Origin of the sequence: Weizmannia agrestimuris (assembly GCF_943193165.1) — a bacterium.
GTDB lineage: Bacteria > Bacillota > Bacilli > Bacillales > Bacillaceae_C > Weizmannia > Weizmannia faecalis.
In genome coordinates this window covers 1-57671 of the sequence record NZ_CALPDC010000012.1, presented here as the reverse complement: position 1 = coordinate 57671, position 57671 = coordinate 1, and the positions used below count along the sequence as shown (strand labels likewise).

Annotated in this window: 50 protein-coding genes, 2 pseudogenes and 1 riboswitch; of the genes and pseudogenes, 13 read left to right on the top strand and 39 right to left on the bottom strand. The window is 44.4% G+C overall.

Features of this window, described 5'->3' with window-relative positions:
* Positions 1-229 precede the first annotated feature (229 nt).
* The 3 genes from NFR98_RS07190 to NFR98_RS07180 all read left to right on the top strand — a co-directional run bounded on the left by NFR98_RS07190 (position 230) and on the right by NFR98_RS07180 (position 2945).
* Entirely contained in the window at positions 230-1063 is an 834-nt protein-coding gene (locus tag NFR98_RS07190; RefSeq protein WP_104851635.1) for a DMT family transporter, read from the top strand.
* 118 nt (positions 1064-1181) lie between these two features.
* Positions 1182-2441, top strand: coding sequence for an MFS transporter (locus tag NFR98_RS07185; RefSeq protein WP_251459884.1), 1260 nt, complete (start codon positions 1182-1184; stop codon positions 2439-2441).
* A 201-nt stretch (positions 2442-2642) separates the two neighbouring features.
* Positions 2643-2945: a hypothetical protein gene (locus NFR98_RS07180; RefSeq protein ID WP_026684428.1), complete on the top strand. Its 303-nt coding sequence runs from the start codon at positions 2643-2645 to the stop codon at positions 2943-2945.
* Here NFR98_RS07180 and NFR98_RS07175 read toward each other — a convergent pair.
* Positions 2928-3866: a DMT family transporter gene (locus NFR98_RS07175; RefSeq protein ID WP_026684429.1), complete on the bottom strand. Its 939-nt coding sequence runs from the start codon at positions 3864-3866 to the stop codon at positions 2928-2930. The two genes, NFR98_RS07180 and NFR98_RS07175, sit on opposite strands and share 18 nt — an antisense overlap.
* A 610-nt stretch (positions 3867-4476) precedes the next feature.
* Here NFR98_RS07175 and NFR98_RS07170 point away from each other — a divergent pair.
* The 5 genes from NFR98_RS07170 to NFR98_RS07150 all read left to right on the top strand — a co-directional run bounded on the left by NFR98_RS07170 (position 4477) and on the right by NFR98_RS07150 (position 10181).
* Positions 4477-6237 (top strand): glycoside hydrolase family 3 protein, encoded by a 1761-nt coding sequence (locus NFR98_RS07170; protein ID WP_251459882.1) that lies wholly within the window; start codon positions 4477-4479, stop codon positions 6235-6237.
* Between the two features lie 15 nt (positions 6238-6252).
* Complete coding sequence (locus tag NFR98_RS07165) at positions 6253-7911, top strand: serine hydrolase domain-containing protein (protein WP_251459880.1); 1659 nt, start codon at positions 6253-6255, stop codon at positions 7909-7911.
* 14 nt (positions 7912-7925) lie between these two features.
* Positions 7926-9188, top strand: coding sequence for an exo-beta-N-acetylmuramidase NamZ family protein (locus NFR98_RS07160; RefSeq protein WP_026684432.1), 1263 nt, complete (start codon positions 7926-7928; stop codon positions 9186-9188).
* Positions 9189-9415: 227 nt separating this feature from the next.
* Positions 9416-9778: a hypothetical protein gene (locus tag NFR98_RS07155; RefSeq protein WP_017552331.1), complete on the top strand. Its 363-nt coding sequence runs from the start codon at positions 9416-9418 to the stop codon at positions 9776-9778.
* A complete protein-coding gene (locus NFR98_RS07150; RefSeq protein WP_026684433.1) occupies positions 9768-10181 on the top strand; it encodes a hypothetical protein in 414 nt (137 codons plus the stop codon). Before NFR98_RS07155 ends, NFR98_RS07150 begins: the two co-directional genes overlap by 11 nt.
* Positions 10182-10233: 52 nt before the next feature.
* Here NFR98_RS07150 and NFR98_RS07145 read toward each other — a convergent pair whose 3' ends face one another.
* Genes NFR98_RS07145 through NFR98_RS07135 form a run of 3 tightly spaced genes read right to left on the bottom strand, consistent with a single transcriptional unit; the run spans position 10234 to position 14325 of the window.
* A complete protein-coding gene (locus NFR98_RS07145) occupies positions 10234-12096 on the bottom strand; it encodes an ABC transporter ATP-binding protein (protein ID WP_104851637.1) in 1863 nt (620 codons plus the stop codon).
* Complete coding sequence (locus tag NFR98_RS07140) at positions 12071-13825, bottom strand: ABC transporter ATP-binding protein (RefSeq protein ID WP_104851638.1); 1755 nt, start codon at positions 13823-13825, stop codon at positions 12071-12073. The genes NFR98_RS07145 and NFR98_RS07140 overlap by 26 nt, the downstream gene beginning before the upstream one ends.
* Before the next feature lie 41 nt (positions 13826-13866).
* Entirely contained in the window at positions 13867-14325 is a 459-nt protein-coding gene (locus NFR98_RS07135) for a MarR family winged helix-turn-helix transcriptional regulator (protein ID WP_251459878.1), read from the bottom strand.
* A gap of 237 nt (positions 14326-14562) precedes the next feature.
* Between NFR98_RS07135 and NFR98_RS07130 the strand changes: the two genes are divergently transcribed.
* Complete coding sequence (locus NFR98_RS07130) at positions 14563-15327, top strand: DeoR/GlpR family DNA-binding transcription regulator (RefSeq protein WP_251459876.1); 765 nt, start codon at positions 14563-14565, stop codon at positions 15325-15327.
* 223 nt (positions 15328-15550) lie between these two features.
* Here the strand turns inward: NFR98_RS07130 and iolI are convergent, their stop codons facing one another.
* The 27 genes and pseudogenes from iolI to NFR98_RS06995 form a co-directional block, all read right to left on the bottom strand.
* Complete coding sequence (iolI, locus tag NFR98_RS07125) at positions 15551-16405, bottom strand: 2-keto-myo-inositol isomerase (protein ID WP_251459874.1); 855 nt, start codon at positions 16403-16405, stop codon at positions 15551-15553.
* A 25-nt stretch (positions 16406-16430) separates the two neighbouring features.
* Positions 16431-17309, bottom strand: a complete 879-nt coding sequence (locus NFR98_RS07120) for a sugar phosphate isomerase/epimerase family protein (protein WP_017552325.1) — start codon at positions 17307-17309, stop codon at positions 16431-16433.
* 26 nt (positions 17310-17335) lie between these two features.
* On the bottom strand, positions 17336-18370 hold the full coding sequence (gene iolG / locus NFR98_RS07115; protein ID WP_026104688.1) for a bifunctional inositol 2-dehydrogenase/D-chiro-inositol 1-dehydrogenase: 1035 nt from the start codon (positions 18368-18370) through the stop codon (positions 17336-17338).
* 224 nt (positions 18371-18594) lie between these two features.
* Positions 18595-20025: a sugar porter family MFS transporter gene (locus tag NFR98_RS07110; RefSeq protein WP_251459873.1), complete on the bottom strand. Its 1431-nt coding sequence runs from the start codon at positions 20023-20025 to the stop codon at positions 18595-18597.
* A gap of 36 nt (positions 20026-20061) precedes the next feature.
* Complete coding sequence (iolE, locus tag NFR98_RS07105) at positions 20062-20970, bottom strand: myo-inosose-2 dehydratase (RefSeq protein ID WP_017552322.1); 909 nt, start codon at positions 20968-20970, stop codon at positions 20062-20064.
* 38 nt (positions 20971-21008) lie between these two features.
* Positions 21009-22187 (bottom strand): Gfo/Idh/MocA family protein, encoded by a 1179-nt coding sequence (locus NFR98_RS07100; RefSeq protein ID WP_071452137.1) that lies wholly within the window; start codon positions 22185-22187, stop codon positions 21009-21011.
* Positions 22188-22214: 27 nt separating this feature from the next.
* Positions 22215-23156, bottom strand: a complete 942-nt coding sequence (locus tag NFR98_RS07095; RefSeq protein WP_017552321.1) for a sugar phosphate isomerase/epimerase family protein — start codon at positions 23154-23156, stop codon at positions 22215-22217.
* A gap of 253 nt (positions 23157-23409) precedes the next feature.
* The gene (locus NFR98_RS07090; RefSeq protein ID WP_251459886.1) at positions 23410-24588 is read right to left on the bottom strand and encodes a Gfo/Idh/MocA family protein; all 1179 of its coding nucleotides are present in this window, start codon (positions 24586-24588) and stop codon (positions 23410-23412) included.
* 16 nt (positions 24589-24604) lie between these two features.
* Complete coding sequence (locus tag NFR98_RS07085; RefSeq protein ID WP_017552319.1) at positions 24605-25528, bottom strand: sugar phosphate isomerase/epimerase family protein; 924 nt, start codon at positions 25526-25528, stop codon at positions 24605-24607.
* Between the two features lie 42 nt (positions 25529-25570).
* Entirely contained in the window at positions 25571-26989 is a 1419-nt protein-coding gene (locus NFR98_RS07080; RefSeq protein WP_017552318.1) for a sugar porter family MFS transporter, read from the bottom strand.
* Between the two features lie 286 nt (positions 26990-27275).
* Positions 27276-28496: an MFS transporter gene (locus NFR98_RS07075; protein ID WP_017552317.1), complete on the bottom strand. Its 1221-nt coding sequence runs from the start codon at positions 28494-28496 to the stop codon at positions 27276-27278.
* A gap of 57 nt (positions 28497-28553) precedes the next feature.
* Positions 28554-29432 (bottom strand): class II fructose-1,6-bisphosphate aldolase, encoded by an 879-nt coding sequence (gene fba / locus NFR98_RS07070; RefSeq protein ID WP_017552316.1) that lies wholly within the window; start codon positions 29430-29432, stop codon positions 28554-28556.
* Positions 29433-29461: 29 nt separating this feature from the next.
* Positions 29462-31372 carry a 3D-(3,5/4)-trihydroxycyclohexane-1,2-dione acylhydrolase (decyclizing) gene (iolD, locus tag NFR98_RS07065; protein WP_017552315.1) on the bottom strand — a complete coding sequence of 637 codons (1911 nt, stop codon included), beginning with the start codon at positions 31370-31372 and terminating at the stop codon, positions 29462-29464.
* A 15-nt stretch (positions 31373-31387) separates the two neighbouring features.
* A complete protein-coding gene (gene iolC / locus NFR98_RS07060) occupies positions 31388-32386 on the bottom strand; it encodes a 5-dehydro-2-deoxygluconokinase (protein ID WP_017552314.1) in 999 nt (332 codons plus the stop codon).
* A 23-nt stretch (positions 32387-32409) separates the two neighbouring features.
* The gene (gene iolB, locus NFR98_RS07055) at positions 32410-33228 is read right to left on the bottom strand and encodes a 5-deoxy-glucuronate isomerase (protein ID WP_026104686.1); all 819 of its coding nucleotides are present in this window, start codon (positions 33226-33228) and stop codon (positions 32410-32412) included.
* 75 nt (positions 33229-33303) lie between these two features.
* Entirely contained in the window at positions 33304-34779 is a 1476-nt protein-coding gene (locus tag NFR98_RS07050) for a CoA-acylating methylmalonate-semialdehyde dehydrogenase (protein ID WP_017552312.1), read from the bottom strand.
* A gap of 298 nt (positions 34780-35077) precedes the next feature.
* Entirely contained in the window at positions 35078-36487 is a 1410-nt protein-coding gene (locus NFR98_RS07045) for a C40 family peptidase (RefSeq protein ID WP_251459872.1), read from the bottom strand.
* Positions 36488-36858: 371 nt separating this feature from the next.
* Positions 36859-37707 (bottom strand): PucR family transcriptional regulator, encoded by an 849-nt coding sequence (locus tag NFR98_RS07040; protein WP_061577422.1) that lies wholly within the window; start codon positions 37705-37707, stop codon positions 36859-36861.
* A complete protein-coding gene (locus NFR98_RS07035; protein ID WP_017552306.1) occupies positions 37667-38266 on the bottom strand; it encodes a DUF3237 family protein in 600 nt (199 codons plus the stop codon). Before NFR98_RS07035 ends, NFR98_RS07040 begins: the two co-directional genes overlap by 41 nt.
* Before the next feature lie 181 nt (positions 38267-38447).
* The gene (locus NFR98_RS07030; RefSeq protein WP_251459871.1) at positions 38448-39920 is read right to left on the bottom strand and encodes a carboxylesterase/lipase family protein; all 1473 of its coding nucleotides are present in this window, start codon (positions 39918-39920) and stop codon (positions 38448-38450) included.
* A 51-nt stretch (positions 39921-39971) separates the two neighbouring features.
* Positions 39972-41441, bottom strand: coding sequence for an amidase family protein (locus NFR98_RS07025; protein WP_061577425.1), 1470 nt, complete (start codon positions 41439-41441; stop codon positions 39972-39974).
* On the bottom strand, positions 41434-42483 hold the full coding sequence (locus NFR98_RS07020) for an MFS transporter (protein ID WP_251459870.1): 1050 nt from the start codon (positions 42481-42483) through the stop codon (positions 41434-41436). The genes NFR98_RS07025 and NFR98_RS07020 overlap by 8 nt, the downstream gene beginning before the upstream one ends.
* Before the next feature lie 2 nt (positions 42484-42485).
* A complete protein-coding gene (locus tag NFR98_RS07015) occupies positions 42486-42779 on the bottom strand; it encodes a hypothetical protein (RefSeq protein ID WP_251459869.1) in 294 nt (97 codons plus the stop codon).
* A gap of 115 nt (positions 42780-42894) precedes the next feature.
* Positions 42895-43158 (bottom strand): annotated as a pseudogene (locus NFR98_RS07010) (aldehyde dehydrogenase family protein); the annotation flags it as partial.
* Between the two features lie 409 nt (positions 43159-43567).
* The gene (locus tag NFR98_RS07005) at positions 43568-44230 is read right to left on the bottom strand and encodes a TerC family protein (RefSeq protein WP_251459867.1); all 663 of its coding nucleotides are present in this window, start codon (positions 44228-44230) and stop codon (positions 43568-43570) included.
* Positions 44231-44447: 217 nt separating this feature from the next.
* A pseudogene (locus NFR98_RS07000) lies at positions 44448-44606 on the bottom strand (hypothetical protein); the annotation flags it as partial.
* 175 nt (positions 44607-44781) lie between these two features.
* On the bottom strand, positions 44782-45174 hold the full coding sequence (locus NFR98_RS06995) for a UCP033725 family protein (RefSeq protein ID WP_017552299.1): 393 nt from the start codon (positions 45172-45174) through the stop codon (positions 44782-44784).
* A 560-nt stretch (positions 45175-45734) separates the two neighbouring features.
* Here NFR98_RS06995 and NFR98_RS06990 point away from each other — a divergent pair.
* Positions 45735-45995: a hypothetical protein gene (locus NFR98_RS06990; RefSeq protein WP_014096996.1), complete on the top strand. Its 261-nt coding sequence runs from the start codon at positions 45735-45737 to the stop codon at positions 45993-45995.
* A gap of 387 nt (positions 45996-46382) precedes the next feature.
* Positions 46383-47297, top strand: a complete 915-nt coding sequence (locus NFR98_RS06985; protein ID WP_017552298.1) for an AEC family transporter — start codon at positions 46383-46385, stop codon at positions 47295-47297.
* A gap of 126 nt (positions 47298-47423) precedes the next feature.
* On the opposite strand, the gene NFR98_RS06980 is transcribed toward NFR98_RS06985, so the two are convergent.
* A complete protein-coding gene (locus tag NFR98_RS06980) occupies positions 47424-48965 on the bottom strand; it encodes a GNAT family N-acetyltransferase (protein WP_017552297.1) in 1542 nt (513 codons plus the stop codon).
* 271 nt (positions 48966-49236) lie between these two features.
* Positions 49237-49343, top strand: a riboswitch (SAM riboswitch).
* A 115-nt stretch (positions 49344-49458) separates the two neighbouring features.
* On the opposite strand from NFR98_RS06980, the gene NFR98_RS15880 reads away from it, so the two are divergent.
* Positions 49459-49836 carry a YezD family protein gene (locus tag NFR98_RS15880; RefSeq protein ID WP_035200390.1) on the top strand — a complete coding sequence of 126 codons (378 nt, stop codon included), beginning with the start codon at positions 49459-49461 and terminating at the stop codon, positions 49834-49836.
* Here the strand turns inward: NFR98_RS15880 and NFR98_RS06970 are convergent.
* Genes NFR98_RS06970 through NFR98_RS06950 form a run of 5 tightly spaced genes read right to left on the bottom strand, consistent with a single transcriptional unit; the run spans position 49775 to position 53792 of the window.
* Entirely contained in the window at positions 49775-50092 is a 318-nt protein-coding gene (locus NFR98_RS06970; protein ID WP_235801601.1) for an NAD(P)H-dependent oxidoreductase, read from the bottom strand. The two genes, NFR98_RS15880 and NFR98_RS06970, sit on opposite strands and share 62 nt — an antisense overlap.
* A 20-nt stretch (positions 50093-50112) precedes the next feature.
* A complete protein-coding gene (locus NFR98_RS06965; RefSeq protein ID WP_014096988.1) occupies positions 50113-50871 on the bottom strand; it encodes an ATP-binding cassette domain-containing protein in 759 nt (252 codons plus the stop codon).
* 14 nt (positions 50872-50885) lie between these two features.
* Positions 50886-51644, bottom strand: coding sequence for an aliphatic sulfonate ABC transporter permease SsuC (ssuC, locus tag NFR98_RS06960; protein ID WP_014096987.1), 759 nt, complete (start codon positions 51642-51644; stop codon positions 50886-50888).
* 13 nt (positions 51645-51657) lie between these two features.
* Positions 51658-52791 (bottom strand): FMNH2-dependent alkanesulfonate monooxygenase, encoded by a 1134-nt coding sequence (gene ssuD, locus NFR98_RS06955; protein ID WP_035189341.1) that lies wholly within the window; start codon positions 52789-52791, stop codon positions 51658-51660.
* 14 nt (positions 52792-52805) lie between these two features.
* Complete coding sequence (locus tag NFR98_RS06950; protein WP_014096985.1) at positions 52806-53792, bottom strand: sulfonate ABC transporter substrate-binding protein; 987 nt, start codon at positions 53790-53792, stop codon at positions 52806-52808.
* Between the two features lie 408 nt (positions 53793-54200).
* Between NFR98_RS06950 and guaC the strand changes: the two genes are divergently transcribed.
* A complete protein-coding gene (gene guaC, locus NFR98_RS06945; RefSeq protein WP_014096984.1) occupies positions 54201-55184 on the top strand; it encodes a GMP reductase in 984 nt (327 codons plus the stop codon).
* A 665-nt stretch (positions 55185-55849) separates the two neighbouring features.
* On the opposite strand, the gene NFR98_RS06940 is transcribed toward guaC, so the two are convergent.
* Complete coding sequence (locus NFR98_RS06940; protein WP_251459865.1) at positions 55850-56236, bottom strand: hypothetical protein; 387 nt, start codon at positions 56234-56236, stop codon at positions 55850-55852.
* Between the two features lie 91 nt (positions 56237-56327).
* Positions 56328-56798, bottom strand: a complete 471-nt coding sequence (locus NFR98_RS06935; RefSeq protein WP_014096982.1) for an SMI1/KNR4 family protein — start codon at positions 56796-56798, stop codon at positions 56328-56330.
* Positions 56799-57671 lie beyond the last annotated feature (873 nt).

Here is a 57671-nt window from a genome sequence, read left to right as displayed (position 1 = left end):
CTCCGAATTTGACATTCCAATTGGCTGGTTTTTATTCCTTTAAATTGGTTGAAGATTTCCTTTTCTCATTATTTTATTATAAAGATGCAATACAATCTGTCAATTCATACAAAGGAGAGGAAATGATGAACAAGTTACAGAGTAAAGGATTGAGCCGGTATCCAGTTGCAAATATTTTATCGTACGAAGTGTTAAACCTGCCGGAGAGCAGATGGTAATGGCATAAAAAATGAAATGGAAAGTATTATATGCTTATAGTGTTACGGTTCTGCTATGGGGATCGGCTTTCCCGGCGATTAAATTTGGACTGCAATCTTATAGTCCTGGCCACCTTGCAGCCTTACGTTTATTTATAGGTGCGATTGGATTGACCGTTTTTGCAGTTGTTCGAAAGATAAAACTTCCTGATTTAAGAGATGTACCGGCTGTTTTATTATTAGGATTTTTAGGTTTCGCTGTTTATCATACAGCATTAAGTTATGGGGAAAATTCCGTTAGTGCCGGGGAATCCAGTTTAATCGTTTCCACTACTCCTATTTTTTCAGCCATTTTGGCAGCATTGTTTTTAAAGGAACCATTACCGAAAATAGGATGGCTTGGTTCTGTTATAGCCTTTCTCGGAGTGGCGATGATTTCTTTTGGAAAAGATGATTCATTGGCCAAGTTATCCTTAGGGGCTTTATGGATTTTAACTGCAGCATTGGGTGAAAGCTTTTATTTTGTATTTCAATCTAAGTATCTCAAAAAATACGGTTTTCTCCCTTTTACTGTTTATACCATCATTGCTGGCGCCGTATGTATGTTGTTTTTTTTACCAGGTTTGGCCGGAGAAGTATTAAGGGCTTCGGCATCATCGACATATGCGGTACTATATTTGGGACTTATTCCAACCTTAATACCCTACTTTGCTCTGGCCTATATCACTTCAATAGTAGGAGCTTCCGAGGCAACCAGTTCTCTTTATTTGACACCGGTGATCGCACTTATCATTTCATGGATTTGGTTAGGCGAAATCCCTGCGTTCCTGTCATTGGCAGGAGGAACGTTGGCATTAATGGGGTAAGTCTATCGAGTTTTAAAGGAAACAAGGAACAGGATGATACTGCGGTTTAAGTCCATAAAGTTACTTGTTAAATGGCATGCAGTCTTTTCCTTGCTTTTATACCGGGAGGAAGATATTTATGATATTGCGGCGCCCAATGACTCAAAATCATACATATAAATGGGTGATTCTTTTTATTGCAACATTCTCACAAACTTGTGCTACGTTTGTCACTTATGGGATGGGACCATTGGCAACTTTTTATCAAAAACAGTATAGCTTATCCCAGTTCGAGACAGGGTTAATCGTATCAGCAGTGAACATTGGCCCCATTTTTTCCATGCTTATTTTCGGAAACCTGATGGATAAGTATGGAGAAAAGTGGATAGTCGGAACAGGATCAATCCTTCTCGGAATGAATGTATTCATCGCTTCTACAACAGACAAATATGCATGGTTATTAATCATTTTAATGTTTGTAGGGATATGGTACGGAACGGCACAGCCAGGAGGAAGCAGTGCAATTATAAAGTGGTTTCCTAACCAGCACAGAGGTTTGGCAATGGGAATCCGCCAAACAGGCATCCCCATTGGCGGAGCACTAGCCTCAGCCATCTTACCTTACTTTTATTTTCGTTATGGGTTATCGGCAGCCATTTTGGCGCAAGCCACAGTGGCTATTTTGGGTGGGTTCATTTTTCTCATTTTTTACAAAGACCGGCAAGAGAACAAGAATCCAAAAGTGCAATACGGGTTCATGGAAAAAATAAACAAAATAAAAAACAACGCTGAACTTTATCCTGTGTTTTTTATTGGCATTACGATGATTTCCTTACAATTGATTATCGTAGCCCATTTAATGAGTTATCTCACGAATACGTTACAATTCGGTCTGAAATTATCAGGGCTATTTTTAAGTTTAGCCTTAGTAGGAGGGATGGTTGGAAGAGTCATATTGGCCTGGATCAGTGATACTGTATTTAAAGGAAATCGAAGCAAGCCATTACAACTCACCATTTGGTTAACGGTAATATGTATAGCCTGTTTGGTATTTCTCCCAGCCTCTATTCCTTTATGGATCACCAGCTTATTATGTTTCCTGCTTGGATTTCTAGGAATGGGATGGTTCAGTTTATTTATTGTTTTAGTGTCAGAAAAATCAAACCCGCATTTTATCGGTTTAACCGTGAGCTTTGCATTAACTTTGAATCAGTTTTTCATTGTTATCTCGCCGGCTTTGTTCGGAATTCTAGTAGATTATTTTAAAAGCTATAGAATTCCCTTTTTATTACTGGCATTTTCCATCTTTATAGGGGGAATATGGTTATGGGTTACAGAACGTAATCGTGACTTGAAAAACCACGGCACACGCCCATTCGAAAACGAAAATAAGCCATAGCATCCCCAAAAAAGCACTTAAAGGAAAGAAAAAATAGACTTGCCTAGAACACGATAAACTTTCCGGAACCTTCATTTGAAATTTGTTAAATGATGCCTTTGAAACAGCGGGGTTCAAGCCCAGCCGGTTATAAAGGCGCGCTTTTTGTCTCATCCTCTTCGCCAAAAGCGCGCCTTTACAGCACCGTTCAAAGGAATCGGCATGGCAAAATACATGTCCAGGCTGTTGGGGATCGCTTTTGAAGGCGACTTTACACACCACAGCATCGGAATCATCAGCCTGTTTCTCTTAGGCGACAAAGGAATCAGCACAGCCGCAAAAGCCGGAAAGATGGGCAAAAAGTACAGGCAGATTACCTGCACTTCAGGCAGCCGGAGCAAGGGCTGGAAAAATGCCGTATTCGTTAAAAGAAATGATGCACATGTTTTGAACCTGTTTTTCCTGCCGGGGATTGCGCAATTGGAAAGCAAGCGGAACAGGTATGAACTAAAACATCTTGATTAAAATTACACCGGAAAGCATGATGGCGAGGCCCAGTATTTGGACGGGCACAATTCTTCTCTTTAATGATTTAAACAGACCGAATCGTTCCACTACAAGGCTCCCGGTAATCTGGCCGAACAGTGCCAGGATCACGGTTTGCCCTGTGCCAATATGATCGACAAGCAACACGTTAATCAAAATGTACAGCCCGCCGATGATGCCGCCAAGCCATACCCACCATGGAGCGGATTGCTTAACCGGCTCCTTGATATTCATAAAACTGCGGTCTTTTATGCCAACGATAAGGACGAGCACCACAGAACCGACAAAAAATGAAATGAAGGCAGCGTGAACTGGAGAATGGAGCACTGTGCCCAACTTTCCGTTTATTGCTGCCTGGACAGCCATAATCATACCGGCCGTGATTCCCAACAGCCGCCAAATCCATATATTTTCTCCCTTTCGCTCTTCTATGGCAGAATGGCGTTTTGCAATGGCTTCCGGAACAACGACTGCAAACACTACCCCTGCAAGGACAAGAAATACGCCAATCGCCCTGTTTATGCCGAACGATTGTCTAATGGAGTGAAACCAGCCGAATTGGTCGATGAGCATCCCCATGAGAATCATGCCTAAAATTGGCATGACAGTCGTTTGTACACTTCCCAGTTTGGGGAAAAGGAGAATATTGGAAGTCAGCCCGATCACACCGCAAATACCACCAAACCAGATCCAAACAGGCTGGTTCAAGAAAAGACTGGTAGGAACCCCTAAAGGTGTCCGGCTTACAGCTGTTGCAGCGGCCAAAAAGACAGTTCCAACCAGAAATGAAATCATGGAAGCCAAAAAGGGAGATACAACAAACTTTCTTAATTGGGAATTGATCGCTGTTTGTACAGCCAAACCGAAACCAATTGCAATGCCTAAAAAAACTGCGAACATGGCGCCCTCCTTTAGCATGCCATTTTCAAACGAATCGTTTTGCCCGGACCCGCGCCGAACACTTCCTAAGCACTAATCAATTCAGGTTCAATTGCATTGCTTCCAGGCGCATATTAAAAAAGTGTGTTGCGGACCGGAAAAGCAAATAAAGGATATCTAAAAGCCCGAAAACGGAACAATCAGGAACAATTTACCAGCTCTATCTCAGATACACAAATATTTTGCTCAAAGGATGCAATTGTTCAAGCAATCAGCATTTCATTTGTATCCTTCTCGAATATCAGTTCGAATTTTAGAAAAAGAGGGAATTCCCCCTTTTTTTGGTTGCTTTTTCTGAACAAACCCCAATACTACCAGAGATTCGGGTACTTTTTCACTTTAGCTTCTCTGATTCATCATTACCATCGTTCCTGTGTCTGCCCCCATTTTGCAATATTATCCAAAAACTTTCCGGTTGGTTTTTAATTTTCCTAGCGGTGCTGTTTATCCGAATGAACATCTATATTAAAACCACCCGAGCCTGGAAAACATAAGCAAAAAGACGGATGGACAGGCTTCTTTGGGCTGGTAGACTAAAAATGAAAGGGATTACAAAAGGGAGGGTGGCATTTTGAAAAGATCCGGATTGTTTGTCGTCTGTTTTGCGTTGTTGTTTTCACTTATGCCCGGCTTCCGTGTACAAGCGAAACAGGATGGGCATTGGAGAACAAGGGCAGAAGAACGCTGGGTGTCCCATGAATTGAGAAAAATGACGGTCGAGGAAAAAGTCGGGCAGCTGTTCATTGTTCATGCTTACGGAAAAACACCGGAAGATCCCACCTACGCCGAAACGAATATCGAAAAAGGGCGTGGCGGCACAAACTTCAAAGAAATCATCGAAAAATACCATATTGGCGGCGTCATCTATTTTAACTGGTCGGATAATATCGGCACCCCTGTTGATGCCAAACAAGTGCAGCAGTTATCCAACGGCCTGCAAAGAATTTCGTTAAAACAAAAGCCTCGCATTCCGCTCTTTATCTCTACGGACCAGGAAGGCGGCGCGGTTGCCCGTGTACTCGAACCGGGGACCGTTTTCCCGGGGAATATGGCAATCGGCGCAACCAGGTCTGCAGTCAATGCGAAAAAAGCTGCAGAGATCATGGCAGTGGAACTGAAAAGTCTCGGCATCAATATGGACTTTTCCCCGGATCTGGATGTCAATGTAAATCCGGCCAACCCGGTGATCGGCGTCCGTTCCTATTCAGAAAATCCGGACCTTGTCGCATCACTTGGCACTGCCCAAATCGCAGGATTTCAAAGCCAAAATGTGGCCGCCACCGGCAAACACTTTCCGGGCCACGGGGATACGAATGTCGATTCCCATTACGGCCTGCCTGTCATCCATCACGACTTGAAAACATTAAATGACGTAGATTTAAAACCGTTTAAGGCCGCGATCGCATCCGGCGTTGACGCAATCATGACCGCACACATTGTTGTACCGGCACTCGATGATTCCGGCCTGCCGGCTACGCTTTCGAAAAAGATCATGACCGGCCTCCTCCGTGAAAAACTGGGTTACGACGGGCTGATTGTAACCGACAGCCTCGATATGTCCGGTGCAAACGTCCTTGCCCCCGAGCAAGTGCCGGTAGCAGCATTTAATGCAGGCGCGGACATTTTACTCAATCCGCCCGATGTGGAAGTTGCCTGGAATGCTGTGCGAAATGCAGTGAAAACTGGCGAAATTAGCCGGAAACGCTTGGATGAATCTGTTGCGAGAATTTTACGGGTGAAATATGAACGCGGCATTGTCCGGAACCCGTTTACATCTGAAAAAGCGTTAAGCCATTTTGGCACCCCCGAACATTTGAAAGTTGCACAAAAAATAGCAGACGAAAGCATTACACTGGTTAAAAATGAAAATAAAATATTGCCGCTCAATAAAACGAAAAAAATATTCGTAACCGGCCCATCTGTTGCAAACAGCAGCCGCCTTGCCGGCCTTCTGAAAGAAAAAGGGTTTATAACCGGCAATACGAGCACAGCGGCCTCGCCAACACAGGAGGAAACCGCTGTGGCAGTAGAAAAAGCACAAAATGCCGACGTGATTGTCGCTGCCGCTTACAATGCAAATACCAACACCGCGCAACAGGCATTTTTAAAAGCGCTGAAAAAAACAGGCAAACCGGTCGTAATGGTTTCAATGGGCAATCCTTATGACATTGTGGGTGCACCTGATGTGGACGCGAATCTTCTGACCTATGGAAACCGCAACGTTTCTGTGCAATCTGCTGCAAAAGCGCTCGCAGGCGAAATCAACCCCGGCGGCAAATTGCCCGTCACCATTCCGGGGTACGACCCGTTCGGCCACGGTCTTCATTACTAAAAGGGGGGAACTTGGTTGAAGAACAAAGGGGTAAAATTCGTTTTATGGGTTGGATGCATCCTTTTGCTGGCAGTCGGGTCCATCCCGTCTCTTGCCTTTGCATCCGGCGGATATCATGGCCACCCATTTTCTTGGGATGCGCCCGGCAAAAGTTCAGCAGTACTGCATAAAGGAACACCCGCGTCTGCCGGAATGGCCCAAGACCCGCTCACAGACATTGACAAAGCGGTAAATGACGCGATTGCGCAAAAAGTCATGCCGGGCGCCGTTGTGCTTGTCGCAAGGAAAGGCACGATTGTAAAAGAACAGGCATACGGCTATGCATACCGTTATACAGACGACCAGTTTACAGAAGCATCCGTCCCGGTCCTTGCAAAAACAAACACCATTTACGACATTGCTTCGATCAGCAAATTGTTTACATCCATTGCAGCCATGCAGCTGTTTGAAAAGCGGAAATTTGCGCTTGATGACCCTGTCGCAAAGTATATTCCTGCATTCGCGGAAAACGGAAAGGAGAACGTGACCATCCGCCAGCTGATGACACACACTTCCGGGTTTGAGGCGGGAATCCCGGTTTATAAAATGGGAACTTCCCGCAAAGACCGACTCGAAATTGTTCTGAAACACGGACTGCAAAATCCCCCGGGAACGACGTATACGTACAGCGATTTAAACATGATTACACTTGGCGTTTTGGTTGAAGTTTTGAGCGGGCAGCGGCTGGATGCTTATGTAAAAACGCATATTACCGGCCCCCTCGGCATGTGCGATACGATGTATAATCCGCCCGCTTCGTTAAAAACGCGCATTGCCGCAACGGAATTTCAGCCGTGGACTGAAAGAGGAATGATCCGGGGGCAGGTGCATGACGAAAACGCGTGGGCGCTGGATGGCGTTGCCGGGCATGCGGGCGTGTTTTCCACCGCACATGACCTTGCTATACTTGCACAAACGATTTTACAAAATGGCAAATATGCGGGCACCCGGATCTTAAAACCGAAAACGGTCCGGCTGATGGAACAGAATATGAACAGCGCTTTTCCCGGCGATGATCACGGGCTCGGCTTTGAATTAAACCAGGGATGGTACATGGATGCGCTCTCCGATACAAATACAATGGGCCATACCGGCTACACCGGCACATCAATGGTGATCAGCCCGAAAAACCAAACAACGGTCATTTTATTGACCAACCGCGTCCATCCGACCCGGAACACTGTCTCGACAAACGGAATCAGGCGATCTGTTGCCCGGCTTGCTGCGGACGCCATCCCGGTTGCCGTTCCGGATAAACACGGCGCATGGTTTGCCGGTTACGGCGATAATAGAAAAGCTGTGCTGGAGGCAGATGTTGACTTGAAAAGGCCGGCGTTTCTCCATTTCCGGACCTGGTACCGAATGGAACAAAACGCAGACTTTGGGAAAGTGGAGGTTTCAACGGACGGGAAAAACTGGACGAAAGCCGGCAATGCTTTAACCGGATCAAGCGGCAACTGGCGGCAGATGTCCATCCCACTCCCTGCCGGCACGAAACATATCCGCTTTGTGTATGAAACCGACGGATCAGTGAACGGCCGCGGCTGGTATGTGCTCCATCCGTCCGTCGTATCACACGGTAAAACTGCGAAAGTATCTTTTACAAGCCATGACTGGGCTTTGCGGAACCGTTAAAAGGAGGAACCGAAATGAAAAGGCTCGCTAGCGTATTGGCACTTATGATCACTTTCAGCTGCCTGGCCGTGGTGCATGCGGCCCGGAGCAACCAGCCGCGTGAAAAACAAAAACACCATTCTTTTCAGCTCGGTGTTGATGTTTTTTTAAAAGAGAAGGTCCATTTGCTGAAAGGGAAACGGGTCGGGCTGATCACAAATCCGACCGGTGTCGACCAGTCGTTAAACAGTATCGTGGACAGATTTGCCAGAAATCCGGATATTCATCTAACCGCTCTTTTCGGCCCGGAACACGGGGTGCGCGGCAGTGCGGACGCCGGTGCCTATGTACCGTTTTATACCGATTCGAAAACAGGGCTTCCGGTTTACAGTTTGTACGGTGAAACGAAAAAGCCGACACCTGAAATGCTGAAGGATGTCGATGTGCTTGTCTTTGATATTCAGGATGTTGGCGCAAGATTTTACACTTATATTTACACAATGGCTTATGCGATGGAAGCAGCGAAGGAAAAAGGCATTCCGTTCATCGTGCTCGACCGCCCGAACCCGATTGGCGGCACGAAAGTCGAGGGGCCGGTGCTTAATCCAGCCTACTCCTCTTTTGTCGGAATGTATTCGATCGCGCTCCGCCACGGGATGACAGCGGGAGAGCTTACTAAATATTTTAACAAAGAATGCGGAATCGGAGCGGATCTTACAGTTGTGCCGATGAAAGGCTGGCACAGGGATATGTACGCGGATGACACCCCGCTCCAGTGGGTGATGCCGTCCCCGAACATGCCGACGTTGGACACGGCGATCGTCTATCCTGGTGCGGCACTCATTGAAGGGACAAATATTTCGGAAGGCAGGGGGACGACCCGCCCGTTTGAGTTAATCGGGGCACCGTTCATTGACGGGGACTTGCTGGCGGAGAAATTGAATGCCCTCGGTTTGCCGGGCGTCCGCTTCCGAAGCGCATCTTTCACACCAACAACCTCAAAATGGGCCGGCAAGCTCGCAAACGGGATCCAAATTCATGTCACGGACCGTAATGTTTACCAGTCTGTTGAAACCGGCATTGCAATCGTCAAAACAATCCATGACCTGTATCCCGGCCAATTTACTTTCCGGGCAGAAGACAAAAACGGCATTTCCTATTTTGATCAGCTGATTGGAAACGGCTGGGTCAGGCAGGATATCAACCGTGGCGCCTCCCTTAAAACCATTGCCCGAAAATGGCAAAGGGACTTGGGGACCTGGAAGAAAAAACGGGAAAAATATTTGATGTATAAATGAAACAACGCCCCCAAGCCTGCTCGAAGGTTTGGAGGCGTTTTTAACCCGCGTTTGATGCCCCCAGCAAATAGGGGAAACTCCATTTTTGCTATAAAACGGCACCCTCTTCCTATCTCCTCCCGTAATTTTTCAAATTGAAAAATTGGAGAGGACAGGTGCTATTTCATTCCAAGTCTGGATTAGGATATAATATGAATGGAGGGAATGTATCATGGGAGGTGTTCAGCATGTCTGAATCTGCACAGAAAGTGGATCAGCTTTTTGACAAGATCGAGCAAGAGAATAAAGCGGAACTGCTTCAATTTGTTGAGGGCCTAAATCCGGAAGAACTAGAATCCTTGTCTAAATCAATTAGATGGTATCGAAATGTATTAAAAGAAATAGAACGTCTACGCATTGAGGAATCCAGCCATTTAAACGAGCAGAATAACATATCCCCTGATGAAATGCACGAAATTAACAAAAAGTATGGAAAACGTTCGAAAACCGACCCATCAAAATTTATTGAATATAAAGGAATTGAGCAACTAAAGGATCTTGTGTTAAAAGATAAGGCAGAGAAAGGTTGGAAATTCAAAGATGAAAAATGAAGACTTTCCAATCCGGCGTATATTGTTTCATCCGGAAATCATTTCAATTGATTTAGTGAAAATTGCACAGGAAATGACAGAAGACCAGTTTGATGAATTCTTAACACAATATGATAAAGCTATCCAAATCGCAATGAAGAATCCATATCTGCCCAACACTAGATTAATGTATCAGCTTCAGGATTGGAGCCGGATAGATTTTTTCTCCATGAAAAAACCCCCAAGAAAATTCACCCGTGATTATCGATTTATATATCGATACGATGCTGATTTCTATGATTTTTTTAAACTTGCAGTTGGCTTAAGAAATGCTAAAGGGAAGCAAGGAGACAGCATATATTATACCGCAAAAATAAGGTTAGAAGAGTCGCCAGATCATTGGGAGGAAGAAAACGATGGATAAATCAGCACGCCAAATACTTCAGTAGACGATTTGGCGCTAACAGCCATTCTCCCTACCCCTCTCCCATATTTTTAAATTGGTTATAAAACATGTGATAATACCGGCCGCGGTGTGCCATTAGTTCGTCATGGCTGCCTTGTTCGATGATTTGCCCGTGGTCGATGACCATGATATGATCGGCATCGCGGATTGTATTCAGGCGGTGGGCGATGATGAAACTCGTGCGTCCCTCCATCATCGAAAGGAGCGCATCCTGGATAAAACGTTCTGTCCGTGTATCGATGCTGCTTGTTGCCTCATCCAATATAAGCAAAGCCGGCTTTGCCAGAAAAACCCTTGCGATGGCCAAAAGCTGGCGCTGCCCCTGGCTCAAGTTGCCCCCGTTTTCCGACAAAATGGTTTCATATTTATCGGGCATCCGGTTGATAAAAATATCGGCATGGGCAAGCCGGGCCGCTTCTTCAACTTCTTCATCCGTCGCTTTAGGATTTCCGTATTTGATATTTTCCTTAATGGTACCTGAAAATAAATACGTATCCTGAAGGACAAAGCCAAAACTTCTTCTCAGGCTGTCTCGTGTATACTTCCGGATATCCGTGCCGTCAATTGAAATCCGGCCTTCCGTGACATCGTAAAACCGGGTCAAAAGGTTTACAATCGTCGTTTTTCCGGCTCCGGTAGGCCCGACCAGCGCTGTACGTGTGCCCGGCTTTGCCTCAAAGCTGATATTTTTTATAATCGGAACGTCCTCGCGATACCCGAAGCTGACATTTTCAAACACAACATGCCCCTTTGGATCCCGGAGCACGATCGCCTCTCTTGCATCTTCCGGCTCTTCTTTTTCATCCAGTATGTCAAAAACCCGCTCAGCTCCGGCAACCCCTGACTGCAGGACGTTAAAAATATTCGCCAAATTATTGAGCGGCCGCACAAACTGCCGGGAATATGTCAGAAAACTTGCGATTACGCCCACGGTAATCATGCCTTTTAAAGCCAGCACCCCGCCGACAACCGCAACCATTGCAAACCCAAAGTTGTTAATCACGTTCATAAGTGGCATGAGAAACCCGGACCAAATTTGCGCCCTCAGCCCGACCTTAAGCAAGGACTGGTTCACCTCTTCAAACTTCTTGATTGCCTTTTCTTCATGGTTAAAAGCTTTGACCACCTCAATCCCCGAAATCGTTTCTTCAATATGCCCGTTTAACCGGCCGAGTTCCGCCTGGTTATTTTTAAACAGCACTGAAGTTCGCTTAGCAATTGTCCGCGTCAGCAAAAACACGAGTGGAACCGTACACAGGCTTGCAACCGTTAAAACCGGACTTAAAATGATCATCATCATGAGTGTACCGAGAAGGGCAATGACCCCCGACATGAGCTGCGTTGTCGATTGGGAAATGGTATTGCTCACGTTGTCTATGTCATTCGACAGCCGGCTCATCAGTTCACCGTGGGTTCTCGCGTCAAAAAAAGCAACCGGGAGTTTTTGCAGCTTTTGAAACAGATGGCTGCGCAAACGCTGTACAATCCGTTGCGAAACACCGGCCACAAGCCAGCCTTGTAAAAGGGTTAAGACAGCATCCGCAATATAAGCCGCTGTAAGCACAAAAATCATGATTTCAAGCAGGTTAAAATGGACCTTTCTGCCCGGCGGCATGGCATCAACGGCCCTGCCGATAAAATAGGGGATACACAATGTAAGGACAGAGTCGGCCACAATCAATGCAAGAATGACGGACAGCCCGTTTCTTTCCCTGCCAAAATAAGCCCAAAGCCTTTTTAACGTCCCTTTAAACTGCTTTGGTTTCTCGGCCGGGCCTCTGAACCGTGCCGCGCCTCCCCCACCCGGACGGCCCATCCGCAAAAAAGACCCCGGTGCCTGATTTCCCTTATATCCGTTCGTTTGTCCGGCCATCCTGCAACACTTCCTTACCCATTTGCGATTGATAAATTTCTTGATAAACGTGAGAGGTTCTGAGAAGCTCCTCATGCGTGCCCAGGCCGGCAACTTCTCCTTTATCCAACACGATTATTTTATCCGTGTCCATCACAGAGGTAATGCGCTGGGCAATCAAAAGGCAAGTCATCCCCTTTGCATATCTTTTTAACGCTGCCTTGATCCGCATTTCAGTTGCAACATCCACCGCACTTGTACTATCGTCAAGAATGAGGATTTCCGGATGCCTCACCAATGCACGGGCAATCGAAATGCGCTGCTTCTGCCCGCCGGAAAAATTGACGCCGCTCTGGCCAATCATCGTATCATAGCCTTCAGGCGCGGCCGCAATGAAGTCATGTGCCTCTGCCAGTCTCGCAGCCTGTTCGATCTCATCCATCCCTGCCCGGTCATTTCCCCATTCAATATTTTCACGGACACTGCCGGTAAAAAGAATGTTTTTCTGTGGAACGAGCGCAATTTTTTCACGCAGATCGTGCGGGTGAAAATCCCGGACATCCATCCCATCCACTTTAAGGGACCCGCCTGTTACATCGTAAAAGCGCGGAATGAGATTCACCAGGGTACTTTTTCCCGATCCGGTTGAGCCGATAATGCCGACAGTTTCACCCGGATAAATGGTAAACGTGATATTTTTCAAAACCGGATCTTCTCCTCGTCCGGTATAGGAAAAAGTGACATTTTCAAAATCAATTCTCCCTCTTTCAGCCATTACTTCATGCTTCAATCTGTTTGGGAAGGTTTTTTCTTCAACGGCAAATACTTCACCGATCCGAAAAGTGGAGGCCCTTGCTCGGACAAACATATTAAACACCATGGAAATCATCATCAGCGAGGTTGAAATTTGCGTCATATAATTGATAAAAGCAATAATATGGCCGACTTTCATGGTACCATTGTTCACCCCGAAGCCGCCCATCCATAAAATCGCGACAATGCCGAAATTGACTGTAAGCAAGATCGCCGGGCTGAAGATGGACATGATCCGGATCGAAGAAGTCGAGCGTTCTTGCAGACGGCGGTTTGCCACGCTGAATTTCTCCACTTCAAATTGAAACTGGTTAAAAGCCTTCACGACACGGACACCGGATAAATATTCCCTCATGATGCCGTTCACGCGGTCGAGCGCTTTTTGCACTTTCATAAACAGCGGAAAACCCAATCGCATGTTCACTATAATGAAAATGATGACAATTGGCACAACAACTGCCAGCACCACAGAAAGCTGCGGGTCAAGCCGGACTGCCATGATCAAAGCGCCGATTGCAAGTAGTGGCGCTTTGACAAACATGCGCATTAAACCATTGATAAAGCTCTGTACCTGGGTAACATCATTGGTCAGTCTTGTGATGAGTGAGGCCCGGTCAAATCGATTGATGCTTTGGAAAGAAAGTGCTTGGATTTTCCGGAACAAATCCGACCGCAATTCCGCCCCAAAGTTTTGTGACACAATGCTTGCGAGCGTGCTCCTTAATGAAGCGGCAACCGCGCCGCACGCTGTGATGAATAACATCACGCCGCCCATCTTTAACACATAAGGCATATTCCTGGATGCCACGCCGACATCAATAATTTTTGACAGGATCGCCGGCTGCATCAAATCGCAGAGCGCTTCACACATTAAAAAGAAAACAGCCGTACTAAAAAGTTTCCAGTACTTTTTGGCATACTTGCTTAAAAAATGCATCGGACCATTCCACCTTTTAACGTTGCGGAAATCATTTCTGCTTACGCTTTTTTATCCGTCTGGGGATCACCTTTTGACACTTTTAAATTCCCAGCCAGCCGCTGCAGAAATCCAATAAACAGTTCCTGCTCCTCTTCTGAAAATTTGCTTAATCCATTGCTCAGCTGCTGGAGATAAGCGGTTTTTGCTTCGTTGATGATTGCTTCTCCTTTTTCTGTCAAGGACACCATTTTCACGCGGCCATCACGGGCTGACGTCACGCGCCGAGTATATCCCCATTTTTCAAGCCGGTCGATCATTTGCGAGACCGTGCTCATGCTGACATTGAAATGTTCGGCAAGGCTTCCCATCGTACACTGCCCGGACCTGCCAACATGCCGCAACAATATCCACTGTAAACGTGTAATCTTCTTATCTTCATTTGCCAGCCGCCCTTCCCGCAGATGCCGGTTAATATACCGCCAATGCGTAAGGAACTGGTCCATTTTGCTATCTTCCATAATGAATGCCTCCTGAGAGCAATTACTTTATTTAGTTTACTAAAGTAATTGGGAGATTGTAAAGCCTGCATCAAGAAAAGATAAGCAGTTCGGTTGTTTTCCAATTCCAATCTTTATCTGTAAATTACTGCGTTTAACTTTCAAATACATGGTGAACTTTTGATGATTTATTGGTAAAATATAAACAGTTGAATTCGTCTGTTACACGAGTCTATCAAAACAAAGGATGAAGAAGGAATGATTAAAGAAGAAAGAATCCATAAAATTGAGGCGTATATTCTCGAACACAAATCTGTCTCTTTAGACAAGCTGATGGAAGTATTTCAAGTCTCTAAAAATACAATTCGGCGGGATGTCCAGGAACTTGTCGAAAAAGGAAATATAAAAAAGGTTTACGGCGGGGTAACTGTCAAAGATGAGAAGCGGGCTTCTTTAGAGTCTTTTCATGAACGCCAGGTGCGGAATCAAGCTGAAAAGAAATTAATCGGGAAAACGGCGGCAAGTTTTGTCAATGACGAGGACATTATCTTTATCGATTCGGGCACGACAACCATTGAAATGATCGAATATATAAAAGAAAAACAGGTTACGGTCCTTACCAATAATCTCGATTTTATCGTCAGGGCGCTCCCTTATGAAAACTTAACTATCATTTCGCCTGGCGGCATCCTTGAAAGAAAAACAAACTCGTTCGGAAGCATTAAATACTTGGATATGCTGAATGCCTATAACATCAACAAAGCCTTTATGGCGTCCACCGGGGTTTCGCTTACAAACGGGGTCACCAACGCATCCCCCATTGAAAGTGAATTAAAAACTTCGATTGTAAACAGAAGTTCACAAGTATTCTTATTGGTTGACCATGACAAATTTGATAAATATGGGTTGATGACGTATTGCAGTTTGGATGAGATCGATGTCCTGATAACCGATCAGCTTCCTAACAAAACCTACCAAGATTATTTTAACAGTACTCGTCATAAACTTGTTATTGCCAAATAGACAATGGAGCCGCCTAAAAAATCATCTTTTTTTGAATCGCTTTTTTAGGGGCTGTCCCAAAAGCCTCTTTATTTAGCTCATGCATTGATCCTCGTGAAATTCATGTAACTCTTGTGAGAAGTGGTGACTAAAATTCACGATCATAAACAACCAACTGTATCATGCACAAAATTAAGGGGCTCCCGCCAGCCATTTAACGACTTTTGGGATAGCCCCTTCCCCCTTAGTTCACTCCTGCTGTCTCTACTTCAAAGTACTTTGAAACAACTGTTAATGTGGTTTCTTTTGCTGTTTTTATTGTTTCTTCAGCATCCAGCTGATAATATTCCGGCCTGAACAATTCCACCGACACAACACCCGAATAGCCAATCTCTTTCAGTACAGATAATATACCATCTAAATCGATTGCCCCCTGCCCCGGCCAGACGCGGTCTTCATCTGTTAAATAGCCGATCGGAAAATCTTCTGTATCATCGATATGTAAAATGAAGATTTTGGAACCGTCCGCTTTTTTCAGGTCATCCAAGCGAGAACCCATACCATGGAAATGGAAGCAATCCAGAACGAGGCCGACATTGTCACAGTCAACAGCCTGAACAATGTCGTATCCCTGGCTGAATGTATTTACGGTACATTGCGGATGTCCGATAAACTCTACTGCAATTTTGATGTCATACGGTTTTGCAAGATCTGACAGTTCCGTCAGTACCTTGACACAACTGTCTTTAATGTCTTTTTTAAGGATTTTTTCCTCTGTGACAAGCGGCACTGCAACAATATATTGGATGCCTATTTTCTTCCCCTTTTCCAGCATATCTTTAAATTCGCGGATGATCTCTTCATGGCCTTTTTCATCACGGTTATTGAAAAATATCAGCGCGTTTAGTGCGAGCGGCTTAATGTGATGTGTTCTAAAGTAATCTGCCAGATCCTCGATTGAATGATGTTCAAGATACTCAGGCAATTTATCCTCCGTACGAATTTCGATATAATCATAGCCTAGCTTTTCACAGAGCTCCAAGTCCTTTTCAAGATTGGAGTTTTTCAGCGTTGTCGCCTCATTAAAAGACAATTTCATTTTGATCATCTCCAAAAACAGAATTTTAGATACTGCTGACTAAGTCTTTCAATCCGTTTTTAATTGAGTTCAGTGTTACTTCATTAGACCATTCCGGTTTATCCGGGTAAGCAAATACTGCATTTGTAATGATGCCATCGAATTTGATTTCTCTTAATTTCCGGTACAGTGCATCAAAATTCACTTCTCCTTCACCAGGATTTAAATGCTGGTGAATCGTGACATTCGCACCTGGCGGGTTAATGATATACCTTAGGCCAAATGCCGCTTTATGGTTCATCGTGTCCGCAATGAGCACATGTGCCAACAGATCGCCTGCTTCATCAATATGTTTGGTGACATCACCAATCCCGTCATCATAATAGAAAGCATGTGGTACAGAATAGACCAGTTTGATCCATTCTTTATCCAAGGCACGAATCATCCGGATAGCTTCTGTATTCAACTCAATAAAGTCATTCGGATGAGCCTGTATATTCAATTTAATACCTTCTTTTTCAAAGACCGGCATTAGTTCTTCCATAGACTTCACAAAAGCAGCCTCACTTTCAACCGGCCGGCTTTTGTCTCCGCTAAATTCTGTGTTCATTAAGTCGACTTCAAGCTCGGAAGTAATTTCTATACAGCGTTTCCAATTTCTTACGGCTGCCTGCCGCTCTTCTTCATTCGGTGAGGACCATTGTTGGACCGGAAGTACGGATGAAATTTTGACGCCTGCATCTGTGCAATATCTTTTCAAATCTTTGATCAGTTGTTTATCCACTTTCGGATATTCATAGAACCAGATAAAGTCTTTACGGGGGGATAATTCCACCCATTCATATCCCAATCTCGCAACGGCATCGATTGTATCTTTTAAATTGGTATTATCACGATAATGTGATGGATCATAAGCTAAACGCATGTTACATTCTCCTTTCTCCAAATGTATCAAACACTGAGTTTTGCATGGTTGCGGTAAAATTCCGGTGCTTCCGGAAGTGCAATGGTTTCTTTTTCGCCTGAAACCTGTGCCTTCACGCAGGCATCGGACGTTACAGCTGCGATATATCCATCCCAGGCTGTCGGTCCCTGCGGTTCTCCGTTCTTTGTAACAGAATCAATAAAATCCTGAATTTCCACGTTGTAAGCCCCCATAAATCGATATTTCCAATCGTTTAAAATCCCGGTACTTAATTTTTCATCTTTCCGCACAACAACACTTGGAAATTCCGGCAATTTGGCAATCCCCTCTTCCCCTGCTACTTCGCACTGGATATCGTAGCCGTACTTGCAATTGACAAATACTTCAACGTTCATGACAATACCTTTATTGGTTTCAATAGTGAACAGTTGGGGATCTTGTAGATTGCTATGTGCATATTTCGTTTTCCTCGGAAATAGGACTTGAACGGATTTATAATCATCATCAACTAACCAGTGCAGGACATCAATTTCATGAATCAATGTATCGGTGACTGCCATATCCGTCGTATAATTTTCGTTCACTGTCGGATTCCGGTGTGCAGCCCGGATCATGAGCGGCTCGCCAATTTCGTTATTTTCAATTGTTTTCTTTAATTGAATATAACCACTGTCATAACGGCGCATAAACCCAACTTGCACCAATTTTTTGCCATGCTTCATTTCCGCTTCAACAATTCTTTTGCAGCCTTCTGCACTCGTCGCCAGCGGTTTTTCACAAAACACGAATTTCCCGGCTTTAATTGCAGCAAGCACGGTCGATTCATGTGCCGGGCCCCAGCTTGTAACAACAACCGCATCCACATTCGGATCAGCAATCAGCGCTGTATCATCAGGATAAATCGCTGCATCCAATTGGTATTGTTCGACTGTTTGTTTTGCTGCAACCTTGTTCACATCTGTAACGGCCACAATTTTCCCACCGGATAGTTTATTTGTAATTCTGTTAATATGCTCGCGTCCGATTGCCCCTGTACCAACGACACCAATACGTAAAACCATTTTCATTTTTCCTCCTTGAATGGAATTTGTGTACGGAGCATCGAACATTGCCTGGTGTAAATCATATTGTTGGAGCTCCGTACATATGTTGTTTTTTTAATGGCAGATCTATATGTTTGAAAATCTACCGCTTAACATATCCGTTCCTATTTATATTATTATTCTAAACTATAAAACAATTTATTACAATAAAGCGCTTACTTCCTTCCTGACGCGAAATTCTTCTACACCTCCTTCACGGCCTCTATTACAGTACCGCTTTCTTTATGGCCAAAATTCCTGAAATGGCTCTCCAGCTGTTCCAGTGATTTCCCTTTTGTTTCAGGTAGGCATTTTTTCGCGAAAGTAATTGCCCCAACACCAAGAACAGCGAAGATAAAAAATGTAGTCGACAACCCGACTGCATTTAATAAAATCGGGAAGAAAAATCCAACAAGGAAATTTGTAATCCATAAGCAAAATACGGTAACACCCATCCCAAGTCCTCTTAATTTCAGCGGGAATATTTCCGATAACATGAGCCAAGTTACAGGAGATATAGCCCCCTGCTGAAATGCAAGGAAAGTAACGGTCATTGCCAGAACAGCATACGGAAGAACTGAAGAACCATGAAAAACAATAGAGAAAATCCCGATTAAGGTAAGTGAAGCGGTTGTTCCAGTTAATCCGGTCATTAACATTGGCCGCCTTCCAACTTTTCCTAACAGCCAAATCCCGACAAATGTGGCTAAAACAGAAATGATCCCATTGGCAATATTTCCAACAAGTGCAGCATTTGTAGAAAACCCGGATTGTTGAAGAATTTGCGTACCGTAATACATAATAGAGTTCACACCCGTAACTTGTTGTACAACACCAATTCCAATGCCAATAAATACAATACGGCGGATCCACGGTATGCTTAAATCGCGAAATGTCGCCCTTTCAAGCTCTGATTCTTGTGCAAGATTCTCTTCGATTTCTTTTAACTCGATTTCGGCACGGTTCTGAGTCCGAATTTCTTTTAAAATACGAAGTGCTTCGCCAATTTTTCCTTTTGAAGCAAGCCAGCGCGGGCTTTCTGGCACGATTAACATACCAAACCACAAAATTACAGCAGGGAGTGTAGCAATTGCCAGCATATAGCGCCATACATGTGCAGCTTCCTGGCCAATCGTTGTTCCTAAAATGGCATTGAAAATGAAGGCTAATAATTGTCCGGAAACAATCATCAATTCATTTTGTGTGACCATTCTCCCTCTTGTTTCAACAGGGGCCATTTCTGCCAAAAATGAAGGAACCATTACGGAAGCTGCACCTACTGCAAGCCCCAATAAAAATCTAAAAAGAATCATAACGCCTGCATTGGGTGCAAATGTACAACCAAGTGCGGCAAGAAAAAAGATCAAGGCAAGATTCAGGATCATTTTCCTGCGTCCGAACCGGTCTGATAAACGCCCGCCAAAGACGGCTCCTAATGCTGCTCCAAAAAGAAGGGAACTTGTCACAAAGCCTTCAGTCACTGGCGTTAAATTCAGCTCATCCTTACGCGCCATATAAGGCAATGCACCGTTAATAACGCCTGTGTCATAACCGAAAAGCAAACCGCCAAATGTCGAAATGACCGTAATCTTTTTTAACATCCTTTTTGCGTTGCCTGTACTTTGATTACTCATTTTCTACCATCCCCCATACGTAATTTTTCTAACCGGTTAAACCAGCTCTGCCCGGGGTATTAACGTCTCTATATATTTTCTGCCTTTTAAGGCATATTCGAATGGATTGGCTTTAGCCGGATCCTGTTCCGCTTCGACAACAATCCAGCCTTCGTATCCGCTTTCAATAATAGCTTCCATAATTGGACGAAAATCAATCATGCCATCTCCCGGTACTGTAAAAGCCCCTTTTATGACACCTGCAAGAAAACTGTCTCCCTGTTCTTTTATTTCTTGCGCAACGCTCGCCCTTACATCTTTAAAATGGATATGCTTAATCCTCGATTTATACTTTTGAAAAATATCCAGTGGATTTTCCCCTGATAATACGAGGTGTCCAGTATCAAACAACAAAGACACTTTTTCAGAAGATGTATTTTCCATTAAGCAATCAATCTCTTCAGTCGTCTGCACTCCTGTTCCCATATGGTGATGATAAACAATCTCCATTCCTTTTTCTTGGGCCAGCTTTCCTAACTCTTCCAAACCATTTATTAAAAGGCCCCATTCCGCATCCGTAAAAGTTGGTTTTTCTTGAAATAATGGCACATCCAATTTGCCTTGAATGCTGTGTCCTTGCTCAGCGACCACAATCACTTTTGCACCCATTGCATGTAAAAAATCACGATGCTGGATAAAAGCTCCTTTCGTTTCTTCGAAAGGTTTTGTTGTTAAAAAAGTGCTGAACCATGCACTCGCAACTTCCAGATTGCGTATTTCCAAATATCTTTTCAAAACCTGGGGATCTTTCGGGTACTTATTGCCAATCTCAGTTCCCGTATATCCAGCTAGTGCAATTTCACTAATACATTGTTCAAATGTATTCTCTTTTCCCAACTCCGGTATATCATCATTTGTCCAGGCAATAGGGGCGCAGGCAAATTTAATTTTATTTATGTTTTGCATAAAAGATCTCCCTTCGATGAAACAAGTTATCTAACACGCTATTCGAAATCCACCCAACTGGCGCCATTTTCCGCTGAACGAACACAATTTTCTATCCAGCGTATCCCTTCAATTCCGGCATCAATATCGGGATATACCAAGTTACGTAAAGTTTCCCTGTCATCTCTGTTTTTAGCATCAATAGCAATCGCAAATTTCAAATAAATGTTTGCCCATGCATCTGATAATCCTTCCGAATGCAAAGCACCTAAGCGTTCATCTGCATTACATTGTTCATCCAGATAAGACATGCCACGAATCAATGTCTGAATCGGTTCTCCTTGCACTTCATATCTTAATTCATTTGATTTACTGTCCCACCATTCAAGGCTCGCCTTTGAACCAACAATCCGGATTCTATGACCATCCGTACACCCTGCATTCACTGAAGATGTCCATAATCTTCCGACCGCCCCATTTTCATAGTGCATAATTACGAAAGCGTTATCTTCAAGCGGTGCTCTTGTCCCAACAAAACTTTGTCTGTCACATAATAATTTTTTTATCTTCATTTTTGGCATAATCAGTTGAGACATATAGTACGTATGGGTGGAAAGATCACCTAAAACAAAACTTGGACCTGCAACTTTTGGATCCACTCTCCACTTTTGCGCATCACTTGTTTTTTCCGCTTTATCAGTAGCATTAAAACCATGCGTATATTGCAACTCAACAATTCTGATATCCCCAATTTTCCCTTGCTCGATCATTGCCCGCATTTGTAGCAGCATTTGATTTCCAGAAAAACCGTAAGTAACACCGACAATTTTTCCGTTTTTTTCGGCCAGGTCTTTAATCTCTCTTCCTTCTTTTGAAGTAAAGAACAATGGCTTTTCACAAATGACGTGAAGCCCAGCTTCCAATGCAGCCTTACAGATTTCATAATGTGTACCGTTTGGGGTCGCAATGGAAACAACTTCAACACCGTCTTCTCTTTTTGCCTCTTCCTTTATCATCGTTTTATAATCCGGATAACATCTGTTTTCATCAACACCAATGTTTACGCCGAAATCTTTACCTCTTTCCGGATCAACATCAAATGCACCAGCCACTAATTGAAAAGCAGTATTATCCCTTAACGCACCTGTCCGATGCTTGTAACCTACCTGGCTGGTCCTGCCGCCGCCAATCATTCCCCAACGCAACGGACGTGAAATCTTTTTTTCCCCATTCAACATTTTGACTCCTCCTATTCTTTTAGATTATTAAAAAACAAGTGTTTGTTTAAGCGCTTCCACAGACATTTTAATACCTGCTTCCACAGACATCGTTAAGTCTTCCATCTCAAGAGAAACCTCGCCATCATACCCCATCATTTTGCACACAGAAAAGAACTCTTTCCACCATTGCAAATCTTGTCCATAACCTACAGCAACGTAGTTCCAGGCCCTGTTAGCGACATCTTCGACTTCTTTGGTTTCCAAAACGCCGTTAACTGCGGCCAGATTTTTTTCAATTCGAACATCCTTTCCATGAACATGGTGGATAGCGTCCCCTAATTCCCTTGCTGCCAAAATAGGATCAGCTCCCATCCAAATCAGATGACTGGGGTCCAAATTCAATCCAACCATTGGGCCTACAGCATTTCTCAATTTAAACAATGTGTCCGGATTGTAGACTAACTGTGAGCTGAAGTTTTCCAAAGCAATTTTTTCAATACCTGCAGTCTCAGCTCTTTTTACAAGATCTTTCCAGTAAGGAATTGCTACATCATTCCATTGGTATTCCAAGATATCTTTTAATTCAGGTGGCCAGCTTACTGTATATGTAATCCAGTTTGGAACTTTATCATCCCGGCTACCTGCTGGAAGCCCACTCATCATAATAATTTTTTTGATCCCTAACAATTGTGCCAATTCTATTGTCTTATCTGTGATCTCGCGGTGGCGCTTGCCTAAATCTCTAGGATCAAGCGGATTCCCCGAACAGTTTAACGCACACAATTTGATATTTCTTCTCTCTAAAGCATTTAAAAAATCATTTCTTCGACTGTCACTGGTTAACAATTCATCGAGATTAAGGTGAGGCGCTTTTGACCATCCTCCGGTTGTTATTTCAATGTATTCAATTCCTAATGCAGCCACGTAATCCAACATTTCTTCAAATGGCAAGTGCCCCAGACTGTCTGTAACAAATGATAGTTTCATTTCTGCCTCCTTAAGTCGTCTGATAAAAATGAATTTTAAAAAAGGAATCAGATGAGAAAAACTTGTACGCCTGTAAAACTGGTGCTATTCTTTGAACGATATTGGTTATATGGTTATTATGTTTTGAGTAACTTTTTATTAAATATTATTATAAAATGAACTTGGAGTCAATCCTATTTCCCATATATTTTTAAATTTTTTTGTGTTTCAAATAAAAAATCTTCAGGATATACCTGAAGATTTCGTGCTTTGCTTATTCATATTCAACCCAAATAGCACCCTTATCTGCAGAACGGACACAGTTCTCGACCCAGCGGACCCCACTCACCCCTGCTTTAATATCCGGATACCAAAGATTTTCCAATGTTTCTCCCCGATTTACAGCATCCATGGCAATGGCAAAACGGGCATAGAGATTTGACCAAGATTCAAATAATCCCTCGGCGTGCCCTCCACCAATGCGGTCGTCGGCCAAGGCTTCAGGATACAGATAGTTCATTCCGCGCTCCAAAATTTGTACCGGTTTTCCCTGTATCTCGTAACGCAATTGATTTGGCTGCTCATCCCACCACTCTAAGCTGGCTTTTGAACCAACCACGCGGATTTTTTGCCCGTGCATCGATCCTGCATTAACGCAAGAAGACCAGACATAGCCTATGGCCCCGTTATCGTATTCCATAATGGCGAATGCATTGTCCTCAAGTGGAGCCCGGCTTTTCACGAAGCTTTGGCGTGTGCACATTAATTTTTTTATTTTCAATTGCGGCAAGATAACTTCAGACAAGTATATCGGATGAGTTCCCAAGTCACCCAAAACATAACTTGGACCAGCTATTTTTGGGTCAACGCGCCATTTTGTACTCTCATTTTCTTTTTCAACAGCTTCTGAATGGAAACCATGTGCAAATTCCATTTTCACAATTCTGATTTCCCCTAAATCTCCACCCGCAATCATTTGCCGTGCCTGTTCAACCATTTGATGCCCGGCATAACCATAGGTAATGCCTACAACACGATTTTTTTCCTTTGCCAGCTTTCGTAATTCTTCAGCCTCTTGTGTTGTAAAACATAACGGTTTTTCACATACTACATGCAATCCCGCATATAGAGCTGCTTTTGTGATTTCATAATGCGTTCCATTTGGTGTTGCAATTGAAACGGCTTCAATTCCATCTTCACGCTTCCTCTCTTCTTCAAACATGGTTTTGTAGTCAGGATAACAGCGCTCCGGATCAACCTGTAATTTCATTCCAAATTCCTTCCCCCGTTCAGGAACAATATCAAAGGCGCCTGCTACAAGTTGAAAATTATTGTCACGTAATGCTGCTGAACGATGAATATAGCCAATCTGGCTGCCTTTTCCGCCTCCAACCATTGCCCAACGGATTGGCCTGTCTATATTTTTTCCCCGTAAATCATCCGTATCCCCCATTTCTCGTAAGCTTGTTTTAATAACCCACACTTTCTAAGTAATCTATGCTTTGTTTCACATCTTGCAAACTTGTACTCGCATTTCTCGGGTCCCGCTCTTGTTCGATTGTAATATATCCATGATAATTGATTTCCTTCAGTAATCTGAGAATAGATTGATAATCAATAATACCTTGTCCAATAGGGCACATCATACCTTTAGCACACACATCGAAAAAGCCAGTCCGTTCTTCCATTACCTGGTTATAAATCTTTAAGTCAATATCTTTAAAATGAATATAGTCCAGCCTTTCTGCACATTTTTGCAGCCATTCAAGCGGATCCATTTTTGAAAAATATAAATGCCCTGTATCCAGACAAAGCCCTGCTGTTTCGTAAGGAATATCGTGTAATAGCCTGTTGATTTCATCTTCGAATTCAATATATCCTCCGGCATGCGGATGAATAACAGAGCGAACCCCGTAATTCTCCCAAGCTCGATCTGCCAATGACCGGATATGTGCCATCATTTTATCCCAATCTTTATTTGGTAGTCGAAGGGCCCTTTCCGGATGACCAGCATCATAATCCCTTTCATTATGTCCCCAATCAATGATAACCAGATAGGGAGTGGGAAAATTCTGCCCTTTTTCCCTGGCAGCACAAGGAAGTTTCGTAATGAAAGAACAAATATCATCCACCTGTTTTTGCAAATTTTTAAAATTCGATTCAGAGACCAGATCGTCAAAAATAGTACCAGCAATGAGCGTTAAGTTATTTTTGGAAAGTTCGGCTCCAACCCTTTCAACATCCATCGGTATATAACCGTAAGGGCCTAATTCAATGCCCTTGTATCCTGCTTGTGCTGCTTCGCACAAAACCGTCTCCCAAGGCGGCAAATAAGGATTTTTCGGATCGTCTACCCCCCAGCAGCATGGCGCTCCTGAAATTTTTATGCTCATTAAAATACCTCCCGTTCGTGCTCGTTTATAGGAGCTCCTGCTTTACATTGCCTTGAAATTTGCTTCTATTTGTTCAAGTGTTAGCCCTCTTGTTTCAGGCAAAAATTTTACAATAATGACAATGCCCAGTATGCCAAACGCTGAAAATAAGAAAAATGTGCCAGATAGCCCCACACCGTTTAAGAGCACAGGAAAGAATAAGCCTACTAAAAAGTTACTTAACCATAAAAACAGAACTGCACTTCCCATACCCATGCCCCGTAAACGGGCAGGAAAAATTTCAGAAAGAATTAACCAAGACATCGGACCAATTGCACCTTGAAAGAAAGCTAAATAAACAAGTGTCATGGACAACACAACATAAGGCAATGCGGGAGATCCAGCCAGTACTTGGTTACTAATTCCAATTGTAATAAGCGCAACTGTTACACCCGTTAAACCAGTTAGAAGCATTTTCCGCCTGTTCACTTTTTGTAGAATGGACATACCAACAATCACTGCAAGCACTGCAATTAACCCGTTTGCTACATTTCCAATTAACGATGCCTTTGTCCCAAAACCGGAGCTTTGAAGTATTTGAGTCCCGTAATACATGATGGAGTTAATGCCGACCAACTGAGAGATTGCCCCAACTCCTATGCCAATAAAAACTATGCGCCGAATCCATGGAGTACCTAAATCTTTAAACTTAGCTGCCCTTATTTTCTTTTCTTTGGCGATATTTTCTTTTATTTCATTTAATTCCTGTTTAGCAAGACCCTCGGTACGGATTTGTTGCAGAACTTTTAGGGCTTCAGCAATTTTTCCTTTGGATACTAACCAGCGGGGGCTTTCAGGCAAAATGAGGACGCCAACCCATAGAACCACAGCCGGTAATGTAGCCACTACTAACATATAGCGCCATACATGCCCCGTGTCTCCTAAAGCGCTTCCAATTACTGCATTAAAAACATATGCAAGAAACTGGCCAGTTACAATCATCAATTCATTCCGAGTTACCAACATACCGCGCCGGTTTGAAGGAGACATTTCAGCAAGATAAGAAGGCACAATAACAGAAGCACCACCAACGGCAAGCCCCAAAATAAAGCGAAAAATAACCATTACTGTTGCATTTGGAGCAAATACACAACCAAGTGTTGCAAAGAAAAAAACGATTGCAAGAGAGAGTATTGCCTGCCTGCGTCCTTTAAGGTCAGATAAACGACCGCCAAATAATGAACCAAAAGCAGCACCTAAAATTAACGAACTTGCCACTAATCCTTCGGTAATTGGCGTTAAGTTCAATTGATCAGGTTGAGCCATAAATGGCAATGCTCCATTTATAACACCAGTATCATAACCAAATAATAAGCCGCCAAAAGTAGATACAGTCGTAATTAACTTCAAAACCTTATGTGGATCTTTTTTTATCTCCTGTTCAATTTGTAAGGAATGCTCAGCAACACCGCTATTCTCCATGTTCGTCTCTCCTTATCATTTATTGCTAGACTCCCAAATTGTAAGCGCTTAAATTACATTGAAAAATAAAAGTGGTGATTAGGTTATTAATTTATTGTTAGATATTGGAACTTTTTACTAATAATAAGCCAAATCTTCTCACCGCCTTTACCATTAACCTGAAAATATAACCAAAATATTATCATATATTGATAATATTTTGGTTATATTCAGTTTATAATCAAACGTGATTTTAGTCAATAGTTTTTTACTTTTCAAATTTTGAAAATCATGCTTATTTCTAATACTAAACATTATGATTTTCCGGGATATCAACCATATGAGAAATTTTTATAGTCTGCAATCGTTTTGCTTCTTTTTTCCAAAAAATCATAACAAGAATAGACGCCACCAACCCAAGGAAACCTACAAACCAAAAACCCGCTTTTAATCCATAATTTGAATTAAAGATCCCTGAAAAAAACGGTCCTGCAAAAATGCCGATTGCATATATTGCTTGGTAAGCACCCATTGCAGTCGCCCTTTTCTCCGGCTCTATATTTTGAATAGACATACCCAGTAATAGTGGAAAGATCAATCCTAATGAAAACCCGCTGCAGACCTGGAGAAGAATAAATAATCCTTTAATCGTGACATACGGGAAGCAGAGCGTAAACAAAGCGGCCGATGCATATGCGATAAGCAAGGATCGCCATTCACCCATTTTCGGTACAAGGTACCCTCCCATAAACAGGGTTGCGGCAGCATGAGGCACCATAAAAGCAGCAACAATATACAAAAGTTCACTTGTTTTAAAACCAATTTGTAAAGCGTATTGGGACGTAAAACCAAACATGGTGGAAAAAATGATGCTGTGGGCCAAGATGGACAAAAGAGATACTTTTAATAGCAATGGGTCCCGAATGACTTCCGCTAATTCTTTTATTTTAACCGGGCCCCGTTCTTTCTCCGGATTCGATTCCGCAACAAACAGAGAAAGGCCCATTCCCAGCAGGCTGAAAATTTCGGCAAGCCAAAATGGCGCCTTCCAGCCCCATTTATCAACGAGTAACCCGCTAAGGCTCATTCCTAAAAATTGTGCAAGTACTACAATAAACGAAATATTCCCCATTGACCGGTGCACTTTTTCCCCTTTAAAATAGCTGGAATACAGCACAGTAAATGCAACCCAGGATGCAGCTGCCATCCCGGCAAGCGTGCGGGCAGCCAAAATTAAAAACATGTTTTCAGTAAGTAGATAGATTGAACAACTGATCATGCTAATTACCATACCAAAAACAATAAAGGGTTTTCTTAAATTCACCAAATCGGAAAATACCCCAATCGGAAGCCTGCATAAAAACTGCATCAGCCCGTAACTACTCAAGATAACTCCAATAAATGCATAATCCCCCCCAATTGATACCATATAAGGCGACAACACCGGTACGTAAACAAAATGCGGAAACCACAATAAAAAGGAAACAATCATAAATAGAGACTTATACTTTCCCGGAATCTTTTCCAAACGATCACACCCATTCTAAAACCAGAGGATGCCGTTTGAAGACATCCTCCATCATCTTCAAACCCGATTGCTTGACATAAATTCTCTCATTTTTTGTTTTACGGTTTGTTTTACGGCTTCTTTACCAGGTGAAAGAATGGCACGTACATCATACAGTTCTTTATCGTGGTTCAGGACATGACGGACTGCCTTCGCCCAAGCTTGCATGCATTCTGTATTGACATTGATTTTTGCGTGGCCCAGTTCGATTGCCTTTCGAATTTGGTAATCGGGAATGCCGGACCCGCCGTGTAAAACAAGCGGAACATTGGTTAATGCTGCGATCTCTTTCATCTCGGCAAATCCCAATTTCGGTTCGCCCTGATACGGTCCATGGACGGATCCAAGCGCGGCGGCAAGGGCATCAATGCCTGTTTCCTTTACCATACGAAGGCATTCCCCAGGGTCTGCATATCGAATGCCACCAATCATACCATCCTCGTTGCCGCCGACAGTGCCCACTTCCGCTTCCACGGAAACACCATGAAGACGGGCATAATCTGTTACTTCTTTTGTCATTTTAATATTCTCATCAATTGGCAGGTGTGAGCCATCAATCATCACAGACGTGTATCCGGCATCAATGGCCTCTTTGCATCGTTCCACTGACTTGCCATGATCGAGATGCAAAGACACCGGGACCGTAATGTTCTTTTCCTCCACAATACGATACACCATTGCCGCGATCGTTTTGAATCCTCCAAGATGATCTACAAGCCGGTCGGAAGATGCTACAATCACGGGAGATTGTTCTTCCTCTGCCGCTTCTAAAATGGCCTCAACCCATTGAAAGCTGTTCATATTGAATGCCCCAACAGCATATTGCCCATCTTTTGCAGCAGCCAGCATCTCTTTCATGGAAACAACCTTTGAAGAAATGATTGCTGCCAAATTCATCCCTCACTTCATTTAAAATAAAACGCCCTTTAATACTGTTTCGCTGTTTCTAATTTTTGCTGCCTCTCCTGATAGGCTTTTTGAATGCTTTCTTTTTCCGATACCTCTGCAACCCCCACATTCCACCAGCTTTCATAACCGTCCGTCATCGTCTTAGGCAGCACTTTTATCTCAATCAGCGTTGAAACCCGTTGTTTCTTTGCATCTTCAATGGCTTCTTTCAGCTGTTCAAGCGTATGGACGCGGTATGTTTTTGCACCGTACCCTTCAGCAACTTTTGCATAATCGATATTTAAAATTTTGTTATCATGCGTCCTGAATTCCGTAAAATAGGAATCCCCGCCATTATCCATTTGCAAGTTATTGATGCAGCCAAATCCCGAGTTATCAAACAGCACAACATTAATTTTTTTGCCGTATTGAATAGCGGTAACAAGCTCAGAGTGCAGCATGAGAAAACTGCCGTCCCCGACAAGCGAATACACTTCTTTATCCGGCGCTGCCAGTTTAATCCCGAGCGCGCCTGATACTTCATAACCCATGCACGAATACCCGTATTCGACGTTGTACGTATTCGGCACAGTTGAATTCCAAATGCGTTGCACGTCCCCCGGAAGCGAGCCCGCTGAAGTAATGATGATGCTTTCAGGATCGACCGCATCGTTTACGGCAATCAGCGCAGTGGTTTGGGCCAGTTCTGTGTTTAACGTATCTGCGTATTCATTCAGCGTTTCCTGTGTAAAATGATGTTTAATTTCCGGAACAAAATTTTCACGGGAGAAGGTGATCTGGCTTAAACGTTTACGCTCAGCCTCCCATTCATTTTTTAATTCCGCAATGGTGGAGCCAAACTCGCTTTCATACCCTACCAAAAGCGGTGCCAGTTGCTCTAAAGTTGTTTTTGCGTCGGCCACAACCTGGAATGCATCCAGCTTGTATGCCTGCATGCGGCTCACATTGATATTTAAAAATCTTGCTTTTTCAAAATCAAATGCTGTTTTTGAGGATGTCGCGAAATCGGTATAACGGGTGCCAATGCCGATTACTAAATCCGCCTGGCGTGCCGCTTTATTTGCTGCAAGCGTTCCTGTAATGCCCATGCCGCCTAAATTATTTTTGAACGTGCACTCAACCGTTGCTTTCCCTGCCTGTGTTTCAACGAGCGGGATATTGTGCCTTTCGGAAATTTCCATTAAAATATCGCGTGCGCCGGCGTATTTCGCGCCTCCCCCAACAAGGATGAGCGGCTTCTTGCTTGCTCTGATTAACGCGGCGGCGCCTTTTAATTCCCGTTCGGACGGCGCTTTCCGATCCAAGTAGTGAACCCTTTTTCTAAAGAATTGTTCATCGAAATCAAATGCTTCCCCTTCTACATCCTGGGCAATGCAGATAGTGGCCGGCCCGGCTTTCCCCGGATCTGTCATCACTTCGAATGCACGAATTAAAGTGGACATCAATTGCTCCGGGCGTGTAACCCGGTCCCAATAGCGGGATACCGGCTTTAATGCATCATTGGTTGTGACGGCGAGGCTATATTCATGCTCGACTTGCTGGAGCACCGGATCCGGCTGCCTCGTTGCAAATGTATCACCTGGAATCAACAGGACAGGGATATTATTCGCTAAAGCAGTGCCCGCTGCAGCCGCCAAATTGGCAGATCCCGGCCCTACAGAGGTCGTGACGGCAAAAATCTTCCGGCGCAACATTTGCTTGCTGTAAGCGATCGCTGCATGTGCCATCCCTTGTTCATTTTTTCCCTGGAAAACTTTCAGGTGGCCGGGGTCCTGTTCCAGCGCCTGGCCGATCCCCAGTACATTTCCATGGCCAAAAACCGTAAAAATTCCTTCTACAAATGGAAATTCCTCGCCGTCCACATGGAGATATTGCTGATTTAAAAACTTAATGAGTGCCTGTGCTGTTGTTAACCGTATTTTTCCCATGCAAATGTTCACCCTTTATCGATTTACGACTTTTTCTTCCGATCGTTCTGAAATGAATTTTTCAATTTCCTGCACCGTTGGCATCGCTTCTGATGAACTGTGCTTGCTGACGACAATTGCAGCAGAGGCGCTGCCATATTTCAGAGCCGTTTCGATGTCTCTTCCTTTGATGAGGGCATATAGAAATGCCGAGGCATAGGAGTCGCCTGCACCGAATGTTTTTAATACCTTCGTTTTATAGGCTTTGCCCCTGTAAATTTTTCCTGATTTTGTATAGGCATAAGACCCCTCTACGCCATGTTTTATGACAACCAATTCCGGTGAATATTGAAATAAGTGGTTTACGGTCTTTTCGTTCTTCGTGTTCTGCCGGTTTTCCATGACATCATATTCGTCACGTGTGCCAATAACGATGTCTGACTGCTGTGCCACAAGCGTATAATACACCGATGTTTCTGCCTCAGATTCCCATGTATAAGGACGGTAATCCAGTTCAAAAACAACCTTTACATTATTTTTCTTTGCCAATTGAACTGCCTTTAATGCTGCTTCACGAGACGGGCTTTTTGCAAGGGCCGTTCCGGAAACCAACAGGATTTTTGATCTTTTGATATACGCTTCACTGACTTCAGACGGATACAAAAACAGATCGGCAACTTCATCACGGTACATCAAAATACTGCATTCTTCCGGGCTTTTAATTTCCGTAAAAGCGAGCCCCGTTTTATGCCCTTCATGGTCAATCACCATATGCGAAGTATCCACACCGGCATCCGCCATATACTGTTGAATAAAGCGCCCGTGCTGATCATCCGACAATTTGCCGATAAAACCAGCTTTAAGCCCGAGCCTTGAAATCCCGATCGCAATATTCGCCGGAGAACCGCCAACGTATTTCCGGAACGTCATCGTTTCTTCCATCGGCCGGTTATATTCCACTGCATTTAAATCGATGCAGGCACGGCCAATCGCAATGATGTCAAATTCTGCTTGCAAATTTAAGTCAGCTCCCATTTGTGTTCAACACCCCCGTTGTTTTACTTCCGTTCCAGGATCCATTCATGTGCCGGTTCATTATAAAATTTCCACAGGCGTTTTGGCCCTGCCATAATATTAAAATAGTAGGATTCGTAACCGTCCGGAACCGCAACAGGATGGTAGCCGGCTGGAACGAGAACGACATCGCCATTTTCTACTGCCATCGTTTCATCAAGGGAACGGTCATCTGTATAGACGCGTTGGAAGACAAAGCCTTGTTTTGGATTGATTTCGTGATAATAGGTCTCTTCCAGAAAAGATTCATCAGGCAAGTTATCCTGGTCATGCTTATGTGGCGGATAACTGGACCAGTTCGCACTTTCTGTATAGACTTCAACTAACAGCAAGCTGTTTGCAGATGGGTCCGAATCAGGCAAAATATTATGGACCAATCTTTTGTTGTTGTACTTGCCGCGGTGTTCGACACTGTTTTCTTCCGCTTTTATCAGCCTTGTTGGCCGCTGTTTTTCGGATGGTGCGTAGCAGAGAATGATACGCGCCTTTGTTGCGGCTTCAATTCTAAAAGACTTGTCGTTTGAAACGTAAACACTGTCCGTTGGCTTCCTTTCGAAAACGCTTTCTCTTGTGCCAATGTTTTCAAATCTTTCCCCGTCAGCTTCCACATTGATTTTTCCGGTGAGGGCGACAATCCCGCACTCCCACTTTCCTAAATTTTCCTCGTAGCGGGCCCCGGGTTCTACCTCTAGAACTTTCAATCCGACATATTCTAACGGTGAATTTTCACTTGTCACCTCATGAAGGATCTTAACACCTGGTGAAATTTCTACTGCATCCGGTTTCCGTAACAATTTGCTCACTTTCAAATCATCCCCCAACCATCATCTTTGAGAACGATTACGAAAGCCGCGGCTCAGCGTAATCGTTCCATTCGCTTATTCAAAGGAAGGTGCCTTGTAATTTGCCGTAACGACTTTCTTCCGTGTATAAAAATCGACACTGTCTTTTCCGTTTGCATGCAAGGTGCCGTAGAAAGAAGATTTCCATCCGGAGAACGGGAAAAATGCGATTGGCGCCGGTACGCCTAAATTGATCCCCAACATGCCTGCATCGATATTTTCACGGAAATAACGGATCGCCGAAGCATTGGATGTATAAATGCAGGCACCGTTTGCAAATTCAGACTTATTCGCAGTTTCAACCGCTTCTTTTAAATTTTTTACGCGGATAACGGATAGGACAGGCGCAAAAATTTCATCTTTCCAAATGGACATATCGGTTGTGGCATTGTCAAAAATGGTCGGGCCAACAAAATAGCCTCTATCCAGCACATTTTCACGCCCATCCAATACCAATGTTGCCCCTTCTTTAATGCCTTTTTGGATATAGCCCAACGTACGGACGTGGTTTTGTTCCCTGATGACCGGTCCGAGGAAGACATCGTCATCCAGCCCGTTCCCCATTTTGATTTCTTTTGCTTTTTTCACTAATTTTTCCAGAAATGCATCTGCAACCTCTTCTTCAACTGTCACAACCGAGCATGCCATGCAACGTTCACCCGCAGAGCCAAAAGCTGATGCAAGGACATTTGTTGCAGCATGTTCTAAGTCTGCATCTTTCAATACAATGGAATGATTTTTTGCGCCAGTCAGACATTGGACCCTTTTTAAATTTTGGCTTGCCCGTTTGTACACATACTCTCCAACCGGTTGGGAGCCGACGAAAGAAATGGCTTTCACAGCCGGATGGTCGCACAACCCGTTTACAACGTCATGTGCGCCGTGGACAATATTGAATACGCCTTTAGGAAGACCAGCCTCTTCCAGCAGTTCTGCTAACTTCTGGGCTAATAATGGGGTTCTTTCTGACGGCTTTAAAACGAATGTATTGCCGACCGCAATGGCAACCGGAAACATCCAGCACGGGACCATCATTGGAAAGTTAAACGGTGTAATCCCGCCGACAACCCCAATTGGATATCTGTAGTTTGTCACTTCAACATCTGTTGCGATTGTCGTCAAGGAATCACCCATCATTAAAGTCGGGGCACCGCATGCAAACTCGACATTTTCGATCCCGCGGCCAACTTCCCCCAGCGCTTCCGTGAGATTTTTGCCATTTTCGATGGTAATAATTCTCGCAAGTTCATTCTTGTTTTCTTGCAATAATTGATGGAAGTGAAATAGAATCCGAGCCCGTTTTTGAACCGGAACATTTTTCCATGTTTCAAACGCTTTCGCCGCTGCCCGGACAGCTTCATCCACTTCTTCTTTTGTTGAAATCGGAACGCGTGCAATAATTTCTTCAGTTGCCGGATTATATACAGCTTCGAACTGTGACGTTTTGCTTTCGACCCATTCACCGTTTATGTAATTCTTTAGTTTTTCCACACTTACCGTTGCTTCTGACATCTCCATCCTCCTCATTTATAAAGCAAATATGATTTCATACTATTAAAACCCCGGGCGCTTCAGCACGATAACCATTTGACACGGCCTATTTTCTTTATCATGTTTTGGTTATCTTTTGGTTATATTGATTACATCTTAATACCAAAAACGCTTTCAGTCAACCCTTTTATGCGAAAAATAAGTTATTTTTATTGAGAAAAGCACGGTGAGGGGCATTTTAAAGTGGGCCGCCTTAGGTTGTAAAACGGGAGAATAAAAGGGTATGAAAAAAGCCGGCATACCGCCGACTTTTTTCACCTTAATAGAATCTCCTGATGCTGTTGAAATGAGATTTCCAATAAGGGTTGCTTAAACTTTTTATTGAGACGCTCTTGTCTGAATCAGAGATAAACTGGTTGTTTCCGAGATAGATGCCGACATCCGAGATGCCGCTTTTATAGGTATCTTGGAAGAAGATAAGATCTCCCGGCTGCGGGCTGCTTACTTGGTAAGAGCTGCCATAGTACCCTGCTGCAGTCTGGCGGCCAATGGATTTGCCGGCCTGATTGTATACATAGAATACGAAGCCGCTGCAGTCAAATCCGGATGGCGTAGTTCCGCCAAAACGGTACGGTGCGCCGATGTATTTTTGTGCAATTTGCGCCACTGCGGACCCGCTGTAAGAGCCCGAATTTGAACTTGATGATACCGTGTTTTTAGAAACTGCTCTTGAGCTGCTTGCTTGTGAGCTGCTTGTGCTTGCAGAGCTGGATGAGCTGCTTCCAGCGTTAGACGAATTGCTTTGAGCACTGGACGACTGACTGGATTGTGAGCTGCTGGTTGAGCCGCTTGCTTGTGAACTGCTTTGAGCATTGGACGATTGACTGGATTGCGTGCTGTTGGTTGTGCTGCCCGAATTGTTGGACGAACTGCTTTGCGTGCTGGACGAGCCGCTTGTCTGTGAACTTGCGCTTCCTGCGTTAGAAGAGCTGCTTGTGGCGCCAGACGATTGATTGGATTGCGTGCTGCTTCCATTCGAGCTGCTTGCCGCACTGGATGGGCCGTCCACTTTTAAAGCACTGCCGGCAACAATCCAATCAGAGCTTAAATGGTTCCATTCTTTCAATTGAGAAACGGTCACGCCGAATTTTTGCGCAACGCCGGAAAGCGTGTCGCCTTTCACAATTTGATAGGTGCCGTTTGGCGCAGTGCTTTTTTGCGTTGCAGCACTTTTGGCGGTGTTGTTTGCAGTACTGCTGTTGGCAGTGCTGTTATTGGCAGTGCTATTGGAATTACTATTTGCAGTACTGTTTGAAGTACTATTCGCAGTGCTATTGGCAGTGCTGCTGACCGTAGCGGAAGAACTGTTAATTTTCAGGGTATCTCCGGCATAAATTAAATCAGATCTTAAGTTGTTCCACTCTTTCAGTTGAGATACTTTGACACCGTATTTTTTGGCAATGCCGGAAAGCGTGTCTCCTGATACAATTTTATATTTTTTTGGTGTTTGAGACGGCACCTTAAATTTCTGATTCGGATAAATAATATCGCCTGTCAGATGGTTATCATTTTTAATTTGGGAAACCGTTGTGTGATATTGTTGGGATATTTTCCACAACGAATCTCCTTTTTTGACCGTGTATGTAGCTGCTTCCGTTGATGCAGAACCTACAATTAAAGACGCTAATGTCATGCCGGCTGTAACAGACAATACTTTTTTTCGAGTCAAGATTGAAACCTCCTGGATGTTTAAAAAAATTTTCATTGGCTATATATTAAGGGTCATGGTTTGTTTCACTCACAAACCCTATTTTAAAAAAATATATTGCCACTTTCAATCATTCTATGAAAACGTAATTCAACTGTAATCTCATAGAAAATTTACCATTTTAGGAATATAGTTGTGATAAAACCAATTTATATAGGAAAAAGGTCACAATTGTATTCAATCCACAAAAAATCCTCCCGCTTTGGCAGCGCGGAGGCATTCCGTTGTGTAGGTGAATGTTCCCTGCATTCTTGAAAAAATGCGGCTGGTGGAAGGGACCAGCAGATTGCTGCCACACTGCCTGTCGCCGGAACCGGCGGGCGGCACCCCCATTACAATTGATAATCTTCCAGGTTGAAGTGCGTATGGCCGGATTGATAAATATGATAAGCGAGAATCGCCGTTTCAAGCGCAAGCCTGCGGGCCGGCTCCATAAATTGATAGCCGAGCAGTTCTTCTATTTTTTCAAGGCGGTGGTAAAGCGTCTGCCTGACGATAAACAGTTCATTTGCCGTTTCTTTTTTCCTCCCCCTGTTTTTCAGGTAAACTTCAAGTGTTGTTAATAAAGAGGCATTCATTTTTGCGTCATATTCCAGTACGGGTCCAAGCTGGTCATAGATAAACGTTTCCACATATTCATTTTTCTCGCCTAGAAGCAGGAGCTGGTAAATGCCGATTTTGTCATAAAAAATTTCTTGAAGCAGATTGATCTGTTGCAGAAAGATGACTTTTTTCGCATCATCATACGCCCGGCAAACGTCCACTGTATTTTTATAAGCTTTGCTGATCCCCGTCATCGTGTGCTTGCCGTTGTAACGGTCCTTTATGCTGAGTTGCACCAATGACTGGTGGATATCAGAAAAAGTTACAAGATCATGATTGGCCTGCTCGCCCTTTTTAAAAAAGCAAATCGCTGCAATTTCGTCCTTGGCAACTGAAATAAGGGAAAGCATGCCTTTCTTTTTTATCCTGCTTTTCATCATGGCGGAAAGCTGCAGCAATGTTTCTTCCCAATCTTTGGTGCCGGATTGTGGCTTCGTAACTTTGAGTAAAATGACCCGGAAATGCAAATTGGCAGAATAACCCGGCAAAACGGCTTTCATCTCGGCCTGTTCACAGTCTTTGCCCGTAAGCAGTTTCCTAGCTACCTCTTCTTCCGCAACGCGCTTGTTTTCTTCCATTGTTTTCGTTCTTAACATGATTTGTGAAATGGCAAGGACGGCGTGCTCCATGATAAAAGAAGTGTACGCGTCCATTACATCTGTTTTTAATTTCAGGCATAAATATCCCCAGATTTGTCCCAATCCTTTTACCGGCATGATCACAAAGTGGATCGCAAACGAAAATGTTGCGGTTTAACCAGTCATACTTTTCATTCGAGACTTCGAAGACGGGGGTCGTTCTGAAATATTCCGGCACCGGCTCCACTCCTTCTCTTGAAGCCGGCCTTTCCTGCAAGCCTCCGGGTTTTTCAATATACAACCCTTTATTGATGACATAGATCAGCACATCATCATCCGTTTTTAATGTGTACCGGGCACAAATATCAATGACACCGTTTTCTCTTGTCAATGACCAGTCCGCCCCGCCCGGTATGACCGTTCCTTTTATGCCGGGGCCTTCGAACACGCCTCCTGTGATCGGCGTAATATTGCGGATTCCGCCGGGGACAGGTCCGATCGTCAAATTTTCATCAATCGACACATACGCTTGAAATGCAAATTCTAATCCAATGGTCATTCCCATTATTCCTTTCTGTTTAGGATTCATTTACTCGGGACGCACTCTTTTTAGTGGGGGGCGTTTCCCAGAAAACCTCGTTCTATGAAATTGGCATACAAAATGACGCGTCCTATCAACCTTGTTCCTTTTCTAAACAGGCCTTTTTCATGACTTATGTTGTTCAATGTCGCCCTAAGAATCATTCGACTTTCTGTGTACATTTCTTTGTTCGTAGGATTTCCGGAACGTGGCCGCGGATGCAGCGCCAGTTCTCATCGATTTGCATCACGGAACGGTGATCCGGATCATAGGCCGGCCAGGCAGGAATCGCGGGATGAGCGGGGTTCCCGTTACGGGCAAAAGAAACCCACGCATCCTGCATCCGGTCAGCCAGTGTTACCGGCGGCTCTTTTCCTGTCAGCCACTCCCCACTTTTTAAGTTATGAAAGACAAACGGCAAATCAATAGCATGGCACGCACCAAGCCCTTTTATCCGGGAAGGCCAGGTAAAAAAGTACATCCATGTACTGGCAAAACGGGACTGGGCTTCCGCAAATTTTATAGCCGGGATGTGAAACAATATGTCGTTGGCAAGCTGATATGGACCCGCAGAACCGGCTTGTATGCGGTGCTGTGCGGCCGCTGCAACAATGCCGGACATACTCTCGATGATGGAAAGCTGCTGGTTCAGATAATCTTCCAAAATATCATCCAAATCCGGGTAATACAGGCGCCAATAGGCCATCTCATCTTTTGTTGTGCCAATCATACAGTCGATCCCTGCAGCACATCCGTTTTCAATCTCCTGATAAGGATTGAGCGGAATTAATTTCCCGTCAGCAGTCGGTGCAAACATAATCTCGCTTTTATACTGATAAAGATCCATCAGCCGGTCGCAATACACTCTGAGTTGGTCCGCGCCTAATGCCAGCAAATCCTCAACCGAACGCGCACCCGTGAGTTTTACAAAATCCCTTCCAATTTGTTTTGCCGTCTCCTCATTTTTCACAAGATTGACCGTCCCGCTTTGTGCAATCACTCTTTGGAACAGCCCTTTCGCTTTTGGAATCGTCATGAGTAGCGAAACACTTGCGCCGCCGCATGATTCGCCAAAAATCGTAATATTGCCTGGATCCCCGCCAAACAGATGAATATGTGCTTTAATCCATTCCAATGCTTTGATTTGGTCCAATATGCCTAAATTTTTGCTGTCTGCGTATGCCTTTCCGCCAAGCTCTTCCAAATCAAGAAATCCAAAAATATTTACCCGGTAGTTGATTGAAACCAATACGATATCGTTTCGTTTCACAAAATTTTTTCCGTCATATAGCGGATCATTCGAACCTCCGCCAATAAATCCGCCCCCGTGAATAAACACCATGACCGGCTTTTTCGCGCCTTCCAGTTCTCTCGTCCATATATTTAATGTCAGACAGTCTTCAGACTGATTCCCGAATGAAGAGGGTTCATTTTCATCGACCGGTTGTATGCAAGGCGAGCCATATGAAAAAGCTTCGATTCTTCTTGGTTCGGGGTCCAGGTCTTCCGGTGCTTTCCATCGCCGTTTCCCTACAGGCGGTTTGGCGTAGGGGATTCCTTTAAACGAAATGAAGCCGGATTCTTCTTGCCCGATATAGGTCATATTTGAACTGCTTACCGTTTTCGCTATCAACTTTATCCCTTCTTTCAGCTGCCTATAGAAAATCACGATAAAAAACAAGAATCAATGAAAGAGCGGATCGATTGGCACTTGGATGTTTGCCCGAGATTCAATGATTTCTGCAGCATCTAAAATCGTGTCTTCCCGGAACCGCCTTCCAACAATTTGAACCCCGGCCGGTAGCCCACTGCATACAGATGTCGGGACGGAAATGGCCGGAAAGCCAAGCAAAGCAATGGACATCATCGGCCACTGCGCCGCCATGAGCCGCGCGTTGCTGTCTATACTTTCAATATCTTCATTTTGTTTGAACGCCTGCTCTGCCGAAACAGGAAGGAGTAGGATCGGATATTGTTTCATAAATTTCTGTAATGCAATAATCAGCGTCCCTCTCCGCGCATATCCTGTTCGGTATTTTTCAAGTGTGACTTCTCCCCACCATTGTCTCGAAACCTCGTAATTATATTGCAGATTTAACCTTGCCCCTTCATCCCCAAATTGTTTAATAGCCGGCCAGAGATCGGTCAAGTCTTCTAGCACGAGCAGGTACCAGAGTTTATAAGCTTCGGCAAACAAAGGCAAATCTACTTCTTCTACCACATAGCCGGCGTCATTTAAATACGCAGCCGCCTCGTTCAAAGCCTGATTGACAGCCGGATCCGGTTTTACCACGCCTGGATCGCGGAGCAGCCCGACACGGATCGGTTTTTTGAGCGGTTCGCCGATTAACGGAACATTCGCGTGGACCGGATCGCGCGGATCGTATGCCGACATCACAGAAAGCGCCAATCTTAAATCGGCAACATTCCGTGCCAACGGTCCTTCTGTTACTTTCATTTGCAGAGATAAGGGCGGATCTCCATTTGGAAGGTCGGCACCGGTTGCAACCCGACCGATCGTAGGCCGGATACCTGTAATGCCGCATGCATATGCCGGATACCGGATCGAGCCGCCGATATCGTTCCCCTGTGCAATCGGCGCCATCCCGCATGCTACCGCCGATGCTGCCCCGCCGCTTGAACCGCCGGGTGTCCGGGTGGGATCCCACGGATTTAATGTGCTGCCATGCAAGTCATTATTGGAAACCCACCTCAGGCTGAATGAAGGGACATTGCTCCTTCCAACGAAAACAGTACCTGCTTTGCGTAAGTGGGCGACCGGGGGGCTGTCGTCTGTCGCCACGTTATGTTGAAAGGCAACGACACCGTCTGTCGTGACATGGCCTGCCTGATCAGTATTGATTTTGGTCGCAACCGGCACCCCATGAAGCGGGCCGAGCTCTTCCCCTTTTAATACGGACCGGTCCGAAGCATCCGCCGCCCGAAGCGCACCTTCAGCCAGCACTTCTACTAACGCATTGACTTTTGGGTTGACTTCTTCAATTCTTTTAAGACAGCTCATGACCGCTTCACGCGAGGAAATCTGTTTTGTCCGGATGGCATACGCCAGTTCAGCAGCCGACCAGCGCCATAGTTCATCTGTATTTTTTTGGCTTAATTCAAAACCGGATGATAGTGCTTTCGGATTAATCAATTTTTTCCACTCCAATCTGGGTATTTGTCAATGAATTGTAATCAAGACTGTCTTTTTCAGTCTGCAAAGCTCTTTGCATCCCGCTGTTTGTGAAGAGCGTGAGTAAAAAGCACAACAGGCTTGGCACGCCGAGCGCAATCAAACCGGCTTTCATAAAACCGAGCGGCAGCAGGAAAGAAAACAGGGGCCCGCCGAAAATCTGGCCGATGCCAAAAATGAAGAAAATATATCCGGTTACCGTGCCGGTGACATGTTCTTTGACAGAATCTTGCCCTATTGCGGAGGCAATGCCCGGGAAATAACTACCTGCGCCAAACACAAACATCAATATACTGAGCGCCAGCACATGGCTCCCTACACTGAAAATGCCTGCGCCGCCGATGAAAAGAAGCAGCCCGGTAAGCCTGAATACATGTTTTCTTCCAATCCTGTCAGCCAGCATCCCAAGCGGCATTGAACAAATTAAACCGGAAATGCCATAGATGGAGGAAATCACAGCTGCTTGTCCCGGTGGAAGATGTAACACCTTGAGTAAATATTGTGAAATGAAGCCGATAAACGCAAACTGGGCCACACCGTAAAACAGGGTTGACAGCGAAATGAGGTTGACATTTCGGTTTAATACGCCTTTAAATTCAACCTTTTGCTTTTCCAGTCTTTTATACGTTTTTGGGATAAACAAATAACAACCGAGTACCGATAAAGCAGATAATATCCCAACAATGGCAAAGGGAATAGTGATGTTTGGCAGGAACGGGGAAACGACATACGGAGCAATAAATATGCCCGCCCCGTAGGAAATGGCAAAAGCTGCCGTTGCTTTCCCGCGCTTCTCCGGGAAAATGTCCCCTAAAAAGGCGACGATTGCCGGTTGAAACATGCCAACCCCAATTCCATCCAAAATTCTTGCAATCATCAACATCGTCAAATTATGCGAAAAACCACTTAAAAATGTAAACACAGAGAAGATGGACACGGAAATTAAAATGGCATTTTTTACAGAAAGTTTATCGAACAGAAATCCGCCGGCAAGGCTGAACAATGTCAGACCAATGGCACTTCCGGTAGGTAATCAAAAGTCCAAGTGAAGCGACAGACGCGTGGGCATTTTTCGACAATATAGGGCGACACAAATCGACGCAGGCGGCAAAAATGTTGGGGGCGTGCATCAGATTTTTCGACAATATAGGGCGACACAAATCCAAACAAATTCCCGTTAAATCCTTCCAAGAATGCCGGCAGGACTGCAATGAACACAATTAAGAAAAAATAGGCATTACTTTTTTCTGCAATGGAACGAACTGTCACATCATCTCTGAGTCCAAATGGTTTTTTCATTGTAACCCTCCAATGTTTTATGGTAAATTGTAGGAAAATCCCGTTCATTTGCTACGGCCACCATCTTCCAACCGCATTTTGTAAGCGTTTTACTTTTTGCGATACTTTGAACCCTTTACACCATCCGGATAGAAACATACTTTTCTTCCAAGTATTCGAGGATGCCGGACTTCCCTCCTTCCCGGCCAATGCCGCTTTCCTTATATCCCCCAAAAGGACCCTGAACGGTTACGGGAGCGACATCATTGATTCCAACAATACCGTATTCCAGTTCGTTCATCATGCGAAGCCCTCTGCCCAGGTCGTTTGTATAGCAGTAAGCAGCAAGGCCGTATCGCGTACGATTCGCTTTTTCAATCACTTCCTGCTCATCCTGAAAAGTGTGGAAGGAAAGTTATCAACCATTCCGATTGTCCATTTTAATGAATTTTCTAATTTGTATAAATTCATATTAGCTTGTTTTGATCCGTAATGCATTAGCCAAAATATCAAATCATTCAGCAGAATCCTTTACGTTTTGTAAAATTGTTACTATTTCGAACGAACTTCCCAAGGAAAACACCACAAGGAAGCTTATTTGCAAAAAATCCCCGCAACGAAACAAGCCCCCGGTTCGTGAGCGGAATCTTTCCCACGAACCAGGGGACTTTTCATTGTTATATGAGACTCTAAGATTTGCCCGGCTTACGGGACTCCAATCCAGTATATAGCTGCAAACGCACCGGGCTGTTTGCTGCCGGTCCGGACGTTCGTGCATCCCGGCAGCTGGCCCGCTTTCGGAAAACTAATCAGGCCCTATTTCTTGCCTTAATCATGAACCCGATTAATATCAGAAAGATGGCGGTATCCAGCGCAATGAAATTGATCCATTCGTGCAATTGAAATCCCCAAACTTTTTCCAGTAAGCTCACAGGGTATTTCATCATCGGATCTTTAAAGATGCCGGTGATTGCAACATGTGTAATCAAACCGCCGGCAACAATCTGCACCCATGAAATTTTGTCCAGTATTTCAGAAAAAAACTCGAAGAAAGCGAGTACGGTCGTTAAGCTTAAGGCCATGCCAGCCATCGTGGACAGCAAATTGGTGGAGATGCCGGACGTGATCAAAACGCTGTCCATACAGACAAGCATATCAGCCGCAAGCACAATCAATAGCATTTTGGCGGCCGGGATGCTTGGAACGGGCCTTGCCTCGGAATCAGGCTGGATGGAGCTCACAAAACGGAAAGCGATGTAGAGGAGAATTATGCCTGCGAGCACTCGAAATCCCGGGATCCCTGTTAAATACTGAATCATCGCAACATAAATCGTACGGCTGACCGTAAGACATACAACGATATTAAAAAACAGCTGTTTTGGCTCGTAGCCATACTTTCGAACCACCGTTGTAATAATAAGAAGATTATCCAGATCACTAATCAGGTTGAGCAAAAAAATTTTTAAAATCACAAAAACACGTCACCCCTGCCTTTGCCAATCCATTTCAGGAACGGAAAAAACAGCATAGCACACCGGTCCCTCTATTAATATATTTGGACAAAAGCAAAAAAAGACGTAGCGATCATGCAGAATCACTGAGCAGATATGATCCAGTACCTTTAAATAAGTTATAATTTGAGCAGAGGCGTGGTGCTATTTGGATAGACCTTACACAGTATTTCCTTACTCATTTATCTCCTCTTAATCTTTTTATAAATTCTTCTAGAGCATCGCTTTCGTTATTATACATTTTCTCGCCGGCTTTTGAAGTTCTCTCATTATAAGTAAAAACCGTCCATTTCCCCGCCTCATTTTTAATCACAACTTGACCTTCATTCGGGGATGCATTACAAAAAAGGCATTAATTTCCAGTCATTTATTTTCATTTTCGTCATCAGCTTTATCTTAACCGCTGATTTTTGTTTCGGGTTTGAAGCTAATTTTTTCTTTTACTTAATAAAGTTTATTTTTCAATGCTTTAATCCGCTAAAATACCGGTTAGTCTCTCGATAATAAAGTTCTTATAATTTTTCCGGGTTTACTGGACGCCTTTCTTCTATTATCTTTACTCTACTTTTAGAAATCCAGCCGATCCAGGAATCCCTGTCTACTCTTTTCAGTTGCAGTTTTTCACCAATGAACAAAGAGCCCGTACCTACCTGAAACTGGTCGTCTTTTTCTTGAAGGATTTGAACTTTTTCTCCATCTATGACTCCATATGTGGTAATACTTTCGCAGTTAACAAGTTCTTTAGGGTTAACTTTTTTCTTGTATATGCCATGTCCCGTCAGATTGTAAAACGTATAATCAACCTTACTTTTATCTTCTGTGTAAATCATAACGCGGCCATCCATATCGCTTGTTACCTTATATTCGATCCCATTATATTTTGCGTATAATCCAGACTTTATCATTTTAATAACCTTTTAGATTTAATACATTTATTTCCTGCATAGATTCCAGCTAATTCATCATTTCCATTAATGACTTTATGAAGTTTAGACAGGATGTAAAACCATTTCCTGTCTTTGCCTTCATGCTTTTGCCATATAGGATCTCATTTGTAAAGAAATAAATGTTCAGGATCTTTCATCCTAAATTTAATATAGGGCTTGCTGAATAAGTGAAATTCCTAGATTTGGCAAGGCTGCTAACAGCTTTGGCCACCATTTAAATGCATGGGTTTTACAACAAATCCAGGGAAATGCCTGCACGTGAAAGCCGATTCAACGTATGGAGAAGATCAAATCACCCCTTTTCGCAAAAGGATTCTTCTATATTTTGAGACAGAGGTTGTAGATAAATTGGGCATAAACTCAGCGTCGGATTCGTTCAGCAAGCCCTAATATATCCTCTCCAATACGGCGTACGATTCATATGAACAGCCTGAAGCCGATTTTTCCAGGCATTTGTGTTTTCCATAGACCCATGGCAAAAAATATCGTATAATTTGTCGTATGAGGGAGGTGAAAAAGTGGATAAAGGAATTGACCAGAATGTGATTTTGCAGGCCATCCGTGAACTGTCGGACCAAATCAAATCCATGGAAAAAAATCTGTCCGAACGGATGAGTGCGCTGGAAAGCAGAATGGAGGCGCTGGAAACGAGAACGGCGGCTTTAGAAGAAGGCCAAAAAGAAATTAAAGAACTGGTCAGAAAAATTGACAAAAAACTGGATGTCCTCAATCGTGATTTGCTTGACACAAGGGCAGATGTTGAATTCTTGAAAAAGTAAATTTCCCGTTTTTCTGCTCACATGAATAGCCGCAAGTCCCTCTTCTTACAAAAAGATTCTCAAAAAATGGTCCTCTTGGTTTGGTCCAGATCCCCGATTCGAGATCCTTCACATCGCCAAAGAGGACTTTTTATATGCGTTGCCGGGATTACAATGGCCATGCGAGATCAATACTTTGTATGGTTTTTCACAAATTGAATTTACAAATCCTTTTCAATCACCCGCTCCCATGCCTTATATCCAAGAGTCTTTTTCCATCCTTATTTTAAAGGGAAGAAAAAAGAACCGGCACACTACCTGAAAAAAGTTGTTGCCAAAAATTTTCCTTGCCGTTTCTTTCTCATTGTTTTTTAATGAAATTAGATCAAAAAGAAAGCTGGGAAAAATGTGGGTGTTGTGTTGACAAAAGCCGCTTCGTTTATTTTGATCATTGTGCTCGGCTACATTTTGAAGCGGGTCGGATTTTTTAAGCCGAATGATTTTCAGCTGGTTTCCCGCATGGTTTTGAATATTACATTGCCATGCGCCGTGATTACAAATTTTGAAAAGCTCTCTTTAGAAACTTCGCTGCTGATGCTTGTCGCAATCGGCGTCATTTGCAATCTGGTAATGATTGCAACCGGCTATATCGTTTCCTGGCGCCGTACCCATACGGAAAAAGCCTTTAACATGATCAATTATTCCGGTTATAATATTGGCTGTTTTACACTCCCCTATGTACAAAATTTCCTGGGGCCCGTTGGCGTAGTGGCAACCTGCCTGTTCGATGCCGGCAATTCGGTTTTATGCACGGGCGGCACCTATTCGATCGCTTCCGCCGTTGCCAACAATGAAAGAACAAATGCGGCATCTTACCTGAAAAAAATGTTTTCATCTATACCGATGGATACCTATCTGATCATGCTCGTGCTGTCGCTTTTGCATATTACATTGCCGGCAGGCGTGACTGCATTTACCGGAATCGTCGGGCAGGCAAACGGCTTTCTGGCCATGCTGATGATCGGGATCGGTTTTGAACTCCGGCTCGAAAAAAGCCAGGTTGCAGGCATCTTAAAAGCCGTCATCATCCGTTACGGAATGGCCATCCTGTTTGCAGTATTCTTTTATTTCTTGCTACCGCTGCCGCTTGAGGTCCGGCTCGTGCTCGTGATTATCGCGTTTGCGCCGATTTCCGCTGTCTGCACGGCATTTACCCAGAAATGCGGCGGCAATGTCGCCATGTCCAGCACGTTGAACTCTTTGTCCATTTTGATCAGTATTGTGCTGATGACCAGTCTGATGGCCGTACTGAAGATCGCCTGAATCATGAAAAACCGCTTAGAGCCCCCATCCTCTAAGCGGTTTTTTGATACGATATCCGGGTTTTCCACCCAGCCGTTCAGGCACTTGGCGGCTGACCGGCCGATCTTGCAGCCAGTCCGTATACGATCAGGCCCTGCTGTTGATTTTAATCTGATACAAATCTCTTCTCCGGTCGGCCAGTTGCCGGACGGAGCCGCTGTTGCGGTTGCGGCGCAGTTTCTCAAGATCGACATCGCCGACAACGACGGTATCGACATTGGGATCGCATTCCCCGACAATGCCGTCGCGGGCAAAACCGAAATCGGAGGGGGAAAAAATGCCGGACTGGGCATACTGGATATCCATGTTTTCCACGTGGGTCAGGTTTCCGACTGTTCCCGCAATACAGGTGTACACCTGGTTTTCAATGGCCCGCGCCTGCGCACAGTAGCGGACGCGCAAATAGGCTTGGCGGTCGTCCGTGCAAAACGGGACAAAAATAATGTTCGCGCCGTAGTCAACAGCGACACGGGCCAGCTCCGGAAACTCGATATCATAGCAAATCAGAATCGCAATTTTCCCGCAATCCGTATCAAATACATTGAGTTCGTTTCCTTCCGCGATCCCCCACCATTTCCGCTCATTTGGCGTAATATGGAGTTTGGTCTGCCTTTCGATCGTCCCGTCGCGCCGGAACAAAAAGGCGACATTGTAAATGCCCCCGTCTTCTTCCACAAAATGGGACCCGCCGATAATGTTGACATTGTAGCGCACGGCAAGCTCTGTAAACAATTCAATATATTGTTCTGTGTACTCGGAAAGCCGGCGCACTGCCTGGTCAGGACGCTTTTCCTCCAGGTAGGACATCAGCTGCGTGGTGAAAATTTCCGGAAAAACGGCGAAATCAGAACCGAAATCCGCGGCCACATCGACATAATATTCCACCTGTCTGACAAAATCATCGAAGGAATCAATTTTTTTCATCATATATTGGATTGCTGTAATCCTAACCGGGAACGAAGCATGATAGACACGGCGGGACTTCGGCAAATAATCAACATTATGCCATTCCATAAGCGTTGCAAATGAAGCGGATGCTGTATCATCCGGCAAATACTGCCTGTTGATCCGCATAATCTGGAACCCTTCAAGCAGCTGGAAGGAAAGAACCGGGTCATATATATTGTGCATCTCGACCTCTTCCACGTATTCGCGCGGGGTCATTTTGTCTTTATATTTGCTGTAATTCGGAATCCGGCCGCCAATGATGATGCTTTGAAGGTTCATTTTCCGGCAAAGCTCTTTCCGTGCCTCATACAATCGATGCCCGAACTTCATGCGCCGGTATTCCGGGTCGATCATCACTTCAATGCCGTACAGGTTGAGCCCGTGCGGATTATGGTTGGTAATATAGCCGTTCGCGGTGATCGTATCCCATGTATGCTGATCCTCGTATTCATCGAAATTGACAATTAAGCTGGAGCAGGAACCGACAACTTTCCCTTCGTATTCCACGCAAAACTGCCCTTCCGGAAAAATTCGGATATGGCTCTCGAGCTGCTCGCGTTTCCACGGCTCCATCCCCGGAAAACATTTTTTCGACAATGCCATAATATCATCAATGTCTTCGAACCGGATGTTCCGCACCTCGATTTTCTTCTCAAACTTGGATACATCTGTCTCTGGCACAATCTCACACCCTTAACACACTTTTTCTTTTTATCATACCCTATCCGGAACGGTTTTTCCCGAAAAACAACTCTTTGTATCCTTTCATCATCCAGCAATTGGAATACCTCTCTCTAGATGTTCATTTCACCGTGTACAATGAGATGATGGAGTGTCTTCCCATTTTTTCACTTACCTGCCCTTCGAGTAAACCGAAATGTTGAAAATATAAGTTGACAAATCGGAATAATATTATTTATCATAGTTTTAACAAATTATTTTCTTGCTATACAACTTATCAAGAGAGGGGGAGGGACTGGCCCGAGGAAACCTCAGCAACAGATTCTTTTTGGGAATACTGTGCTAATTCCAGCAAGCGTCAAGCTTGGAAGATAAGTTAAGGAGTGCGCCCTCTTCTTAACTTTCTTGAAGGGGGCCTTTCTTTTTTGGATCATCCGAATTGCCGGCCGGACCACCAGGCACACACGAAATTTATTTTTGGGGGTAGTGAAAAATGGCTCATATTGATGAAACAAAAATCGCCCGCATTATGGAATCATTGCAAAAACTGGAGTTTGGAACAGTGGTCATTTCGATCCATGAAGGGAACATCACACAGATCGAAACAACCGAGAAACTCCGGTTTGCACTGGAAAAGAAAAAAGCGGCACTTCCCAAACAAAAGATGATGACGGGCGCCGGCATTCCGGTTATCGCTTTCCCCGTTGTTCGTGCCACACGAATGCCGGCATTTGGATATCCAAATGCCGGCTTTGTTTATGAGTACAAAGATATTGAAGTTTGCGGAAATAATGTTTTTAAAGCAGCATTCAGGCGGTCGGCTGCTTGCCGGATAAGCCATTTTGCGGCAAAAGATCCAGAAATGTCTTGAGCAATCCGGAATAAGACGCTTTATAGACCGGTGTCAAAATGATTACCGTATCGCCTTCTTCTACTTTTCTTAATGCCCTGGTGATGGGCGGGCTTTGCCGGGCATTCATTAAATCGCCGGCCAGAAGTTCCCGAATATTGATGAGCTCCGGTTCGTACCCGTGCCCCCTTAACCCGGCCCTGATATAATCACGGATCCCATTTAATCTCGTATACGCAGAAGGGCTCCCGTTCAGCAGTACCACTTTTTCCGCCATATGAATCCCCCAATTCTTCCTTAATTTTTCATTGCGTGCAACAGCTGATGGCCGTTGTTCCCTAAAATGCGGTTTAAAATATGATTGGTCGTTGCTGAAAAGAGGGCGTGGTCCCTTTTCCGTGGATAAGGAAGTTTTACCGGATAATCCATCGCAATTTCCCCCTCTTCGATTAACACAACCCGATCAGCGAGGGCGACTGCTTCTTCCACGTCATGTGTCACCAATATGGCCGTAAAATGTTTTTCAAGCCAAAGCGACTGGATCAGCGCATGCATTTCAATCCGGGTTAATGCATCGAGCGCCCCAAGCGGTTCATCGAGGAGAAGGATGTCCGGCTCATGGATTAATGCCCTCGCCAGTGCCACCCTTTGTTTCTGGCCGCCGGATAAAGACGAAGGCCAATCATTTGCACGCCCTTCCAGCCCGACTTTTCCAAGCATTTCAAGTGCCTTGTTCTTCCAGTCGCCCGCAAGGCCAAGCCCGACATTTTGAAGCACGGTTTTCCATGGGAGCAGGCGGCCGTCCTGAAACATCATTTTTGCCGATCCGTTTCTGCCGGATAAAGGCGCCCCGTTTATAAGGATTTTTCCGCCGCTTGCCGCTTCAAGTCCTGAAAGCAGCCTGAGAAGCGTACTTTTGCCGCATCCGCTCCTCCCAACAATCGCAACAAATTCCCCTTTTCTTATTTTTAAATGAAGATGGCGCAGGATGCGATGGCTGCCGAATGATTTCTCCAGCCCCTCAATCTCTACAGCAAACGCCTTTTCTTTCGGCATCGTTTCCTCCTCCTTTATTTTTGATATGACGGGTGCCACTTTAACAATCGTTGTTCTGCGATTTTTGCCAGCCAGTCGGACAGTTTTCCAAGAAGGGCATATAAGACAATACTCAAAACGACAACATCAAGCTGCATGAACTCGCGGGCGTTCATGGCCATATAGCCAATGCCGGAGTTGGATGCAATCGTTTCGGCCACAATCAAGGTTACCCATGTGACCCCGAGCGCATAGCGCACACCGACTAAGATGGAAGGAAGCGCCCCCGGCAGGATCATATGCCAAAAAAGTGCCGTCCCTTTCAGCCCGTAAACTTCTCCCATTTCGATTAGCGCTCTGTCCACCGAGCGGATGCCATGGAACGTATTTAAATAGATTGGAAAAAAGGTGCCGAGCGCAACGAGAAACAGCTTCGCTTCTTCCCCGATCCCGAACCATAAAATGACAATCGGAATCAGGGCAAGGTGGGGAACGTTCCGGATCATTTGCACGGTACTATCGAGCAGGCTTTCCGCTTTTTTGGACAGCCCGGTAAACAACCCAAGTCCAAATCCGATTCCGCCGCCAACCAAAAATCCGATCAGTGCCCGTTTTGTGCTTGCGCCGATATAATTGAAAAGCTGCCCGGATTGCGTGAGACCCCAAGCCGCTTTTACAACGGCAACAGGGCTTGGGAGCACATTGGGTGGCAAGATGCCAGCAGAACTTGCAAGCTGCCAGGCAAACAGCAGGCAAACCGGCACCACCCACGGCATGACGCGTTTTTTCAACATCAGATCGGCCTCCTTACTTTAATACTTTCGGCAGTGCATCGTTCGCCACAATCTCGCCGAACGGGCTGATGACATTGGAAACGGGGGCATCAGGCTGTTCAAGCGGCAGGTATGGGAACAACAGCTCAGCCGTCCGGTACGCTTCTTCAAGATGCGGATAACCGGATAAAATGAACGTTTCAATGCCAAGCTCCGCATATTCCTTCATTCTTTCTGCGACAATTTCCGGGCTCCCTACAAGTGCCGTTCCCGCACCGCCGCGCACGAGCCCAACGCCGGCCCAAAGGTTCGGGCTAATTTCAAGATTGTCCCGGCTGCCGTTGTGGAGAGATGTCATTCGTTGCTGGCCGACCGAGTCAAACCGTGAGAAAATCTTTTGGGACGCTTGGATGAGTTCATCATCGACATACCGGATCAAGTCATTAGCTGCATCCCATGCCTCGTCCTCTGTTTCCCTGACAATGACATGGAGCCGAATCCCAAAACGCACTGTCCTTCCTTGTGCTGACGCCAGTTTTTTGACATGATCGATTTTTTCCTTTACTTTTTCCGGCGGCTCGCCCCAAGTCAAATAGACATCGACATGTTTTGCCGCCACTTCCTGCCCGATTTCCGACGACCCGCCGAAATAAAGCGGCGGATAAGGCTGCTGCACCGTTGGGTAAAGCAGTTTGCTCCCTTTTACGTTTAAATATTTGCCTGTAAAATCCGCTTCCCTGTTTTCGAGCAAGTTCCGCCAGATGGTCAAAAATTCATCGGTCAGTTCATAACGTTCGCGGTGGCTGAGGTGGAGACCGTCTCCGGCCAGCTCAACCGGATCTCCCCCTGTGACAACATTGATGAGCAGTCGCCCTTCAGAAAACCGGTCAAATGTTGCGGCCATTCTCGCTGCCTGCGATGGAGACATGATCCCGGGCCGGACCGCAACGAGAAACTTCATTTTTGAAGTAACCGGAATCAGGCTCGAGGCCGTCACCCATGCATCTTCGCAAGATCTTCCGGTTGGGAGCAAAGCCCCGGTGTAGCCGAGGTGGTCGACAGCCTGTGCCACTTGCTTTAAATAGTTGAAAGTGACGGCCCGCCCGCCGGTTGTTACCCCCAGGTAGCGCGAATCACCATGTGTCGGTATAAACCAAAATACGTTCATCCTTTATTCCCCCTTCATTTGGATAAAAATGCTTCTTTCACTTTGATTGGTTTCGGAATTAACTTCAGTTTGTAAAATTCATTTGCGATTTGCTGCTGGTCTTTCAGCGTTTGAGTTGTGATTTTCTCAGTGCCGAAGTTTTTGCGGCTAAGCGTCAGTTCCAATGATTTCTTATCCATTCCAATCTGCGGTGCCAGGAATTCGGCCGCCTGCTTCGGATTTTTTTCCACCCATTGATCTGTTTTCTCAAGTTGCTTGAAAATTACATTGAGAACGTCCGTATGGTTTTGCGCAAACGGCTTTGCTGCCAGGAAGAATTCCCGGTTCGCGACAAGGCCGGTGCCATCCGCGATAGTGCGGGCTTTCGTTGCCAGCTGTGCATCAGCCAAAAACGGATCCCAGATCACCCACGCATCGACATCCCCTTTTTCAAATGCAGTGCGCGCATCGGCGGGCGCGAGAAAAACCGGATGGATGCTGCTATAGGGAATGCCGGCTTTCTCCAATGCCCGTACAAGCAAATAATGGACATTCGACCCTTTGTTCAACGCGATTTTCTTGCCTTTTAAATCTTTGAGGCTATGAATGTTGGAATTTTTCGGGACAATGATGGCTTCCCCTTTTGGATTGCTGGCCGAATCGGCAAAATATACGAGCGGCGCCCCTGCTGCCTGAGCAAAAATGGGCGGTGCTTCCCCCGTATGGCCAAAGTCTAGACTCCCCGCATTCAACGCTTCCAAAAGCTGCGGGCCGCCGGGAAATTCCGTCCATTTTACGGAATATCCGAGCGGTTTCAGTGCTTTTTCAAGTGTTCCTTTCGCTTTTAAAATGTTTAAGGTTCCGAATTTCTGATAGCCAATCCGGACCACTTTGCCGCCTTTTTCGCCCGATTTTGCCGCTGCTGTATCCTTTTTCCCACTGCTGCATCCGCTGATGAGTAAAAAAATGGCGGTGATCAGCAGCAAATGGACCGACACCAGTCGCTTTCGTTTCTTTAACATTTCCCTCTCTCCTTTCTTGTTTTATAGCATTATGTAGGAGGTACACATGGGCACCGCCCCCTTTCCTATCATTCCGATTTATTTAGTTGGTAAAAGGCCGCAAAAAAGGCCCCTCATCTTTTAAATAAAGTGAGGAGCCTTCGGTTGACCGGCCGGCTTCAAAATATTTCAATTGTCTTTCCACATCAGTATCCGCTTAAATGTTGCTTGCCCGTTTGAAAGGTTAAATTCATTTTAATTCCACTATTCCGACCTGTCAAGTAATATTTTATTTTTTTATCATTCATGCTGATCGCCGGTATCATGATGAAAACCTTTGACAACTGTAAAAAAATCAGGTAAAGTACCAATGTACGAACATTTATTGAGTTATATTCAAATAATATTCGTTTTTAGGAGTGTAAATCCATGGATACAGTGTTTGATTATGAAGATATTCAGCTAATTCCGGAAAAATGCATTGTAAATAGCCGCTCGGAATGTGATACAAGTGTGGAATTGGGCGGGCGGAAATTCAGATTGCCTGTTGTGCCGGCCAATATGCAAACCATCATAGATGAAAAAATCGCAGTCTACCTTGCGGAAAACGGATATTTTTACATCATGCACCGTTTTCAGCCGGAAAAACGGCTTTCGTTTGTGAAGGAGATGAAGGAGCGCGGGCTTTATGCTTCTATCAGCACAGGCGTCAAGCCGGAAGAATATGCGTTTATCGAAGAACTGGCCGCAAGAAATCTGGAGCCGGAATATATAACAATTGACATTGCACATGGCCATTCGAATGCCGTGATTGATATGATCCATCATATCAAAAAGCACTTGCCAGAAACCTTTGTCATTGCCGGAAATGTCGGCACGCCTGAAGCCGTCCGGGAATTGGAACATGCCGGGGCAGACGCCACAAAAGTCGGCATCGGGCCAGGAAAAGTATGCATTACAAAAATTAAAACCGGGTTCGGAACAGGGGGCTGGCAACTGGCGGCATTGCGCTGGTGTGCAAAGGCGGCAAGCAAACCGATTATTGCGGACGGCGGAATCCGCACGCACGGTGATATTGCCAAATCGGTCCGGTTCGGGGCGACAATGGTAATGATCGGCTCCCTTTTCGCCGGGCACGAAGAATCCCCGGGTGAAACGATTGAAATGGACGGAAAACTTTACAAAGAGTATTTCGGGTCGGCATCGGAGTTTCAAAAAGGGGAACGCAAAAACGTCGAAGGGAAAAAAATGTACGTGGAATACAGAGGTCCGCTTCAGGATACGCTGAAAGAAATGGAAGAGGACTTGCAATCTGCCATTTCCTATGCCGGCGGTAACAAACTGGCGGACATTCGGAAAGTGGACTATGTCGTTGTAAAAAGTTCCATTTTTAACGGAGACCGGGTGTATTAACGCCCGGTACAGTTGAACGTATCCCATTTAGGGCTTGCTGAACGAATCCGATTCTGATTTTCTCTGCAAGCTCTGTCTCAAAATATAGAGGAATTCTTTTGCGAAAATGGGTGATTTTATCTTCTCCATCCGTTGAATCGGCTTTCGAGTGCAAGCTTTTCCCTGAAATGGTTGTAAATCCCTTGCATTAAATGGTTGCCAAAGCTGTCAGCAACCTTGCCAAATCTAGGAATTTTGCTTATGCAGCAAGCCCTATTTCCGCCCCCGGCCTGCAATCCCAAAAAGGCAGCAAATACCCGCTGCCTTTTTTTAGTTTGTAAGTGATCTGCAGGTAGCCGCTGTATATAAGGGCCCACCAAATGATCATTCATTGCAATTATTCGCCCGATACCAGATCCAGGTTCTCTACATAGAAAGTATCGTTCATTTATACACACATCCACTAGAAAAAGGAAATAGCTAAAAGGATTTCCAGGGTATGAAAATCCTTTTCCTGCTTTTTAGTACCTCAATATAAAGAACGTTATAGAAAACATTAAAGCAAATCCGACAATAACAGTAATCATAACCTTGAATTTTGTCCATTTATAATGTTTTTTCCTAAGTGAAATAATTAGCAATAAAAACATCATCATCCAAATAAAAAGGGACATAATTTCTTCTCTTTATCTTGTTTTTACTGAAAAGATTAAAGCCCAAGTGACTGAGACTGTAACACCTTTCCCCTTATCATGAGCGTCCATCCTAGACGCCAATAATTGCCAGTAAGTTCCAGCTACAGCTCCAACAAATGCCCCTGGCACAAAGCCTAATGCACTCAGCTCACCTGCAGTACCACCTGCGGCTATGCTTGCTGAATAGGTCTTTAATATAAGATTTTGTTTGTGCGTGTGTATACCAGTTTTTATATCCCCACCAATATCTTTTCGTTTTTTCATATTTTTTAGAGGACGAACGAGACGCTGCAAGTAGACCTTATTATCAGAAGAAAAAAGCACGTTTATCCCAACCCTGTAAAAAGCTCTAAGTGGCAATATCAAACTAACCGTCATCCGCCATCTATTCCATCTGCACTGATAACAGTTTTATCTATAGAATTACTTCCAGCAACACCTTTTTTTGTCCGTCGAAAAAAGAGGGATTCTATATTTCTTGTTGGACGAGATCTAATAAGAAATCTCCAAAGTCATTTGCGATGATTTTGTATTGCTGATTTTCTAAACTTATTCCAGGAATAAACGATACCACTTTTGGCTCTTTATTATTTCCAACATGATTAAAGTCGAGACAAAAAAGCTCGTCCCCCCCAGTGTCATAAATAACAAGAAGATGCATAGGAAGGTCACTTTCCTTTCTTTCTGTTAAGGTATACCAAATTGCATCGGGCACTGAAGAGTTTTCAAAGTCCTCCTTAATGATTCCGTATATCTCTTGAGACCCGAAATTCCCTGCTCCAAAGGATAATAAAAAGTCCCTATATAAATTGGAAAATGTTAATCCAAGCTTTTTCTCAGCCATAAAAATTAAATGGTTATTCCGGCCACCTACAAAGTCTGCGATTTTTTCATTTTGATAGATTAGTTGTTTTGCCTTTTCGTAGTTTTCTATGCTCAAAATCTATTCCTCCATTTCCAAAATATAATCATTCGCCCTGTGTTTCCAATAGCCAGCTCTCCGTTTATTAGTCTACGTTAAGGAAGCGTGCGAAATTGGCGTTGTTCCTTTACATAGAGGCTATCTACGTTAAGGAAGCATGGAAAAATTGTCTTGTTCCTGAACATAGAGGGCGTCTACGTTAAGAAAGCATGCAAAATTGGCCTCATTCCTTCGCATGAAGCATGTCTACGTTAAGAAAGCGTGAAAAAATTGCCTCGTTCCTTTACATAGAGCATGTCTACGTTAAGGAAGCATGAAAAATTGGCCTCGTTCCTTCACATAGAGCATGTCTACGTTAAGGAAGCGTGCGAAATTGGCCTCGTTCCTTCACATAGAGCATGTCTATGTTAAGGAAGCGTGCGAAAATGGCATTGTTCCTTAACATAGAGGGCGTCTACGTTAAGGAAGCATGAAAAATTGGCCTTGTTCCTTAACATAGAGCATGTCTACGTTAAGAAAGCATGCAAAATTGGCCTCGTTCCTTCACATAGAGCATGTCTACGTTAAGGAAGCGTGCGAAATTGGCATTGTTCCTTAACATAAAGGGCGTCTACGTTAAGAAAGCATGCAAAATTGGCCTCGTTCCTTCACATAGAGCATGTCTACGTTAAGAAAGCATGCAAAATTGGCCTCGTTCCTTTACATAGAGGCTGTCTACGTTAAGAAAGCATGGAAAAATTGTCTTGTTCCTGAACATAGAGAGTCAAGTCCAGGTTATTGTGTAAATTTATGGGCAAATGTTTTCAACCACCCTTTCATTTTTTCGGCTTAACTTCCATGGATTTTTTTCTTCATCTCCGGGAAGGGATGTCAAATGCCTTTCAATTTGAC

Coding starts and splice junctions, on each gene's coding strand:
- NFR98_RS07190 (WP_104851635.1), top strand. CDS start 230: ATGAAATGGAAAGTATTATATGCTTATAGTGTTACGGTTCTGCTATGG.
- NFR98_RS07185 (WP_251459884.1), top strand. CDS start 1,182: ATGATATTGCGGCGCCCAATGACTCAAAATCATACATATAAATGGGTG.
- NFR98_RS07180 (WP_026684428.1), top strand. CDS start 2,643: ATGGCAAAATACATGTCCAGGCTGTTGGGGATCGCTTTTGAAGGCGAC.
- NFR98_RS07175 (WP_026684429.1), bottom strand. CDS start 3,866: ATGTTCGCAGTTTTTTTAGGCATTGCAATTGGTTTCGGTTTGGCTGTA.
- NFR98_RS07160 (WP_026684432.1), top strand. CDS start 7,926: ATGAAAAGGCTCGCTAGCGTATTGGCACTTATGATCACTTTCAGCTGC.
- NFR98_RS07155 (WP_017552331.1), top strand. CDS start 9,416: ATGTCTGAATCTGCACAGAAAGTGGATCAGCTTTTTGACAAGATCGAG.
- NFR98_RS07150 (WP_026684433.1), top strand. CDS start 9,768: ATGAAAAATGAAGACTTTCCAATCCGGCGTATATTGTTTCATCCGGAA.
- NFR98_RS07145 (WP_104851637.1), bottom strand. CDS start 12,096: ATGGCCGGACAAACGAACGGATATAAGGGAAATCAGGCACCGGGGTCT.
- NFR98_RS07140 (WP_104851638.1), bottom strand. CDS start 13,825: ATGCATTTTTTAAGCAAGTATGCCAAAAAGTACTGGAAACTTTTTAGT.
- NFR98_RS07135 (WP_251459878.1), bottom strand. CDS start 14,325: ATGGAAGATAGCAAAATGGACCAGTTCCTTACGCATTGGCGGTATATT.
- NFR98_RS07130 (WP_251459876.1), top strand. CDS start 14,563: ATGATTAAAGAAGAAAGAATCCATAAAATTGAGGCGTATATTCTCGAA.
- iolI (WP_251459874.1), bottom strand. CDS start 16,405: ATGAAATTGTCTTTTAATGAGGCGACAACGCTGAAAAACTCCAATCTT.
- NFR98_RS07120 (WP_017552325.1), bottom strand. CDS start 17,309: ATGCGTTTAGCTTATGATCCATCACATTATCGTGATAATACCAATTTA.
- iolG (WP_026104688.1), bottom strand. CDS start 18,370: ATGGTTTTACGTATTGGTGTCGTTGGTACAGGGGCAATCGGACGCGAG.
- NFR98_RS07110 (WP_251459873.1), bottom strand. CDS start 20,025: ATGAGTAATCAAAGTACAGGCAACGCAAAAAGGATGTTAAAAAAGATT.
- iolE (WP_017552322.1), bottom strand. CDS start 20,970: ATGCAAAACATAAATAAAATTAAATTTGCCTGCGCCCCTATTGCCTGG.
- NFR98_RS07100 (WP_071452137.1), bottom strand. CDS start 22,187: ATGTTGAATGGGGAAAAAAAGATTTCACGTCCGTTGCGTTGGGGAATG.
- NFR98_RS07095 (WP_017552321.1), bottom strand. CDS start 23,156: ATGAAACTATCATTTGTTACAGACAGTCTGGGGCACTTGCCATTTGAA.
- NFR98_RS07090 (WP_251459886.1), bottom strand. CDS start 24,588: ATGGGGGATACGGATGATTTACGGGGAAAAAATATAGACAGGCCAATC.
- NFR98_RS07085 (WP_017552319.1), bottom strand. CDS start 25,528: ATGAGCATAAAAATTTCAGGAGCGCCATGCTGCTGGGGGGTAGACGAT.
- NFR98_RS07080 (WP_017552318.1), bottom strand. CDS start 26,989: ATGGAGAATAGCGGTGTTGCTGAGCATTCCTTACAAATTGAACAGGAG.
- fba (WP_017552316.1), bottom strand. CDS start 29,432: ATGAATTTGGCAGCAATCATTTCTTCAAAGGTTGTTTCCATGAAAGAG.
- iolD (WP_017552315.1), bottom strand. CDS start 31,372: ATGGGAAAAATACGGTTAACAACAGCACAGGCACTCATTAAGTTTTTA.
- iolC (WP_017552314.1), bottom strand. CDS start 32,386: ATGGGAGCTGACTTAAATTTGCAAGCAGAATTTGACATCATTGCGATT.
- NFR98_RS07050 (WP_017552312.1), bottom strand. CDS start 34,779: ATGTCAGAAGCAACGGTAAGTGTGGAAAAACTAAAGAATTACATAAAC.
- NFR98_RS07040 (WP_061577422.1), bottom strand. CDS start 37,707: ATGGAAGAAAACAAGCGCGTTGCGGAAGAAGAGGTAGCTAGGAAACTG.
- NFR98_RS07035 (WP_017552306.1), bottom strand. CDS start 38,266: ATGACCATTGGATTAGAATTTGCATTTCAAGCGTATGTGTCGATTGAT.
- NFR98_RS07015 (WP_251459869.1), bottom strand. CDS start 42,779: ATGAAAAAACCATTTGGACTCAGAGATGATGTGACAGTTCGTTCCATT.
- NFR98_RS06995 (WP_017552299.1), bottom strand. CDS start 45,174: ATGATAAAGTCTGGATTATACGCAAAATATAATGGGATCGAATATAAG.
- NFR98_RS15880 (WP_035200390.1), top strand. CDS start 49,459: ATGGCTCATATTGATGAAACAAAAATCGCCCGCATTATGGAATCATTG.
- NFR98_RS06970 (WP_235801601.1), bottom strand. CDS start 50,092: ATGGCGGAAAAAGTGGTACTGCTGAACGGGAGCCCTTCTGCGTATACG.
- NFR98_RS06965 (WP_014096988.1), bottom strand. CDS start 50,871: ATGCCGAAAGAAAAGGCGTTTGCTGTAGAGATTGAGGGGCTGGAGAAA.
- ssuC (WP_014096987.1), bottom strand. CDS start 51,644: ATGTTGAAAAAACGCGTCATGCCGTGGGTGGTGCCGGTTTGCCTGCTG.
- ssuD (WP_035189341.1), bottom strand. CDS start 52,791: ATGAACGTATTTTGGTTTATACCGACACATGGTGATTCGCGCTACCTG.
- NFR98_RS06950 (WP_014096985.1), bottom strand. CDS start 53,792: ATGTTAAAGAAACGAAAGCGACTGGTGTCGGTCCATTTGCTGCTGATC.
- guaC (WP_014096984.1), top strand. CDS start 54,201: ATGGATACAGTGTTTGATTATGAAGATATTCAGCTAATTCCGGAAAAA.
- NFR98_RS06940 (WP_251459865.1), bottom strand. CDS start 56,236: ATGACGGTTAGTTTGATATTGCCACTTAGAGCTTTTTACAGGGTTGGG.